Origin of the sequence: Enterococcus caccae ATCC BAA-1240, from assembly GCF_000407145.1 — a bacterium.
Lineage (GTDB): Bacteria > Bacillota > Bacilli > Lactobacillales > Enterococcaceae > Enterococcus_L > Enterococcus_L caccae.
Window position 1 is genome coordinate 519,041 of record NZ_KE136472.1, and the last position, 57,671, is coordinate 576,711.

The following is a 57,671-nucleotide window of genomic DNA, read 5'->3' on the forward strand; positions in this document are numbered from 1 at the left end:
CCAAAAGTGGCATCGATCTTAACAACGATTCCTTATGCAGTGATTGGTGGTGCGACAGTCTCGGTTTTCGCATCGATTTCGATGACAGGGGTACGAATGATATCAACTCAAGAATTGACACCTAGAAATACTGGTGTTGTGGGGATTGCATTGGCGTTTGGTATCGGTGTTACATTGTCAGTAGGTTGCTTGAGCGGTTTTCCACCATGGGTAACAACGATTTTTGGACACTCCGAAGTTATTTTGACAACGATTGTTGCAGTTATTTTGAATGTGGTTCTTAAAGAAGAGAAGCAACTGGTCATCGAATAATCATCAAAGTTCTCTCTAAAAAAGATGCAAAAGATAAAGGAATAAATCGATTTGTCTTTTGCATTATTTTTATGAATAAAACAATTAAACAAAGAAAAGTGAACGATGGAGAATTTTTTCTAGAAGGTCAGTAGTTTGTTGGAAAAATAATTTTATTGAATGTCGGAGTATTTATTTAAAGCAAAAACTAATGATCAAATGTTAAAGCACATATTTCTATATTGTTAAAGCGCATATTTTTTTTAGAAGTCGCTATCTTTTTGAAGTATAACGAAAGGAGGTCTTGAAATGAAGGCGCAGGAGTCATTTAATTATACACTTAATTTAAAATTGCGAACAAATCGGATTTTTTTTGGATCTGGTGTGGTTGAGTTACTTCAACGAATTTCTCAAACTAGGTCACTGAATACAGCAGCGAAACAGATGCATATGTCTTATAATAAAGCATGGCGGATGATCAAAAAAGCTGAGGAAGAATTGGGCTATCCATTGATCAATACGACTATAGGTGGCCATAATGGTGGTGGTTCAACAGTTACCACAGAAGGAAAACACCTAACAGCAAAGTTTCTTCTTTTTCAAAAAAAAACATATCAAATCACGAATCAATATTTTGTAGAGATCTTTAAAGATGAATTAAATTCAGAATTAGTAGAGTTGGAGGAAAGAGAATGAAGGAACTTTTTCTACAGGCTAATGAAGCAATCAAACGAAAAGAAGATACCGTCATTGTTACAGTTAGTGCAAGTTTGGGCTCTACACCAAGAGGAGTAGGCGCTCGGATGTTAGTTGGTAAATCGGGTAGAATCGTTGGGACGGTTGGTGGTGGTGCAGTTGAGTTTCGCGGAGAAAAAATTGCAAAACAAGTGTTGAAAGATCATAAATCTAGAGCAGAAAAATTTATTCTAGCACCAAATGACGTTGTAGATTTAGGGATGATTTGTGGTGGAAATGTGGAACTTTTTTTTCAATATCTTTCTTGGAAAGAGCCCAACGTTCAGATAATCTGCAAAGAAATCATTAAGCATTATGAAAACAATCAGCAGTGTTGGCTGCTTACGGAATTAAACGCTGAGGGAACAAATTGTTTTGGTTTGTATAGTTTTGAAACTGGATTAATTGGAAATGTATCAGCTAATTTAAAAAAAACGCAGTTTGGAGCAAGAGTGTCGCAAGCTAATGTCAATGGACATATTTATTCAATAGAACCACTGCTACAAATAGGAAAAGTCTTTGTCTTTGGAGGTGGTCATGTTGCGCAAGCGTTGGTTCCTGTTTTGAAAACGCTTGATTTTTACTGTGTTGTTTTGGATGATCGTAAAAAGTTTTTAACAGAAGCTGTATTCCCTGATGCAGATCAGCGGATAGTAATTGATTTTAGTAATGTTACAGCTTCGATTGAAATTACCGAAGCTGATTACGCTATCATAATGACACGTGGTCATCAGCTTGATTTTCTTTTAGTGAAACAATTATTGGAAACGTCCGCTTATTACATCGGAGTGATGGGGAGCAGCCAAAAGATTGCCACGCAGATAGAGAAATTAAAAAAATGCGGTTTTTCGATGGAGGAGATAGATCGAATCAATATGCCGATCGGATTAAAAATAAACGCAGAAACACCAGCGGAACTCGCAATCAGTGTTGCTGGAGAACTGATTAGAAAACGAGCAATATCAAGAGAAAATCTGTCAAAATAGGAAGCTAATCAAAATGAATGCAGAGCGGTGCAGCGTTTAGATTTTAATAGGAACGACAAGTGTGTTGGCGGCTCTGGTAGATTTGTCAAAGAGGAAAAAGAGAAAATATTCCATATTGAGTGGCATTTAGCGTTCGAATAAATTTTTTTTTTGCTAAAAAATAATTTTTAGACATCAGTTTTATGGTATAATCATAGTGATTAAAAGCTATAATTATAACAGAAATTGAGGTGTAAAGAAAAAATGTATACATTAGTAGTAAATGGTAAGACGGAAACCTGTGATACGAATAAGAAGTTGATGGATTTCTTGCGGGAAGATTTGAGTTTAACAGGAACAAAAGATGGTTGTAATCAGGGCTCTTGTGGTGCTTGTTCAGTGTTGATAAATGGAAGGGTTTCCAAAGCGTGCTTATTTAGCTTAGAGAAGCTAGATGGAAAAGAAGTTGTTACAATCGAAGGGTTAGATCAGCGTCAAAAAGATGTTTATGCGTATGCCTTTGCTAAAACAGGTGCGGTTCAATGTGGGTATTGTATTCCAGGGATAGTTATCTCAGCGCATGGACTACTGAATAAAAAAGCGGAACCTAGTAATGAAGAGGTAAGAAAAGCGATTCGTGGAAATATCTGTCGATGTACAGGTTATGTAAAAATAGTAGAAGCAATCCAGTTAGCTGCTAAACTCTTTCGTGAAAACTTGAGCATTCCAGAAGAACACTCAAACGCAAAATTAGGTGAGGATTTCAAGCGTATTGATGCAGTTGAAAAAACGTTAGGAACGGGTCTTTATGTTGACGATATTACCGTCGAAGGGATGCTCCATGCCTCAGCTGTTCGCAGCACATATCCAAGAGCGAAAGTTCTAAAAATTGATACGAGCAAAGCCGCAGAACATCCAGCGTGCGTTGCGGTACTTACGTCTAAAGATGTTCCAGGAAATAATAAAATCGGCCATTTAGAGTTTATTTCTGATTGGGATGTCATGATACCAGAAGGTGAGATCACTCGATATGTCGGCGATGCCATCGCCTTAGTCGTATCAAACAAAAAAGAACTATTGGAAGAAATCAAAGAATTAGTAAAAGTCACGTATGAGGAGCTTACTCCGATGATTTCATATGAAGCGGCTTTAGCGGATGACGCACCACTGATTCACGAAAAAGGCAATATTTTATCCCATGAACATCTCATTCGTGGCAATGCGAATGAGCAGTTGGCAGCATCTGAATATGTCGTAACGCAACATTATTCAGTCCCAATCAATGAACATGCTTTTATGGAGCCGGAGTGTGCAATTGCAATGCCAGAAGGTGACTCAGGAATTTTACTGTATAGCGCAGGACAAAGTATTTATGATGAACAACGGGAAGTTGCTCGTATGCTAGGCGTCGAAAAAGAGAAAATACATGTCCAAGCTAAATTAGTTGGTGGCGGTTTCGGCGGAAAAGAAGATATGAGCGTACAACATCACGCCTCACTTGCAGCGTGGTGTCTGCAAAAACCAGTAAAAGTATTACTTAGTCGGCAAGAAAGCTTGATGATTCATCCAAAACGTCATGGTATGGAGATGGACTTCACTACAGGTTGCGATGCTGAAGGAAATTTAACAGCTATGAAAGCTGTGATTTACGCTGATACTGGGGCATACGCATCTTTAGGAGGACCAGTCCTTCAACGAGCTTGTACACATGCTGCGGGTCCATACAAGTATCAACATATTGATGTAGAAGGATTTGCGGTTTATACGAATAATCCGCCATCTGGAGCATTTCGAGGTTTTGGTGTATGTCAGACTGCGTTTGCCATTGAAAACAATCTTAACTTGTTAGCCGAAAAAGTCGGAATCTCGCAATGGGACATCCGTTATAAAAATGCTGTTGGACCAGGAGATTCGTTACCAAATGGCCAACTAGTTTCAAAAAATGCAGCACTGAAAGAAACATTACTTGCTGTTAGAGAGGCATATGAAGAGGCAGAGATTGCGGGCCTATCATGTTTCTTCAAAAATAGCGGAATCGGTGTTGGCTTATCGGATATCGGTCGCTGTATTGTTTCGGTTGAAAATGGCAAAGTTCATGTCAGAACCAGTGCAGCTTGTATCGGCCAAGGGATGGCGACGGTTACAACTCAAGTTGCTTGTGAAGCCTTAGATTTACCTCCAGAAATGGTTATTGCAGAAGCACCAGATACGCGAAGAACACCAGATTCAGGTACTACAACGGCATCACGACAATCCTTATTTACAGGTGAAGCCACAAGAAGAGCAGCGATGCAATTACGTTATGAGCTAGATATGGGACGTGTGTTATCGGATTTAGAAGGACAAGAATTTTACGGAGAATATTCAGCTAAAACAGATCCTTTGATCAACGATAAAAGAAGTCCTGTCAGTCATGCTGGATATGGCTATGCATCTGAAGTTGCAATTTTAGATAAAAAAGGCAAAGTCGAAAAATTTGTAGCAGCATACGATATGGGCCAAGTAGTTAATCCAAAGGCTGCCGAAGGTCAAATTGAAGGTGGAATCGTCATGGGGATGGGGTATGCTTTAACGGAGAAATTTATTTTAGAAGAAGGCTATGTAAAAGCAAAATATGCAACGTTAGGTTTACTAAATGCTACTCAAGTACCGCCGATTGAAACGATTTTAGTTCAAGCAGAAAATATTCATGACGGATTAGCATATGGAATTAAAGGAGTAGGAGAGTTAGCAACAATTCCTACTGCACCAGCCTTAGCAGGCGCCTATTATGCGTTAGATGGCAAGTTAAGACCAACCTTGCCGATGGAAGATACATTTTATCAAAAGAAAAAATAATAAAATGATTTTGTGAGGTGCTTAAAAAAAGACGCATAATGACGAAAAAACGCATCCGATAAATAGGATTGGGTGCGGTTTTGCTTACGGATTGAATGTAAAAGGAGTTCACAAATGTTGAAAATTAGTGCAATCATCATGGCTTCAGGTTTTTCTTCGAGAATGGGTAAGAATAAGTTGTTTCTTGAATACCAAGGAGAAACCTTCTTAAATCATACGCTAAACCTCACAAAAAAAATACCTTTTTTTGAACGTATCTTAGTTATTTCACCTGAAAGTTTACAGGGATTACAGTTACCAAAAGATCTTAACATCATCCAAAATACTGAAGCGCAAAAAGGACAAAGTGCAAGTGTTCGCCTCGGAACAAAAGCCGCAACAGGTGAAGGATATCTTTATCTTCCTGTAGATCAACCTTTATTAAACAAAGCATTACTAGAATCACTTTTTAGAGACTATTCAAAAGATACGATCGTTTTTCCAGTGAATCAATTAGGGGAGCCAAGTAGTCCTATGTTCTTTGGTAGAAACTTTCGAACAGAATTGCTAAACGTCACTGGGGATTCTGGAGGACGTGTGGTTCGTAATAATCATCCGGAAGCATGGCGTGAAGTTTGGATAAAGGATTCTGGATGTTTGATTGATATTGATACACCAGCAGAATACAAAAAAATAATCGATCAAAATTTGGAGATAAGTGAGAAAGGACTTTAAAATGAAGCACTCAATATATCTGAATCATGCCGCAACTTCTAATCATAAATTTGAAGCAACAATTCAAGAGGTCTCTCAGTATTTGGAAGCAAACAATAATCTGAATATAAATCGTGGTTCGCAAAATAGTGATGAACTTGAAGTGATTTTTGAAGCTCGCCAAGCTTTTGCAACTTTTTTTCATGCGCCTGACCCAGCACACATTATTTTTACAGCAAATGCAACAACTTCGCTGAATATGATTTTAAATGGTTTAGTGAAATCTGGCGATCACGTCATAACGACAGCAGTCGAGCATAATGCGGTTGCTAGACCTCTTCATATGTTGGAAAGGCAACAGAATATTTCAGTGAGTCATTTACGCTGTGAACCAAATGGAAAGCTTGATCCTACACAAATGGAAGCGCAAATTCGCCCAGAAACAAAAGTGTTAGTAATGACCCATGCATCAAATGTATTAGGGACTATTTTACCCATCAAAGAATGCTTCGAAATTGCAAAAGCACATGGAATCATCACGGTTTTAGACAGTGCTCAAACAGCTGGCTTTTTGCCAATTGATATGGAAGAAATGTTGATTGATGTTTTAGCATTTACAGGACACAAAAGTTTGATGGGATTAACTGGAATAGGCGGCTTTTCATTAGCACAAAATATGGAAAAAGAAATCACTCCTTGGATGAGTGGGGGGACGGGAAGTGCTTCATTATCATTAGAGCAGCCTAATTTTTTACCCGATAAATTTGAGGCAGGTACCTTAAATATGCTAGGTATTTTGAGCTTAAAAAGTGCACTAAAATCAATAAATATACTTGGATTAGATCGAATCGCACTACATGAACGAGTATTGACTGCACGATTCTTAGAGGGGTTAAAAAACTTACCTGTAACTATTTTAGGAAGTACCGATCCAACTGAGATGGTACCAGTTGTTTCTATTACAACAACACTAGTTGATCCAGGAGAACTTTCTCAGCAATTATTCAATCGTTATCAAATCATCACACGATCTGGATTACATTGTTCTCCGCTTGCACATCAAACAGCAGGAACGTTAAAAACAGGTGCCGTACGTTTTAGTTTTGGCTGGAACACAACGATTGATGAAATCGATTATACTCTAAACGCTTTAAAGGAAATCTTGTCGGAATAGATGCAAAGGAGAAAATCAATGAATTTTTTATCACAATGTACTTCTGGCGGCTGTGGCGCTAAGATCGGTCCGAATGAATTAGCCGAATTTTTAAAAAGTCTGCCCAAATTTTCTGATGAAAAACTATTAGTAGGTTTTGATGCATCCGATGATGCCGCGGTTTATCAATTATCAGAGGAGCTTGCACTGATTTCAACGATAGATTTTTTTTCGCCCATGGTTGAAGATCCTCGTACTTTCGGTAGAATCGCTGCGGCGAATGCGATGAGTGATGTTTATGCAATGGGTGGGAAAGTATTATTCGCATTAAACTTAGTTTGTTTTCCAGAAAAAATGGATAAACGAAAGCTTTCAGAAATTCTGATCGGTGGTGCAGAAAAACTAGAAGAAGCGAATGCTTCATTGGCTGGTGGCCATTCCATCTATGATCATGAACCTAAATACGGATTAGCAGTAACAGGGCAAGTGGATCCGCGGAAAATCATTCATAATAATACTCCGAAAATAGGGGATGTCTTGATTCTTACTAAGGCGTTGGGTGTTGGGCTAGTTCAATCAGCTGTCAGAGGAGGTCTCGCTTGTAAAGAAGCAAAAGCGGCGGCAATCGCGTCAATGGAACGTTTAAACAAATATGCTGCAGAAAAAATGGGGAAGTTCCCTGTCCATGCTTGTACTGATGTGACGGGGTTTGGTTTACTGGTTCATGCATTAGAAATGGCTGGAGAGAATGCAACATTAGTCATTGATGCAGCACAATTACCGCTTTTACCGCAAGCCTATTATTATGCGGAAGAATTTTTAGCAACAGCAGCGGGTCAAAGAAATCGACAATTTATGAAAAGTAAAGTTGATTTGAGTGCTGTTTCTCCGGCATACCAAGAGATTCTTTTTGATCCCCAAACTTCAGGTGGCTTGTTGATCAGTGTTAAAGCAGAAAAAGCATTAGAATGTCTTGAAACTATTCAAAAAGATGATCCAGTCGCGGCAATTATTGGTGAAGTTTGTGAAAAAGAATCAAGTCAGTCAATAATTCTTGTCTAAGAAAGAAGGAGCAGCGATGAAAAAAATCAATGCAATAGGAAAGCCGTGTCCAATTCCAGTAATCGAGGCGAAAAAGGCCATTCGAGAGTTGAACAATGCTGAAGGAACCATCGAAATAACAGTCGATAATGAAGTGTCAGTGAAAAATATCGAAAAAATGGCAATAGGTTTAGGTCTGAAAACGACTAGTCAAAAGTGTAAAAATGATGAATTTAAGGTTGAAATCGTTGTTCAAAAAAAAGATGAGTCACTAAATTCAGTTGCTTCAAATAACGAATTAGTGATTGCTTTTGGCAGGCAAACAATGGGAGATGGTGATGTTGATCTAGGAGCGATTTTACTAAAAAGTTATATTTATTCTTTGACTGAACTAGATACACCACCTAACCACCTGTTGTTTTTCAACAGTGGGGCATTTTTAACAAATCAAGGCTCTAATACTTTAAAAGACCTACAGGTTTTATTAGATAAGGGGACACAAATCAGTACTTGTGGCGCTTGTTTAGATTTTTATCGGATCAAAGAAACATTAGCTATCGGTGAAATCACAAATATGTATGGTATCACAGAAATAATGGCACAAGCGAAAAAAGTGATTAATTTCTGAACATGAGGTGGAAGAATGGACTATCTTTTAACATTTCAAAATACCCATTATGCAGTGCACAGTGAGAAAGTATTGCTGAATAAAAAGATTCTTGTCTCCGTGATGGCATTGCCGACAAGTTTAGGTGATTTTTGTGGAATTTGTTTAAGAATTGCCAAGGAAGATTTTGTATTTGGACGACAGTTTTTAGAAGAGGCGAAAATACCGATCAAAGGGATTTTTAAGATTGAAGGAACGAAGAATGAAAGGACGTATCTACCATGGAACCCTTGATCAATTGTTTTGATTTTCAAGGAAAACAAGTAGTTTCACTGATTGGAAGCGGTGGAAAGACAAGTTTAATGTGGTATCTTGCTGACTGCTATCGTAATCAATCAGTTTTGGTCAGCACGACAACTAAAATAGGGTGTCCAGTAGATCGTCCTCATGATTATTTTTATAGTAGTAATTTTTCAAATCTAGGGTGCGATGGACAGGGAATCACTTTAGCTGGAAGAGTTTGCGAAGGTGGATATAAGTTGAAATCACTGCCACTTCCTGTTTTTGAAGAGTTGCTTCCACATTTTGATAAAGCTTTTCTAGAAGCTGATGGCTCCAAACAATTACCGTTAAAAGGTTGGGAAACGTTTGAGCCAGTTGTTTTACCTAAAACGACTGTCACGATTGGTTTAATTCCCATCTCTGCTGTCGGAAAAAACATCGATCAAATGACAGTCCACCGTCTCGCACTATTTTTACGAGCAACAGGGGCTATTCAAGGAGAGAAAGTTAAAGAAGAAACATTAGCTGAAATTATTGCAAGCCCCACGGGTTTATGGAAAAAAAGCCATGGACAACGTATTTTATGTATCAATCAAGTTCAAACAATAGAACAATTAAAGCAAGCGAAAAAAGTTTTAGCTTTGCTCCCCCAGATGTTATTAAAACGTTTGAGTAAAGTGATTGCATGCAATGTTCAAACTAAGGAAGGAATTGTCTTATGGGAAAAACTAAACAATTAATTTCTGAAACAATTGTAGTTGTTCGAGGTGGGGGTGATTTGGCTACGGGAGTCATCCAAAAATTAGCTCATACAGGCTTTAAAGTAGTTGTTTTAGAAACAGCTAAGCCTTTAGCTATTCGGCGTACAGTTGCTTTGTGCACAGCAGTTTTTCAAGGGAGACAGCAAGTAGAAGACACAGAAGCAGTGTTCGTTTCTTCAGTGTCAGAATGTGAGGCAATCTGGAATAATAATCAGATTCCTATGTTGATTGATGCTGAAGCGAAATTATTGACTGAACTGAAACCAACTGTTTTGGTAGATGCAATTCTTGCTAAAAAAAACTTAGGCACAAACAAAATGATGGCCCCTATTACGATAGCGTTAGGACCAGGATTTTCAGCGCCAAAAGATGTTGATGTGGTGGTTGAAACAATGAGAGGACATCATTTAGGTCGATTGTATTTTAATGGGGGAGCTATTCCTAATACAGGAACTCCTGGGGAGATTGGTGGAAAAAGTGCTGAACGTGTTATTCATTCACCAACATCTGGAAACGTTCAGCATATAAAAAAAATCGGTGATGTGGTAAGAAAGGGAGAGGTGCTCTTTTATATTGACCAAGTTGCTATAAAATCACCGTTAGACGGTGTATTGAGAGGAATGATTTCAGAGGAAGTCGTATGTCAAATAGGATTAAAATGTGGTGATGTCGATCCACGTTCTTTTGACAAAGTCGATTGTTATACGATATCTGATAAAGCGAGGGCTTTAGGTGGAGCTGTTTTAGATGCAACACTCTGGATTGGACGAGAAAAAAACTTGTTTTAGTATAATTTTCAAAAACTTAAAATTATTTTTTTTACCTAAAAAATATTGTTTTGAATGTGTGGTTTATGGTATAGTATAAGGGAAGATTTTGTATGGTTTTGATCACAAAAAAAAGAAAGCGTTTTATTTTTTGTGATATGTGAAAAAGGTAATTTGAATTAAGATATCTCTAACCATACTATAGTTGCATATGTTTTTGGATAGTAAGTATGAGAAGAATGAAAAGGGTTACAACATATCTTCTTATACTTTAAAATATTATGTAAAGAAGACGAGAGGATGGGTAAATATGGCATTAGTAAAAATCATTTATGCAAGCATGACAGGAAACACAGAGGAAATTTCAGAAATTATAGAAAGCACAGTACAAGAAGCAGGTTTTGACGTAGTAAGAGAAGAATGTTCAGAAGTGGATGTCGATTTCTTTGATGATGCAGATGCATGTGTGATTGCTACGTATACCTATGGTGATGGTGAATTACCGTTTGAATTTGAAGACTTTTATGATGAATTAGAAGAAAAAGATTTAGCAGGAAAAATTTTTGGTGTTGTTGGTTCTGGCGATCGTGAGTACGGAGATCTTTTCTGCAAATCAGCACATGACTTTGTAGATGCTTTACAGAAATCAGGCGCTAAAAAAGTAGCTGAAACAGTTGAAATCGAAAATAACGCAGAAGAAGAAGATATTGAACAGTTGAAAAAGTTTGTCCAAGAATTAACAGCGAATCTATAACAGTACTTTAAGATCATATGAAAGAAGGAAAAATGAATGCAACCATTCATTAACGGTACTCCATATGCATAAGATATCAAAAAGTAAGCAACTTTCGGAAAACGAATATGATTTTTGGATCAATGCGCCCTTGATTGCATCAAAGGCTAAGCCAGGACAATTTGTTATTTTACGAATCAATGAAATTGGTGAGCGAATCCCTTTGACAATTGCTGATGCTGATGATTCTAGCGGTAATATTCGGTTGGTTTTCCAAGTAATAGGCAAAACAACAGCTGAACTAGGGAAACTGACTACTGGTGATACTATTTTAGATTTAACAGGTCCCCTCGGTATGCCGACGGAAATAAAAAAATACGGGACGGTTATGATTGCAGGTGGTGGTGTTGGAATTGCTGCGATTCTCCCAATTGTTAAAGGATTGAAAAATGCTGGCAATCGTGTAATTACGATTCTTGGTGCTAAAACAGCTGAGCTAGTGATTCTTCAAAAAGAGTGTCGAGAATATTCTGATGAATTGATCATCGCGACAGATGATGGCACGCTTGGCATGAAAGGCCTTGTAACGGCTGCTATGGAGCATGTGATTAACAAGGAAACGGTTCATTGTTGTTGGGCGATTGGTCCCAGTATGATGATGAAATTTTGTACTTTGACTGCAACAAAACATGAGGTGCCTATTTTTGTTTCGTTAAATCCAATTATGATTGATGGAACAGGCATGTGCGGTGGTTGCCGAGTAACGATTGATGGTAGTATAAAATTCGCCTGTGTCGATGGTCCAGAATTTAAAGGAACAGAGGTCAATTGGGATGAATTTATCAGTCGTATGAAACAATATAAGACTGAAGAAGAAACTTGTTTGGCGGGTTATCAAAAAGCGCAGGTGATAAATCGTGGCTAGAAGAAGCAGAACAAAAACACCAATCGCAGAACAAGACCCAGCAATTCGTAAGTCTAATTTTGACGAAGTATGCTTAGGTTATACGATTGAAGAGGGACAAGCTGAAGCAATTCGGTGTCTACAATGTAAAAATGCGCCTTGTGTTACGAGCTGTCCTGTGATGATTGATATTCCTGGATTTATTCTTTCAATCAAAGAAGGGGACATGCAAGAAGCAGTGGATATCTTAGGGAAATATACGAATCTTCCTGCAATTTGCGGCAGAGTTTGCCCACAAGAAAAACAATGCGAACAAGTTTGTAAATTGGGGATGAACAAAAATTTTGAACCAGTTGCAATCGGTAAACTAGAACGGTTAGTTGCAGATTGGGCATTAGAGAATCAAGCTTTTTCAAAGCATATTCAAAACAACGAACCAAAAAATGGTCGAATTGCCGTAATCGGTTCTGGACCTTCCGGATTAACGGTCGCTGGTGATTTAGCAAAAAGGAATTACGAAGTAATTGTGTATGAGGCATTGCATGATTCCGGTGGTGTCTTGATATACGGTATTCCAGAATTCAGGTTACCTAAAAGGATCGTAAAAAAAGAAATCGAAAAAATTGAAGCATTAGGCGTAACGATTGAAACAAATGTGGTGGTTGGGAAAACGATTACGATGGATGAGATCATAGATGAGTTTGATGCTTGCTATATTTCAGTCGGAGCTGGAGCACCAAATTTTATGGAGATTCCTGGAACAGCATTAAATGGAGTCTATTCATCTAGCGAATATTTGACACGAATCAATTTGATGCACAGCTATGAGTTTCCTAAATATGATACACCAATGAAGCGTTCGAACCATGTTGTCGTGGTCGGTGGAGGAAATGTAGCAATGGATGCGGCAAGATCCGCTAAGCGTTTAGGTGCTGAACATGTCAGTATTGTCTATCGCAGATCACTAGAAGAATTGCCCGCACGTATCGAAGAATATCACCATTCTGTTGAAGAAGATATTGATTATCATTGGCTGACGAATCCAATCGAATATATAAACAACGGAGCTGGGGAGTTAAAAGGTGTAAAATGTGTCAAAATGGAGTTAGATGAACCAGATGAATCTGGAAGGCGTCGTCCAGTTCCAATTAAAAATAGTGAATTTATTATCGAAGCTGACACAGTGATCGAAGCAATCGGTCAAGGGTCCAATAAAGTGTTGTTAACCACTTTCCCAGAACTTAAATTAACAAAATGGGGTTACATTGAGGCGGATCCAAAAACGGGAACAACATCGATTCCCGGCGTCTTTGCTGGCGGAGATATCGTTACAGGTGCAGCAACAGTGATTTTGGCTATGGGTGCCGGAAAAGTTGCCGCTGTTGAAATCGACAGGTACGTACGAGGAAAAAAGAACACGCCCGTAACAACAAAAAGTTTGAGGAAAGATAAAAGGTGAGAAAAATGAAAACAACAAAGACGATGGACGGAAATACAGCAGCTGCTTATATTTCGTATGCCTTTACAGAAGTAGCGGCTATTTATCCTATTACACCAAGTTCCACGATGGCAGAATTGGTAGACGAATGGGCGGAAAATGGACTAAAAAATATCTATGGACAAAAAGTCCAAGTGATTGAAATGCAATCAGAAGCTGGAGCTGCTGGCGTTGTTCATGGTTCGTTAAAAACAGGAGCATTAACAACGACTTATACCGCATCTCAAGGTTTGTTGTTGATGATTCCCAATATGTATAAAATAGCTGGGGAACTATTACCTGGTGTGTTCCATGTGGCAGCTAGAGCGATTACAACGAGCGCTTTGAGTATTTTTGGTGATCATGGAGATGTTATGGCGACTCGGCAAACAGGTTTTTGTATGCTGGCAGAATCCAGTGTACAAGAAGTGATGGATCTTTCTGCAGTAGCCCATTTAGCGAGTATTGAAGGCAGTTTACCTTTTGTTAATTTTTTTGATGGATTCAGAACGAGTCATGAATTACAAAAAATAGAAGTGCTTGATTATGATGATCTAAAAGGAATGCTTGACCAAGATGCGGTGGATCGATTTAGAAATAGAGGAATGAATCCAAATCACCCAACGGTCTCAGGAACAGCTCAAAATCCAGACATTCATTTTCAACAAAGAGAAACAGTTAACGCAAATTACGAAGCAATGCCAAGAATCGTTCAAAAATACATGAACCAAATCAATGAATTACGCGGTACTAATTATGATTTAACGGATTACTATGGAGCAGAAGATGCGACAGAAGTTATTATTTCAATGGGTTCAGCTTCACCAGTTATTCAACAAACGGTGGATTATTTAAATCAAGAAGGACGAAAAGTTGGGCTGATCAATATTCATTTATATCGTCCATTCCCAACAGAGAATCTATTAGAAAAATTACCAAAAACAGTAGAAAAAGTCGCAGTTTTAGACAGAACGAAAGAAGCAGGAGCTGATGGAGAACCATTGCTTTTAGATGTTCAAAGTGCATTATATCAACATTCAAATCGTCCAATTGTGATCGGCGGACGTTATGGTTTAGGTTCAAAAGATGTGACACCGAATCAAATCAAAGCAGTTTATGATCATTTACTATTGCCATTTTCTGAATTAAAACAACGTTTTACCATTGGTATCGTAGATGATGTAACATATCGTTCGTTACCACAAGGAGAAATCTTAGATTTGACCCCTAATTCAACGTTCCAAGCAAAATTCTGGGGATTTGGTTCAGATGGAACGGTTGGTGCAAATAAGCAAGCAATCAAGATCATCGGTGATCATACTGATTTATATGCCCAAGCCTATTTTAGCTATGATTCTAAAAAATCAGGGGGCTTAACTGTTTCACACTTACGCTTTGGTGAAGAACCGATTACATCCACTTATTTAGTAGAACAAGCTGATTTTATTGCCTGTCATAATGCTTCTTATATCCATAATTATGACTTGCTAAAAGGCTTGAAAGATGGCGGAACCTTCTTATTGAATACCATTTGGGATAAAGAAAAGGTCTATCGTTTACTTCCAGCTAAACTAAAAAAATATATTGCAGAACACGCTATTCAATTTTACATCATCAATGCTGTAGAATTGGCTCGAGAAATTGGTTTAGGCCGTAGAATCAATACAGTGATGTCCACCGCTTTTTTTGAAGTGACAGATATTATGACACGCGATGAATATATGCCGTTATTAAAAGCTGAGGTCCAAAAAACATACGGGAAAAAATCAATGGAGATCGTAGAAAAAAACTTTCAAGCGATCGATAGGACGTTTGACTCGTTACAAAAAATCGATGTTCCTTCTGAATGGCCAGCAATCGTAATTGAGACAGAGAAAAAAGATACAACATTACCTAAATATATTACGAATATTTTACAGCCGATCAATCGCCAAGAAGGAAATAATTTAACTGTTGGAGATCTGATTGAAAATGGGATGAAAACTGGGGAAATGCCAATGGGCACAGCAGCTTTTGAAAAACGCGGAATTGCCTTAGAGGTGCCAGAATGGCAAATGGATAAATGTACGATGTGTAATGAATGTGCTTTTGTCTGTCCTCATGCGGCAATTCGACCATTTTTAGCAGACGAATCGGAGATGGAAGAAGCTCCAGCAGGGTTCCATGCAAGAGAAATGAGAGGCTCAGACGGTTTGATGTATCGTATTCAAGTATCATTAGAAGATTGTACGGGTTGTGGTTTGTGTGTCCAAGCTTGCCCAGTCAAAGAAAAAGCTATTTTGATGAAACCTTATGAAGAACAAAAAGAACAAGCAATCAATTGGGCATTTGCGATGACCTTACAGCAAAAAGAAAATCCAGTCAGAAAATTATCGGTGAAAGGATCTCAGTTTAACCAACCATTAATGGAATTTTCTGGAGCATGTGAAGGTTGTGGTGAAACGCCGTATATCAAACTATTAACACAATTATTTGGGGATCGGATGATGATGGCGAATGCGACAGGATGTTCTTCTATTTGGGGCGGCTCATCTCCTGTAACACCATATACGACGAATGCATGTGGTCAAGGTCCGGCTTGGAGTAATTCATTATTTGAAGATAATGCTGAATATGGTTATGGTATGTATGTTGCCAATAAAACCAAGCGTCAATATTTAGCCGATCAAGTACAAGAAGCAGTGAACAAGAATTTAGGAACACCTGAATTACATGCATTGCTGGAAGATTGGTTGGAACACTATTTAGAAGGTGAAGGGACACAACAACGGGCAACTAAACTGGCTGCTGTACTGAGTGAAGAGTATCAAACCAATCCACTCTTAGAAAGAATTTATAAACAGAGCGACTTGCTTGTAAAAACTAGTCAATGGATTATTGGAGGCGACGGCTGGGCCTATGATATTGGGTTTAGTGGGATTGACCATGTCTTAGCAAGTGGGGCAGATGTTAATATTTTCGTCATGGATAATGAAGTTTACGCCAATACTGGTGGTCAAACATCTAAAGCCACTCCAGCTGCAGCTATTGCTAAGTTTTCAGCGGGGGGAAAACAAACTTCCAAAAAAGACTTAGGTATGATGGCGATGACTTATGGGAACGTTTACGTTGCTCAAATTGCTTTAGGTGCGAATTCTATGCAGACGATCAAAGCAATCGATGAGGCTGAGCGTTATCCAGGTCCGTCACTGATTATCGGCTATACACCTTGTATCAATCATGGGGTCAAAGGCGGAATGATTGAAACCTTATCATTAGCGAAAGAAGCAGTGGAATCGGGTTATTGGCAATTGTATCGTTATAATCCACAACTTATTGAAAAAGGCAAAGATCCTATGATCATTGATTATAAAAAAGCGGATTTCTCTAAAATGCGTGATTTCCTTGAAAAACAAACTCGCTTCTCTGCACTTCATACGATCAAAGACAACCAAGAAATTGTTGAAGATCTTCTAACGAAAACAAAAGAGGATGCAGAAGACCGTTCGGAAAATTACGTTAAATTAGTGAGTCCAGCAAAAAAATAAAAAAAGAGCAAGAGGATGGGATGGAAGCATTTAGGGTGTGAAACAAAAGTGGTTGTTACTTTTGTCCCACACCCTTGTTTTTTTCGATAATAATTAAAATAAAAAATTCTTCAGAAATTTCAAAAAGCGTTTACAATGTGGTATCCTTACAGTGTCATAATTTCAGTAAAAAATAATTTTATTAAGCAGATGGTTCTATTTTCAGTTAGAGCTTAACAAGCCCACAACGCTTTTAATTTAAGGAGGATTTTCATGTTTCAATGGAAAAAGCTTAAAAAAGACGATATAAAACGAGAAATATTAGCAGGAACAACTTCATTTTTTGCCATTTCATATATCATTATGGTGAATACTGTAATCTTAGCTGAGGCAGGAATGCCAAAGGAATTAACGATTTTTGGCACAATTTTTATTTCAATTATTGGTTCGATTTTGATGGGACTAATTGCGGATGCCCCAATTGTTTTGACCACAGGGATGGGGGTTAATTCATTTTTTACTTATACGCTAGTTTTCTCATTGGGATTGACTTGGCAGCAAGCGTTGGCTGTTAGTTTTTGTGCAGGGATTGTTTACTTATTGGTGGCTTTTACAAAGCTAAGTAAGTTATTTGCAGAAGTAGTGCCGGAAACATTAAAAATTGGCATAACTGTAGGAATCGGTTTTTTCCTTGTTTTGATTGGTTTGGAAAAAGGCCATTTGATTTTAAGAGGAGAGCACACCTTCTTACAGTTAGCATCATTAGATAATAGTTTGACCTTATTAACGTTATTCTCATTGATTTTGACAGTGACGTTATTTGTAAAAGGGATTCAAGGCAGTTTTTTTATTGGAATCGTTGTTGTAACGTGTATCGCAAATGTTTTTGGTATGGTAACTCCGTCAGAACATTTTTCTTTAAGCGGTTTGAGCAATTATTCTCAGATCTTTTTACAATTAGATTTCAGTACATTTTTTTCTAAAAGCTTTTTACTAGGTGTCTTTGCTTTATCAATGATCTTGATTTTTGAATCAATGGGTTTACTTAAAGGTTTGATGCCAGAAGTAGCTGAAAAACAATATTTAAGAGCGTATCGTGTGACTGGATTTATTACACTGCTATCTGGGGTTTTTGGTACAAGTCCAACTGTGGCAGCTGCTGAAAGTGCAACAGGAATTGAAGAAGGTGGGAAAACTGGAATTACCTCGATCACAAGTGGTATTTGTTTCTTTTTTGCTTTATTAGCATTGCCGTTTCTTTCTTATATTCCAGATTCAGCTTTAGCACCAGCCATTATTATAACGGGCTTCTTAATGATCCAACAAATCAAAATGTTGCATTTTGACGAGTTTAGTGACTATTTTCCTGCAATGTTGATGATTGTATTGATTCCGTTTACGATGAACATTTCAGATGGCATGGCTTTTGGTTTTGTCGCGTATCCATTAACGAAGTGGGTTGCTGGAAAAAAAGCGGAACTTTCATTGCCAATGTGGTTGATTTCGGGCTTATTTTTGATGTATTTAATTGTTAACGTGTTAATCTAAAATAAAAACTTGCTCACCACAATGTAGTTGTGATAAGCAAGTTTTTTTATCCAATAATTATTTTTTCAGATGGATACTCATAACCGATATCTCGAGTTTCTTTTGGTACGAATAACATTAATGTATATAACATACCAATCCGTCCAATAAACATTAATAGAGCGATCATTAGTTTTCCAACGGTCGTCAAATCTGAGGTGATTCCTAATGACAAACCTGTCGTACCAAAAGCTGAAGCCACTTCAACAATAATAGCGATCAATGGATGATCTTCTGTTGCTGTTAAAAATAAGACCGCAAAGAAACACATGATCAACGATAGCATAAAGACAACAATTGATTTTTTTACATCATCGTCATCGATTCGACGGCCAAATACATTGATTTTGTCTTCACTTTTTAAGAAGGCATATAAATATAACCCAATAATTGCAACCGTTGTTGTTCGAATCCCGCCACCTACGGAGCTAGGACTACAACCTATGAACATCAATAAAGAAAATACGATCAATGTAGTAATCTGAAAATCACCTAAATCATTGATTTGCAATCCAGCATTTCGAGTTGTCATAGAATAGAACATAGAGGTGATCCAACGCTGAACTTCTCCCATCCCTACGAACAAATGATCCTTCTCTAACAAATAAATCAACACTGTACCGCCCACAAACAAAATGACAAAGGCTAAAACGGCAATTTTACTAAACAATGAAAAGCGGAAGGGCAACCCTCGTTTTTTCTTTTTAAAGAATAACCATTCACGAAACTCCATTAATACTGGAAAACCAATTCCCCCCACAAAAATCAAGAACATAATGACAATTAAAAAAAGGTAATCATTGGCAAAGGGAATGATCGAATCGCCAGTCACGTCAAATCCAGAGTTTGTCACTGCCGAAATCGATTGATAAAAACCAAAGAAAATCGATTTTGACCAAGTCGTATAATAGCCTGAGTAATAAAAATAAATAGAGAAAAATGTGCCAAAAATCACTTGAAACCATAAAATGATTGTAAAGGTGATTCGAATCAATCGGACAATCCCACTCAATTTTGGCTGATTCATATCGGTCATAATCAATTGTCGCTGTTTTAAGGAAATTCTACGTTTAGATAAAATTATAAAAGCTGTAGAAATCATCATAATTCCAAGTCCACCGATCTGAAAAAGAACTTCCAACAGCAAAACACCACGATCATTAAAAACAGAATTAATATCAAATGTAGATAAACCAGTGACACTTACAGTACTGATAGCCATAAAAAGCATATCGATAAACCCGACATGAGAACCTGGTTCTCTAAAAAATGGTAAACAAAATAACAAATAAGAAACCACTGTCATAATAATATAGTAGGAAACAATTATTTGAATGGATGAAAAATGATTGGAAATAAAACGCCTTCCTTTACGTTGGACTAGCCATAAAAGCCGAAATTGATTCATAATGGACCTCCTGAACATCGTTAAAATAAGTATAGCAGAAAATAATTGATGGGCAAATAAAGAATAAACGCTTAGAAGAAATAAGAAATTGATTAAAAAAAACAAGAATAGAGTACAAATTTTCTAGAACATGCTATTTTAATTGTGATAGAAGTAACATGAATCTATTTTTTCTTTTTAAAAAGGAGCGAGATCAATTTTTTACTCATTATTAAGCTTTTATTATAATGTGAAAAAGGTCACATTATAATAGGACTTTCTAAGAAATTGAATAATTAGAGTTGTAGGGTCAAAAATTACTGAGGTGGGGAAAAAATGAAAAAAGTTATTATGAGTTTACTATCATTGAGCTTATTCGCTGGAATTGCTGTAGGATGTACTAGCGATCAAGACAAAGTAACGAAGAAAAGTAAAGAATCCAAAGAAAGCACAGAGGTTACATCAGGTGCGTCAGCCAATGGCTATACAGATTTAAGTGAACTAGAAAATCAATACGATATTGTGATCATCGGTGCAGGAGGTGCTGGAATGACCGCAGCTTTACAAGCAAAGGAAGCCGGAATGAATCCAGCAATTCTAGAAAAAATGCCCGTTGCAGGCGGAAATACGATCAAGTCATCATCAGGTATGAATGCTTCTGAAACAAAATATCAAAAACAGGATGGTATCACTGACAGCAATGATAAATTTTTTGAAGAAACACTTAAAGGTGGAAAAGGCACAAATGATAAAGAACTATTACGCTTTTTCGTAGACCATTCAGCAGATGCAATCGATTGGTTGGATACAAAAGGAATCGAACTTAGTAACTTAACGATCACTGGTGGAATGAGCGAAAAACGAACACACCGTCCAGCAGACGGTTCAGCAATCGGCGGTTATTTGGTTGATGGCCTTGTTCGAAATGTCAAAGAAGAAAAAATTCCGTTGTTTGTAAATGCCAATGTGACTGAAATCACTGAAAAAGACGGTCAAGTCAACGGTGTCAAAGTCAAACTAAATGACAAAGAAACCAAAGAAATCAAATCAAATGCTGTAATCGTAACAACTGGTGGTTTTGGTGCCAATAAAGAAATGCTAGAAAAATATGATCCCAAATTAAAAGATTACGTCACAACAAACCAAGAAGGTACAACAGGTGACGGTATTAAAATGATCGAAAAACTTGGTGGTGCCACAGTTGATATGAAAGAAATCCAAATCCATCCGACAGTTCAACAAGACAAATCATTCTTGATCGGTGAAGTGGTTCGTGGCGAAGGAGCTATTTTAGCCTCACAAGAAGGGGCACGTTTTGTGAATGAAATGGATACACGTGATAAAGTTTCTGCGGCTATCACTGCCTTACCAGAGAAATCAGCATACTTAGTTTTCGATCAAGGCGTTCGTGATCGTGCCAAAGCTATCGATTTTTATGATGAACAAGGTTTTGTTGTAGAAGGGGAAACGATTGAAGCTCTTGCCAAGAAAATCAATATGCCTGAAGCAAAACTAAAAGAAACTATCGATCAATGGAACAAAGATGTCCAAGCTAAATCTGATACACAGTATAGCCGTTCAACAGGTATGGATCATGATTTATCGACAGGTCCATACTATGCAATCAAAATCGCACCAGGAATCCATCATACAATGGGCGGTGTGAAAATAAATACGAAAACAGAAGTATTAAAAGAAGATGGAGCGCCAATCAAGGGCTTGTATGCCGCTGGTGAAGTAACAGGTGGCTTACATGGTGCAAACCGCATCGGCGGAAACGCTGTAGCAGATATTATCATCTTTGGTCGCCAATCTGGAACAGAAGCAGCGAACTTTGCTTCAGCACAAAAATAAATAAATCTAAGAAAGCCAATAGATTGAACGTCCGCGTTTGTCTATTGGTTTCTTTTTTTAGAGATTATATAATAAACAAAACATGGTCTTTTTTATTGAAAAAGTAAATAACATAAAATTATATGGTCAATAGTAATCGATAAATAAACTTAAATTAAAAATATGGCGACAACCAGTAAGGGTAAATGATTTAAAAGCTAATGGTTATAATGTTGATACTGTCACTGGACATTCTCTTCGGGAAGAAATGGGATGGGTATGGGGATGGCGTATAATATACCGAATATTATTCTGTATAATTCTGCACCATAGATATTGACAATACTGTTACTGAATTAAAGCAAGCAATTAATAACTTACTATAATAAAAAAAGGGATTATAAGTGCCAAAACTTGCAACCTCTTTTTAAATGGATAAAAACCATAATTCCAAATCTATCTATTTTATTGTACTTTTGGTAAAATAAATAGTAATTAGAATTAAAGTTAAATTATAATAAGTACTCTTTTAGTAAATGAAAAAAGTAGGTGGAAAATGAAAAAGAAACTATTAGTAGTTATAGGTATTATTGTAATAATTATAATTGGGATTGGAGGGAAAGTTATGTTAGACAATAAGAAACAAGAGGATAAAATGATTAAGATTGTGAATAGTCAAGAAGCAAAAGTAGTATTTGAAAAAACAATAAAAAATATAGACCCAGAAGCATTTACTAATGATGGAATTATCAAATCATATGAAATTAATGAAAAAAGTATTAAACACAATCCAATGGGAGGAATTAATGTAACTCTGAATATAAATAAAAGTAGTGATTTAGTTATTAATTTTACTTTAGATAAATCAAACGGAGAACTTGAATCTGGCGCTATCAGTTATTCTGGTGTATTAGCAGACCAGTTGGAGGATAATAAAAATGAATGATAAAGAACGTGTTGAACTAGCTAGAAAAGAATATGATGATTTGCAATTAAATAGTAAGATTGATTTGAATGGAGGAAAAACTACTGTCGGTAGAGTTTCACAAGTTAATGATAAAGCCACTGGAGAACAATCTTTTGTTATTACAGACAAGTATTGTCCTGCATCATCATCAATCGAACAAAGAAACCAAGTAAAAGAAGTTACGGTAATTTATCGTGGTTCTTCTTTTGAGTTATCATCAGATGCTGCAAAAGACTGGTTACTAAATGATATTCCAACTGGGATACCATTAGTCAATACAAGCATGGCTGTAGGAATATAAATGTATAATCTTCAGTAAAGATATAAAATGTTTTGATAAATTTAATATACTTTTGGTAAAATAAATAATGGTGCGATTAAAATCTAACGATACTACGTGGAAGTAGGTGGGAAATGAAGAAGAAATTATTAATCATTATAGGAATTATAATAGTCATTATAATTGGAATTGGAGGAAAGATGTATATGGATTCGAAAAAGTTGGATACAGAAATGATAAAAGTCGTGAAAAGTGATGAGGCAAAGAAAGTTTTTGAGGAAGGTATAAAAAATATAGACCCCAAAGCTTTTACAAATGATGGAGTAATTCACTCTTATAAAATTGATGAAGAAAGTATAAAACATAGTCCTATGGGCTCTATAATAGTAAATATTATCATCAATGGAGATGATAGGCTAGTTGCTAAATTTGATTTAAATAAAAGAACAGGAACGCTAAATTATGGAGGAGTTGATATATCTGGTGAGTTATCAGACCTGAAAAGGGAGGCAATAGGAAATGAATAATTTTACAGATGAAGAGCGAGTTATAATTGCTGATAAAGAGTACAAAGATTTAGAAATAAAAGATGAAATCTCAGTAGGTGATAACACACTTGGTTATGTATCACAAGCTAATGATAAATCTACCGGAGAACAATCCTTTGTTATTACAGACAAGTATTGTCCTCCCACTGCAAACATCGAACAAAGAACTCAAGTAAAAGAGGTTACGGTAATTTATCGTGGTTCTTCTTTTGAGTTATCATCAGATGCTGCAAAAGACTGGTTACTAAATGATATTCCAACAGGAATACAAGTGGCTAACGGTGGTGGAGCAGTAGCAATGCCACAATTGCAATCATCGTCTGAAACCTTAAAAAATGCCATGGAATTATATCCAAATGCACAAGTATTTGTTTATGGTCATTCACTAGGGTCGATGAATGCCCAGTATGCAGTAGCTGATTTGTCTGATAAGGATAGTTCAAGAATTGGTGGGGGATTCTTTTATGAAGGGCCAAATATTTATGGTGTTCTATCCCCTAAACAACAAGCAACAGCAGATGCCCTAACAAAATTAAACAAATTATTTAACTATGTGGATTCAAAAGATATTATAGCAATCGGTTATGGTTCGGGTAAACTATCAGTAGGAAATGTTATTAGAGTAAACTCCAAAAAAGTAGGACTCATTGACCAACATATGTGGGGTGGATATAATTTTAATAAAGATGGAAGTATTAAGGCTACAAAAGAAGGCTGTCTCCAACTAGCAAAATATATGGTAACTCAACAGTTATCTGCAATAGATATGATGAGAAAGAATTTTATGAAAAGCGGTGGTGGTCTTTCTAAATCAGAAGAGATTTTTCTTGATGCATCAGAAGCAATGGCAATTACTCAAGGGATGAAACAAACGATAAATGGAGAAATTACAGAGCTGACACAAATCTATACAGAAGGTATCAAAAATGCAGGAGATTTGTGGAGAACAACCAAATCAAACGCTGAAAATACAGGTTCCCATTTATCTTATGGAGAGTGTATAAATGCATTAGCTAGAGGGAATGCAACAGAAAGTAGCATCGTAAGAGAACCCGTACGTGAATATGAGGAGAAATTAGCGAAAGCTACAAAGATAAGCCGAAATTATGATGAATTATTACAGAAAATAGGGGAATCAATTACCAAGCAATTAGAAACAGACCAAGAGTTAGCGAATCTGATAAGGAGTATGTAATGGGAAAAGAAGAAGAACTATCCCAAAAATTAGATGCGTTAGAAACAGACTATAGAAAAGAAAAACAACAAATCGAAGAAACAGTTGATGATATACATAATGAAAATCGAATATTTCGCAGAGAAATTGAAAGTTTAGCTGATTTTGTGAGATACATGGCCAAAAGAGAAGAAGCCACTGAGCCAGAAGCCTTGCAACAAGCCTATAGATTCATTCAAGAAGCACAAGAAGAAGGTCAAATGGTTGTTAAGAAAACATTAAATAAATTAGATGATAAGCAAGAAGAACAAAGAATTTTGTATCAAAAACAAAAAATGTCCTATGAAGAGGATATTTTACTAGCAAGGAAGGAAAGGAATTCATAAATGTTAGATGCATTAAAAGAAAATTTAGCTGATATCCGAAAAGAATTAGAAAAAAAGTTGATTCAGACATTTGTAGCCAGTCAAAGCCATGCAACATCTGAAAATCGTAAACAAATGATGAATCAAATGGAAAAAGAAAAGATGAACGGGTTAAAAAGCACAAGTTCCAGTTATCTATCTAGTTTTAAAACATCAGCAAAAGGCCAGTGGGTCAAACAAGCTGAACAAACATTTAAACAAACTACTGAGCAGTTCGATGACTTATAAAAACATAATTTATCAGGTGAGAGGCACAATTACATTGATTGTACTCTCTTTTTTGTGCGCCCATTACTAAAAGTTATAGGTGCCCGATTGGGGCGAGTTGTTGATGAGGTGCTTAGTTTGTTCACTCCAATTTAAAACCTCTTAAAAGTGATATAGTGGCTTTTAAAAATATGGGGATAATTACTTCTTTTTTACTTCAAAAAAAGGAGCAGGTATGACTACAGATATAGAAATTTTCTGGCAAGAAAAACGCTTAATACATAAGACTTAAATTTACCACTGTAAAAAACTTTGGTTTTATAGTAAAATACGAGAGGAACTAAACGAGAGGTGACGACGGATTAATGGCACAATTATTTTTTAAATATGGCGCAATGAACAGTGGCAAAACCATTGAGATCTTAAAAGTAGCACACAACTATGAAGAACAAGACAAACCTGTTGTGATTATGACAAGTGGACTGGATACTAGAGATGGTGTTGGTGTTGTTTCAAGCCGTATCGGCCTTAGAAGAGAAGCCATCCCGATTTTTAAAGAAACAAATGTCTATCAATTGATCCAAGAGCTAGATTACAAACCTTATTGTATTTTGGTCGATGAATCACAATTTTTAGGAAAACAACATGTAATTGAATTTGCTCGCGTAGTGGATGAATTGAATATTCCAGTCATGGCATTTGGTTTGAAAAATGATTTTCGTAACGAACTATTTGAAGGCTCAAAATATTTGATGCTGTATGCAGACAAGCTAGAAGAATTGAAAACGATTTGTTGGTTCTGTCACAAAAAAGCGACAATGAATTTACACTATATAGATGGTCAACCTGTATATGAAGGTACTCAAGTCCAAATCGGCGGTAATGAAGCCTATTACCCAGTGTGTCGAAATCACTATTTCCATCCTCCAATCGATGGTGAACAAGTAACGAACAATTAACGAAGTAAAAAAGTGAAAATTAAAATAGACTTATTATTGAACGAAAAAGGAGCAACTAATTATGTACGATCAGTTACAATCAATCGAAGATCGCTATGAAGAGTTGGGTGAATTATTAAGTGACCCAGAAGTTATCAGCGATACAAAACGTTTTATGCAATTATCGAAAGAAGAGGCAAATACCCGTGAAACAGTCGATGTTTATCGTCGCTACAAGCAAGTAGTCGATGGAATCAGTGACACCGAAGAATTACTAGGTGAAAAACTAGATGCCGAAATGGCTGAAATGGCCAAAGAAGAACTTTCAGAATTAAAGAAAGAAAAAGAAGTGTTAGAAGAACGAATCAAAATTTTACTATTGCCAACAGATCCAAATGATGACAAGAATATCATTATGGAAATCCGTGGAGCAGCAGGTGGCGATGAAGCTGCTTTATTTGCTGGTGATTTATTTGGGATGTACCAAAAATATGCGGAATCACAAGGCTGGAAAACAGACGTGATGGAAGCTAGCATCACTGGAATCGGCGGCTACAAAGAAGTAATCATGATGATTTCAGGAGACAACGTTTTCTCTAAACTAAAATATGAAAGTGGTGCACACCGCGTTCAACGTGTTCCATCAACTGAGTCACAAGGCCGTATCCATACATCAACAGCTACTGTGGTAGTTTTACCAGAGGCTGAAGAAGTAGAGCTAGATCTTGCGGATAAAGATATCCGTACAGATATCTATCATGCAAGTGGCGCTGGTGGTCAGCACGTCAATAAAACCGCTTCTGCTGTTCGTTTGACTCACATACCAACTGGAATTGCTGTTGCGATGCAAGATGAACGTTCACAAATCAAAAACCGTGAAAAAGCCATGAAAATTTTACGTGCCAGAGTGTATGATCAAATGCAACAAGAAGCACAAAGCGAATACGATGCAAATCGTAAATCAGCTGTAGGTACAGGTGATCGTTCTGAACGAATCCGTACCTACAACTTCCCACAAAATCGTGTAACGGATCACCGTATTGGTTTAACGATCCAAAAACTAGACCAAATTTTAGCTGGGAAATTAGATGAAATCGTGGATGCATTAGTCTTATACGATCAAACATCAAAATTAGAAGAGATGCAAAATGGGTAACCGTTATTTTGAAGTCCTTGAACGGGCTTCTTCTTTTTTAGAAAAACAAGGGAAAGAAGGCTATAGTATTTTATTCGTTTTCCTTGAAAGAAAAGGCTGGACAAAAACAGATTGGCTGCTTCATCTAAAAGAAGAAATTTCACCAGAAGATGAGCAACAACTTAATAATGATCTAAAACGACTTGCAGAAAATTTTCCACCGCAATACTTATTAGGCTATAGCGATTTTTATGACCATCGCTTTCTAGTCAATGAGTATACATTGATTCCTAGACCAGAAACGGAAGAATTAGTTGACCGCTGTTTAAAAGAAAATCCTAACGGACAACTGAATGTTGTTGATGTGGGAACCGGAACAGGGGCAATCGCAATCAGTTTGAAATTCGCTCGACCTGATTGGCAAATAACAGCAATCGATATTTCAGAAGAAGCATTGAATGTTGCAGAAAAAAATGCGCAACTCTTAGAAGCACCGATTCAATTTATTCATGGAGATGGACTAAAACCAATGAGTGATCAAAGAATCGATATCTTGATTTCAAATCCTCCTTACATCAGTAATACTGAATGGGATTTAATGGATGAAAGTGTTCGAACGTTTGAACCTAAAACGGCACTTTTTGCAGAAAATGATGGCTTAGCGATTTATCAGCAACTAGCCGAAGAAGCAAAAGATATACTGAATCCAGATGGTAAAATTTATTTAGAAATTGGTTTTCAGCAAGGAGAATCTGTAAAGAAGATTTTCCAGCAAACATTCCCGCAAAAACAAGTACGCGTTGCTCAAGACTTATCGGGAAATGATCGAATGGTCATCGTTTCATAAAAAAGAGGAGGGATAAAAATTGGAGACAAAACAATTTACAGGTGACGAGATCGACCAAGCCTCAGCGTTGATTTGTAAAGGAGAATTGATCGCTTTTCCGACTGAAACAGTTTACGGACTTGGTGCAAATGCATTAGATGAGCATGCTGTGAAACAAGTTTACGCAGTCAAAGGACGTCCCAGCGATAATCCGCTGATTGTTCATGTCAGCGATTTTGAGATGGTTAAACAATATGTAACTGATTTTCCCTCAAACACCAAAGCGTTAGTGGATTCCTTTTGGCCCGGCCCTTTAACATTGATCTTCATTGTAAAACCAAATACATTTTCATCTACTGTCACTGGCGGTCTAAAAACAGTTGCTTTTCGGATGCCCAAAAATGATAAAACATTAGCGCTGATAAATAAAGCTGGTGTGCCCTTGGTAGGCCCAAGCGCCAATACTTCTGGCAAGCCGAGTCCAACAACTGCTCAACACGTGTTTCATGATTTACACGGGAAAATTGCAGGTATCTTAGATGACGGAGCAACTCAGATTGGCGTGGAATCAACGGTGTTGGACTTGACCGCTGCAGATGGAGTTCCAGTTATTTTAAGACCAGGAGCAATCACCAAAGAAAGCTTGGAAGAAGTTATCGGTAAGGTACGTGTAGATCAGCATTTAATCAGTGAAAAAGAAGCCCCTAAAGCTCCGGGGATGAAGTACAAACATTATTCCCCAGATACTCCTGTGTGGATTGTTGATGGCAATCCGGATGTATTTAAAAAAGCGATAACATGGGCTAAAAACAAAAACCAACGAATTGGTTTATTTGCGGATGATCAACTCATATCAGCATTTTCTGATGAAATAGATGAAGGCTTTTCTTTTGGAGAAGATTCAGTTGAACAGGCAACTAAGCTATTATTTGCTGGACTTCGATCGCTAGATGAAAAAAATATCGACATAATTTTTGCCCAAGCGTTTCCAGAAACTGGATTAGGTATCGCTTATATGAATCGATTGAAGAAAGCAGCAAATCAAAAAAATTTAAAAAGTGATTCGATTTTCGAGTAGAGAGCTTTTAAGTATGATACAATCGATACAAACAAATGAAATGGAGGCTTGTTTAATGGATTATAAAACTTTTGATCCAGATTTATGGGATGCAATCGCAAAAGAAAATGATCGTCAAGAAAATAATCTGGAGCTGATTGCTTCAGAAAACGTTGTGTCGAAAGGGGTAATGGCTGCTCAAGGCAGTATTTTGACCAATAAGTATGCGGAAGGATATCCTGGCAAACGTTATTATGGTGGTTGTGAGTTTATTGATATCGTTGAAGATTTAGCGATTAACCGAGCAAAAGAATTATTTGGGGCTAAATTTGCCAATGTTCAACCACATTCAGGTTCTCAAGCGAATACAGCGGCCTATCTTTCATTGATTGAACCAGGAGATACCGTTTTAGGAATGGATTTGTCTGCGGGAGGACATTTAACTCATGGTTCACCAGTCAATTTTAGTGGGAAAACATATAATTTTGTAAGTTATGGTGTTGATCCAACAACTGAAGTGATCGATTATAATGTTGTGCGTATTTTAGCGCGTGAACATCAGCCTAAATTGATTGTTGCAGGTGCAAGTGCGTATTCTCGTACGATTGATTTTGAGAAATTTCGTGAAATTGCCGATGAAGTTGGCGCAAAATTAATGGTAGATATGGCTCATATTGCAGGGCTTGTAGCAGCTGGCTTACATCCTAATCCAGTTCCATATGCTGATATCACAACATCAACAACACATAAAACTTTACGCGGACCTCGTGGTGGACTTATTTTAACAAATGACGAAGATTTAGCGAAAAAAATCAATAGCAATATTTTCCCTGGCATTCAGGGCGGACCATTAGAGCATGTCATTGCTGGTAAAGCAGTTGCTTTTAAAGAAGCACTAGACATTACCTTTAAAGAATACAGCGAACAAGTCATTGAAAATGCTAAAGCGATGACCAAAGTTTTCAATCAAACACCAGAAGCTCGTTTAGTGAGCGGTTCAACAGACAATCATTTATTATTGATTGATGTTAGCGGTTTTGGTTTAAATGGAAAAGAAGCAGAAGCGATTTTAGATAGCGTGAATATCACGGCTAATAAAAACTCAATTCCATTTGAACAACTTAGTCCGTTTAAAACAAGTGGTATTCGCATTGGTACACCTGCGATCACGACTCGAGGATTTAAAGAAGACGATTGTGTGGAAGTGGCTAAATTAATCGTTAAAGTCTTAAAAGATCATGAAAATGAAGTCACACGGTCTGAAGTTCGTGCTTCAGTTAGTGAGCTGACAAAAAAATATCCACTTTATAAGTAAAAGTTTCGAGTGATTGACTAGTCAATCGCTCGATTTTGTTTTACAATAGGAAGGAATAAATTATTGAAGGAGAATGAGCATGGGAAAATTCCAAGTTATTGATCATCCACTGATCCAACACAAATTAACAATCATTAGAGATAAGGATTGTGGAACAAAGGTTTTTCGTGAAGTCGTAAATGAGATCGCAATGCTTATGGCATATGAAGTTTCAAGAGATATGCCTTTAGAAGATATTGTAATCGAGACACCGATCTGTGAATCAACACAAAAAACATTATCTGGTAAAAAGGTAGCAATCGTACCTATTTTACGTGCAGGTATTGGAATGGTAGATGGTATTTTGGAATTGATTCCAGCAGCAAAAGTTGGACATATCGGTTTATACCGTGATCATGATACATTAGAACCAGTTGAATACTTTGTGAAGATGCCTGAAGATATCGACGCACGTCAATTATTTGTGGTTGATCCAATGTTAGCGACAGGTGGATCGGCAATTATGGCAATCGATGCATTGAAAGCCCGTGGTGGCAGCAATATTAAATTTGTTTGTTTAGTAGCAGCGCCAGAAGGTGTGAAGGCTTTACAAGAAGCACATCCAGATATCGATATTTATACTGCAGCATTAGATGAGTATTTAGATAAAGATGGTTACATCGTTCCAGGCCTTGGCGATGCTGGTGATCGTTTATTTGGTACTAAGTAAGAACAAAATAGCTGATAAAAACATGAAGATGTTTTTATCAGCTATTTTTATGAAATAAAAAATCCATCCAGTAATTATGGATGGAAAAATCTATACTTTTTTTAGTTTTTTGTAATTGATGACGATCACACCATTACTTTTAACCATTAAATCGGTGTTGTCAGAGTTTTCATCAATTTCCACAACAGCGGAGTTATTTAATTGTTTCGTGATAATCCCCGTTTGTGGCTGACCATGCATCAAGAAAGTGACCTGAGTATCGACAGTGAATAAATCCCCTTCTGCAGAAGGCTCAACAGGACGATTAAAGTTACCGAAATTAGACATTCAAAAAAACTTCCTTTCTTAACTACTATTATTATACCACAAATTAAGAAAAATTTCAGAAAACTAATTTTATTTTAAAAAAAGAACTGTTTTTATCTTTACAAAAGGTAGGTTTAGTTTTATAATTTTGATTGTATTGCCAGCTTAGCTCAGTTGGTAGAGCAATGCACTCGTAACGCATAGGTCACAGGTTCGATCCCTGCAGCTGGCATAAATTACAAAACAAGCTTACCAAAGTCTTTGAACTCTAGGTATGCTTGTTTTATTTTTTGCCCAAGCTGAATAGTGATATAAGCTAATTAGAAAATAAGTGTTCTATTATTTCATTTTATTAAAATAAAAAAACAGATTGGATGAGAATACTGTGTTACGATTTTTTTAGTAAAAATAATAGAAAAGCGAGAGGTTACAGATGAAAAAATTTTTGCACTGTATAGGATTCCTCATATTAGGAGCTTTGATGTTTTCTTCTTCAGCTTTTGCACAAGGAAATGTATCTAGTTCAGGAATGAAAACTTCAGATGACGGGACAGATTATGTTCTTGTGGGAAAGGCTTTTCATGATATTTTCTCTGAACCGACAGAAATAGACTTAAACACAAATAAGTTAGTTTATTTCCAACAAGAATTAACAGTCAATAACGGAACTATGACGAAGTATTTAGCAAAGTTTACAAACCAAGACAGCACAGGAGATTCTTGGTTTCAATTTGCCTCGTATCCTACAGTCACTAAAGGAAATGCTAAGCTAGCATATACAACAGACGGAATAAATTATAGTGATATACTGCCCGATTTAAATGATTTAGTTGGTTATAAGATGGAGCTTACGCAAGCGATCGACCATCTAGATGATGAAAACAACCGAGAGCCGGATTTACTTATTTCATTTACAATGACGCCAAAAAGAGAATTTATTCTTGAAAATAATGCCTTGAATAAAGATATTGTTCCTTTTAGCGGTGGATATGATTCGGGTGGTTATGGTACCTATATTGATTGGAGATTTGGAAGAGGGGTACATTTTACGAATATCCCAATACCTGGGGAAGATGTTCAGGTCGTTTATGAAGAGGAAGATGGCACCGTAATTCATGAACCTCAATTAATGAAGGGCAATATTGGTGATACGTATGATGCTACTACAGATCAATATAAATTGGATATTCCAGGCTATACTTTAAATCAAAATAAACTTCCAACTAATGCCGTAGGTCTTTTTACCGCCGAAAAACAAAGCGTAAAATATGTATATAGTAAAGATCCCGTTGCTGCAGCAGATGTAACAGTAAAATATCAAGATACAAACGGAAAAAGCCTTGCGGATGCGGTTGTCAAGACAGGAAACATCGGCGATTTGTATTCTACAGAACAAAAAGAGTTTGATGGTTATACATTTAAAGAGGTTCAGGGAAATACTACAGGGATATTCATGGATAAAGCTCAAACAGTAATTTATATCTATGAAAAAAATCCATCTAAGATATCGAATGTAATAGTAAAATATCAAGATACCAATGGAAATAATTTAAGTGCCGAAGTGGTGAAAATTGGAGTAATTGGCGATTCATACGCCACTGAACAAAGAGAATTTGATGGCTATACATTTAAAGAAGTTCGAGGAATAGCAAAAGGATCATTTACAGATAACCTTCAAGTTGTAACGTATATTTATGAAAGAAAGATAGAAACAATGACCAATGATCAATCAAACGATAAACCTGCACAAAAAACCACACTATTTCCGCCATTAGGTGAAAACAATCAATATTCAAAAGTACTAATAACACTTGGAAGTGCGCTAACCATAGGTGTGCTTGTATTTTGGCTAGGATTAGTGAAGGTGAAAAACAGGATAACCGTGGATAAGATACTTTAGAGGATTTTGTCTAAATTAAGTGCAAACTCAAAACCATACTTATTGAAGGTTTTGAGTTTTTTTAACCATTTTTCCCTTTATTAAGAGAATTCATTCATAATTTTTGTATATTTACAAAAAAGAGCCTACACTGAATGTATAACTAAGTATATAGGAGGAATGCATCATGTCAGAAAAAGTTGATCAAATCAATAAGTTAGCGAATGAAGCAAAAAAAGAAGTCGAACGTCTAGAAGATAAACGACAAGAAAATCTTGGCAACTCCATCAATTATATTGAGAATGAATTGCAAGTCCAACGATTATACGCTCAAATCGAAGCTTATGAAAAAGTTTTGGATATTGTAAAATAACTCTATTTTTATAATGATGTAGTTTACAAAACCAATTTTAATACCAATAGGCTAGACAAAACGATTTTAGTTTTGCCTAGCCTATTTTTTTGTTATTAGGTTCAATAAAAAATAGTGTTCATTAGCTGATCATTCTCAATAATTAGTTTTATCATAAAGAATAAATTTTCTTCGATTAATTAAATCAGTAGCGCCTAAAAATTCATTAGTCTTTTCATATCGAAATGTGATGTAAGGAATCTGCTTTTTATCTGGATATAACGTACTGGCGGTTTTTTCTTGAATTAGAAAACCGATAGTATCCATATATTTTTTCTTCACACTGTTACGTTCGTACTTTACATCTAAAGGTACTGTTACAAGTAAACTTCGATAACTATTATATTTTCTATCAATTTTGATAATCATATTTTCAGATGAAGTAACGACCTCTTCTAAAAGTGCAGGCATTTCATTATTAATTTTTTCTTCTACGAATTTATCGTTTTCCTGTTTAGCTACGAATTTACTATAATCAATTTTAACCTGATATTGAATCTTTTCTTTTTCTTTATAAGATGAAAAAGAGATATCAGTTGTAGGATCTTTTCCATCTATAAAAATATTTCTCCAAATAAATGTACCATCTTTATCAATTTTGAGTATCCCTCGTGTTTCTTGTGTACTAATACCATTTCTATTTTGGATAATATTAGCAGAAAAGCTGCTATAGTCGGATTTTCCAGTAAGCTGAAACTGCCCGTTTTCATCTGCTTCAATCGTATCCATATCGAGTGTAATCCAAGGTTCATTTGCTGTTTGTGATTCGTTTTCTGTGTTGTTATGCTTCCCACAGCCTCCAAGTGATAAAATAAACAAACTAATTCCTAACAAATACATCTTCTTCAATGTTATTCATCTCCTTTAAAAATGTATTATATACTTATACAACGCGACAAAGCAATGCACATAAAAATTAAACGAACTTAGAAAAGTATAGTAAAGGACACATTTGTCAAAATGAAAAAAACAATGTAAATACAGCTACTAAATTTGTACTTTAAAGTTTTTCCAAAATCATCAAGACTATACTTTCTTTTCTCCTTATAGAAAGTTATAATAAAAAGCGTATGATTTAAGGAAAAGGGATGACGAATGAATAAAAATAAATTAATGCGCAACTTAGATAATAGAATTGATTATGGTGTAATCTTACCTGTGTTCCTTCTTTCGATCATCGGTATACTGTCACTTTATGTCGCTTTAAGTAATGATCCAAACCGACCAGAAATCGGAAATATGCTGATGAAACAAGGGCTATGGTATTTAGTCGGTGGCGTTAGTATCGTGATTGTTATGAATTTCAGCTCCAAGCTTCTCTGGCGGCTAACTCCAGTGTTTTATGTGATTGGACTGATCATGATGGGGTTACTATTAAAATTTTATGATCCCTATTTAGAATCACAAACAGGTTCTAAAAACTGGATCAGCATTGGCGGCACGACTTTTCAGCCTTCGGAATTAATGAAAGTAGCCTTTATCTTAATGTTGGCTTATGTAGTGACAATGCATAATGTTAAAAATGTCAATCGCACGATAAAATCTGATTTTTGGCTGATTGGCAAAATGTTATTGGTGACAATGCCGGTCATTATCCTAATTTTACTACAGGATGACTTTGGTACAATGTTGGTTTTCTTAGCCATTTTTGGCGGTGTATTTTTAATGTCAGGAATTACGTGGAAAATTATTTTACCAACATTTTTGGCGGCTTTATTATTAGGAGCTGGAACAATTTATTTAGTAACCACGACTACGGGACGTGAATTTCTGTATTCAGTTGGTTTTAAACCGTATCAGTTTGATCGAATCGATTTATGGATGAATCCTTTCCATCATGATCCAGATCGTTCTTTTCAACCAGCACTTGCAATAACTGCAATTGGTTCAGGAGGCTTACTTGGAAAAGGGTTTAATGTTAGTGATGTTTATGTACCAGTCAGAGAATCAGACATGATTTTCACCGTTGTTGGTGAGAACTTTGGGTTCATTGGCGGCTGCTTTATTATTTTGTTATACTTTATATTGATTTACCGCATGATTCGTGTTTGTTTTGATACGAATAATGAATTTTATGCGTATATTGCAACAGGGATCATTATGATGATTTTATTCCACGTATTTGAGAATATTGGGGCCAATATCGGGTTATTGCCTCTAACAGGGATTCCGTTACCATTCATCAGCCAAGGTGGTTCCTCTATTTTAGGAAATATGCTAGGGGTAGGATTGATCATGTCAATGAAGTATCAAAAAGAAGCAACGATCGAAGAATATTAAATGAAAGAAGGCGTTAAAATGTACACATTTTTCTGGTATCCAAAATGTTCAACGTGTAAGAAAGCAAAAGCGTGGTTAGATGCTAAACAGGTAAAATACGAAACAATCGATATGATCGAAAATCCTCCAACTGCAAAACAATTAGCAAACTGGATGGAACAAAGTGATCTGCCAGTTCGCCGTTTCTTTAATACAAGCGGTATTCGTTATAGAGAACAAGGATTGAAAGATAAGGTCAATGACTTTACAATCAAAGAAGCAAGCGAATTATTAGCGACTGATGGTATGCTGATCAAACGTCCGATTTTTGTTAAGGGAGATCAATTTTTAGCAAACGGATTTAAAGAATCTGATTATGAAGGAGCTATTAAATAATGGCTGAAAACTTGAAAATAATCGACAACTTATGGATTTTAAAAACAAATGAAGGATATAAAATTGGCTTAACCAATGAAGCACAAGAGGATTTAGGCAATATCACATTTGCGACGATGCCAAAGGTTGGTCAAACATTGAAAAAAGGCGATTCTTTGATCGAAGTGGAAGCTGAAAAAGCGGTCAGCGAATTCAGTTCACCAATGGGTGGAACGATCGTTGCAATCAATGAAGCTGCCGAACAAGATCCAAGTGTATTAGATGATGCAGATCAAACAAAAGCATGGATCGCGATTTTGTCAGATGTTGAGGAAGCTAAATAGAGCCAAGCATAAAATTAATTGACAAGCTATATAGATGTTGCTATAATTTCATCAATAAAAGTAAAAGCTTTGAAAAGAAGAGTACATGTCAAACGTGTTTGAAGAGAGCCTTGTTCGCTGAAAAGAGGTAGCATAGTTGAGATGGAAGATGGTCTTTGAGCGGAATAAGTGAGCAGAAGTGAACTTATTACGGGAGTGCCCGTTATAGCACGACAGTATGCGAGTTCAAGTACTGTATAAGGCTATTATTGTGAAATAATAGTAAATCAAGGTGGTAACACGAAAGACAAGCTTTCGTCCTTATGTCAGATTCAGACATTTGGGCGGAAGCTTTTTGCATGTTCAACATCATGTTATAAAGTAACTTGATGTTGAACATGCAAAAAGCACTAATCTACAAGATGTTACTCACAATGACACGTATCCTGTAGTATAATAAAAAAGAAGTAAAACCAAAGAAAGCGGAGGGGAAAAAATGCCTCTAATCGAATTAGAACACGTACAAAAACAATTTTCCGGTAAAACTGGACAAGTAACAGCTGTAAGTGACGTTTCACTAACAGTCGATCAAGGGGATATTTACGGCATCGTCGGCTATTCTGGCGCTGGTAAAAGTACGTTAGTTCGTTTATTAAACGGCTTGGAATTACCAACAGAGGGAGAAGTCATTATCCAAGGGCAAAATGTTGCGAAAATGGCAAACCGAGAACTACGTCAATTTCGTAAAAAAATCGGCATGATTTTTCAACATTTCAATTTATTATGGTCAAGAACGATTTTAGAAAACATCATGTTACCATTAGAGTTAGCAAATGTTCCAAAGAATGTGAGAAAAGAAAGAGCCCAGGAACTTTTGAGTTTAGTTGGTTTAGAAGGGCGTGGAGATGCTTATCCAAGTCAGTTGTCTGGTGGACAAAAGCAGCGTGTGGGTATCGCTAGAGCTTTGGCTAATAATCCTGAAATCTTGCTTTGTGATGAAGCAACTAGCGCACTAGATCCACAAACAACTGATGAAGTATTGGATCTATTATTAGAAATCAATAAAACATTGAACTTAACGATTGTACTGATCACACATGAAATGCATGTTATTCGTAAAATTTGTAATAAAGTTGCGGTCATGGAATTAGGCCAAATCGTAGAAGAAGGCGATGTGTTGGAAGTCTTTAGACATCCGAAACAAGCTGTTACAAAACGTTTCGTGCAACAAGAATTAGAACCTAAAGAAGATACAGAAGAATTATTACAAGAATTGATCAAAGAAAATCCAGCTGGGTTAGTAGCTACTCTTCAATTTAGTGGTGACAATGCGAATGAACCAGTCATTTCTCAAGCAATCCGTAAGTTTGCTGTAGATATCAATGTGGTTCAAGGACAAGTTCAACAAGCTAAAGAAGGCGCATTTGGTTCCCTAACCGTTATGATTATTGGATCAGCAAATGAAGTAGAAAAAACATTGACATTCTTTAAAGAAAAAGAAGTTGGTTTGGAGGTGATTCACCGTGGCGAATGAGACATTTGCAGAAAAGTATTTAAATTTTAGTCGGGTGAATCCAGAATCAATGCAACAAGCGGCGATCGATACATTATTCATGACAGTCGTTGCGATGATTTTTGTTATTATTATTGGTTTTTTATTAGGATTGTTACTTTATAGCTTGAGCCGTAACAAATCACCATATGCTAAGATTTGTTATAGCATTCTATCAGTAGTCAGTAATATTTTTCGCTCGATTCCTTATATCGTATTGATTATCTTATTGATGGATTTTTCCAGAAAACTAGTTGGCACTGGTATTGGAGCAAAAGCAGCAATTCCGTCATTGATCGTATCAGCAGCACCATTTTACGCTCGCTTAGTTGAAATCGCGTTCCGTGAAGTTGACAGTGGTGTGTTGGAAGCAGCAGATGCAATGGGTGCTTCTAGAATTCAAAAAATCTTTAAAGTCTTGATTCCAGAAAGTACGCCAGCGTTGCTATCTGGCGTTACACTAACAACAATCACCATGATCGGTTTTACTGCAATGGCAGGAATCATCGGCGGAGGTGGTCTTGGTGGCCTAGCTTATCAAGAAGGATTTAGTCGCAACAATAATACCGTTACATTAGTCGCAACAGTTTTAATCTTGGTTATTGTGTTTATTATTCAGTTTGTCGGCGATCAATTAGTGAAACGTTCTGACAAACGATAAACAATCAAAATAGAAAAACAATTGGAGGAAATAAATATGAAAAAGAAATTATTCGGTTTAGCAGCATTAGCAGTTGTGACATTTGGTTTAGTCGCTTGTGGAGGAGCAAAAGACAAAACAGATGATAGTAAGTCAGCGGGATCTGAAAAAGAATCATCCGTTTTAAAAGTTGGCGCATCCGCTTCACCTCATGCGGAGATCTTAGAACAAGTAAAACCAATTCTTAAAAAAGAAGGCATTGATCTAGAAATCGTTCAATTTGATGATTACATTTTACCAAATAAAAACTTGGCAGAAGGCGATATCGATGCGAATTACTTCCAACATATTCCATACTTCAATTTACAAGTCAAAGAAAACAATTATGATTTCGCAAATGCTGGTGGGATTCATATCGAGCCAATGGGTCTTTACTCAAAACGAATCAAAGATATCAAAGAGTTAAAAGATGGCGCAACGATCATTACATCAAACTCTGAATCTGACTGGGGTCGCATTATTACGATTTTACAAGATGCTGATTTAGTTACCGTTAAAAAAGGGGTAGATTTAGAAACTGCAACATTTGAAGATATCGATAAAAATCCTAAAAACTTGAAATTTATCCATAACATCAATCCAGAAGTTCTAACAACAACTTACAACAATGATGAAGCAGATCTTGTGGCAATCAATGCAAACTTTGCTTATGGAGCTGGTTTAAATCCGTTGAAAGATTCAATTTTACTGGAAAAAGATAATTCACCATACGTAAATATTGTGGCTGTTCGTTCAGAAGATAAAGATAGCGATAAAATCAAGAAACTGATTGATGCATTACACAGTAAAGAAATCCAAGATTGGATCCTTGAAAAATGGGATGGATCTGTAAAACCTGTAGATAAATAATAAAAAAAGACAGAAAAAATCTTAATTGATTTTTCTGTCTTTTTTACTATTTTTGTATGATTTTCTCCAAAATATCAACAAAGATCGGGTCAGCATTAAACGGATGAATATAGTGGAAATGTTCGCCACCGTTTTCCATAAAATAGCCATAATTTTCTTTTTCAATTTCTTCAACAGTTTCTAAACAATCAGAAACGAACCCAGGAGTGATGATCAAAATATTTTTATCCCCTTGTTTAGGTAGCTCTTTTAACGTTTGATCAGTTGCTGGAGTGAGCCATTCAGCTGGGCCAAATTTTGATTGAAACGTACTAATGAAAGGAACATCACCAACTTGTTTCATTACAGCTTGAGTCGTTTGCTCGCAGTGCTCTAAGTAATGATCGCCTTTTTCCACGTAAGAAACCGGGATACCGTGATAAGAGAAAACAATCTTATCGAACTCTTTTTCAGCTAATGCTTGTTTGATTTGATTGGCTAAAGCTTCAATATATAATGGCTCATCGTAAAATGATTGAATAAAATGTAAACTAGGAATCGCTTCAGCTTTCAAATAAAATTTAGCTACTTCATCGAATATCGGCGCAGTAGTCGTTGTTGAGTATTGCGGATACAATGGAATAATCGTTAAATCGGTAACACCTAGATCATGCATTTCCTTTAAAACTTCTGGAATCAAAGGTTTACTGTAAGACATAGCATAGCGAACGATGTGATCTGGAAAACGTTCTTGCAACTGTTCCGTTTGTGATTGAGTATAAATAAGTAACGGTGAACCAGCTTCTTGCCAAATTTGTTGGTACAAAGCAGCTGATTTTTTCGGTCTAGTTCGTAAAATAATTCCATGTAAAACAGGTAACCAGATCAAACGGTTAGTATCAATTACTCGTTTATCACCTAAAAAACGCTTTAAATAAGCACGAACTTCTTTCGTTTCCGGTTTATCCGGAGTACCTAAATTAACAAGGATGATTCCTTTTTTAGACATTAAAAAACCTCTTTTCGTATGGCTGGGACAAAATGATTTTTGTTCTAGTCAAAATTTTTCTGAAATCGTTGTAAATTATCTCACAAAGATTGAGGAAAATCAAAGTTGTCTGCTAATTATAGGAGGATATTTGACTGATAAGTAGGAGGGAAAGTCCGTAAAAAGTAAAAAAGAGAACAATAGCCATTTTAGAAAGATTCTAATTAAGTCCACTTTTTCACAAAGAAAACCTAGATTAAATAAGAATTATTCTAGTAAAGAGATTGCTTATCATTCTCAATTAGGATAAAATGAATGAGAACGATAAAACAATAATTTTAAGTTGGAGGGAATTGTACATGTCCGTTTTAGAAATTAAAAATTTACACGTATCAATCGAAGATAAAAAGATTTTAAAAGGGGTTAACCTGACGATGAAAACAGGTGAAATCCACGCAATCATGGGACCGAACGGAACAGGTAAATCAACCTTATCTGCTGCAATCATGGGAAATCCTAATTACGAAGTCACAGAAGGCGAAATCTTGTTTGACGGAGAAAATGTATTAGAACTTGAAGTGGACGAACGTGCCCGTTTAGGTTTATTCCTTGCAATGCAATACCCAAGTGAAATTCCAGGAATCACCAATGCTGAATTCATGCGTGCGGCAATCAATGCCAAACGTGATGAAGATGATAAAATTTCAGTGATGGAATTCATCAAAAAATTAGATAAAAAAATGGATCTACTAAATATGCCAGAAGAAATGGCTGAACGTTACTTAAACGAAGGCTTCTCTGGTGGAGAAAAGAAACGTAACGAAATCCTACAATTATTGATGTTGGAACCAACATTTGCCATTTTAGATGAAATCGATTCTGGTTTAGATATCGATGCCTTGAAAGTCGTATCAAAAGGCGTAAACGAAATGCGCGGCGAAAACTTTGGCGCGTTGATCATCACTCACTACCAACGTCTACTGAACTACATCACACCAGATGTGGTGCATATCATGATGGAAGGCCGTGTCGTGAAAACTGGCGGTGCGGAACTTGCGAAACGTTTAGAAGCAGAAGGCTATGCTGGCATCAGCCAAGAATTAGGTATCGAATACAAAGAAGAAGCATAAGGAGGACAAGATAAATGAAGGAAATAACAACAGTGAATTATCTTGACGACGTTAGAGCTTTTTCAGCACGTAACGAAGAACCTACTTGGATGACGGACTTACGTGTAGCGGCTTTAGAAAAAGCTGAAAACCTAGAATTACCAAAGATCGAACGGGTGAAATTTCACCGTTGGCCTTTGTTTAATGTGAATACTGAAGAGTATGCACCTGAAACAATGAACATCCCAAGCTTTGATGCAATGAAAGACAATCCAGTAATCGTGCAACAAGGATCGATTACAGCGTTTGAACAACTTTCAGCGAAATTAGCCGAACAAGGCGTGATTTTTACTGACATGTTTACAGCCTTGCAAGAACATGGGGATTTAGTCAAAGAATATTATATGAATAAAGCGGTTGAAATGGATGAAGATAAATTAACAGCTTTCCATACAGCCTTTATGAATAGTGGAGTGTTCTTATACGTACCAAAAAATGTTGTCATTGAAGAACCAATCGAAGCGATCTTTATTCAAGATTCAGCGAGTGAAGAATCATTCTTCAAACATGTCTTGATCGTAGCAGACGAGCATAGTGAATTTAGCTATTTAGAACGATTCCAAACAATTGGTGATCAAAAAGTCAAAGTGTCAGCGAATATTGTAGTTGAAGTGATTGCCAAAGCTGGTTCAAAAGTGAAATATTCTGCTGTGGATCAATTAGGCGAAAATGTTTCAACCTATATGAACCGTCGTGGTCATATCATGCGTGATGCGTCTGTTGATTGGGCGTTAGGTGTGATGAATGATGGTGACGTAGTTGCTGATTTTGATTCAGATTTAGTAGGCGAAGGCGCTCATTCAGAAGTGAAAGTTGTGGCAATCAGTGCTGGCAAACAAACACAAGGAATTGACACTCGTGTAACCAATAAAGCCTCTCATTCTGTGGGACACATTTTACAACACGGAGTTATTCGTGAACGAGGTACTTTAACATTTAACGGAATTGGTCACATCTTAAAAGGTGCTAAAGGGGCAGATGCCCAACAAGAAAGTCGTGTCTTAATGCTTTCTGATAAAGCCCGTGGCGATGCCAACCCGATTTTATTGATCGATGAAAATGAAGTAACCGCAGGACATGCAGCCAGTGTTGGTCGTGTTGATCCAGAAGAAATGTACTATTTAATGAGCCGTGGTCTACGTAAAGATGATGCGGAACGTTTGGTTATCCGTGGCTTCTTAGGTTCAGTGATCACAGCGATTCCTGTTAAGGATGTTCAAAAAGAATTTGTAGATGTAATTGAAGGGAAGTTGAATGCATGATAAACGCAGATAAGATTCGGCAGCAGTTTCCCATCTTGTTTCAAGAAGTAAATGACGAGCCGCTTGTTTATCTGGATAATGCAGCAACAACTCAAAAGCCCAAAGCAGTTTTAGATAAACTGACTTATTATTACGAACACGATAACGCCAATGTCCACCGTGGTGTGCATACGTTGGCAGAACGTGCGACGAAAGATTATGAAGAAGCTCGTGAAAAAGTTAGAGCCTTTATCAATGCCAAAGAAACAGCGGAAACTCTCTTTACCCGAGGCACAACCACAAGTTTAAATTGGGTGGCAAAAAGCTACGGTGATTTAGCGGTTGAAGCTGGGGATGAAATCGTGATTTCCTATATGGAGCATCACTCTAATATTATTCCTTGGCAACAACTAGCGGAACGCAAAGGCGCAACCTTAAAATATATCGAGATCACAGCAGACGGTTTTTTAGATATAGAAAGTGCAAAACAACAAATCACGGATAAAACCAAGATTGTTTCTATTGCGCATGTATCCAATGTTTTAGGTGTGATCAATCCAGTAGCAGAGTTGGCAGAGTTAGCTCATAGTCATGGTGCTGTCTTAGTTGTCGATGGTGCTCAAGCGGTACCGCATATGCCAGTGGATGTTCAAGCAATCAATGCTGATTTTTATGCATTCAGTGGGCATAAAATGTGTGGTCCAACTGGAATTGGTGTATTATATGGAAAACGTGAATTATTAGATCAAATGGAACCCGTAGAATTCGGTGGGGAAATGATCGATTTCGTGAATTTGTATGATAGTACGTGGAAAGAACTGCCTTGGAAATTTGAGGCAGGGACACCCAATATTGCTGGAGCGATCGCTCTAGGTGCGGCAATCGATTTTCTAACAGAGATTGGCTTAGAAGAAATTCATCAACATGAAGCAGAATTAGTAGCTTACGTGTTACCAAAACTATTGGAAATCGAAGGACTGACGGTTTACGGACCGCAAGATCCAGCCCATCATACAGGTGTGTTGGCGTTTAATTTAGATGGATTACATCCGCATGATACAGCGACAGCTTTGGATATGGAAGGCGTGGCAGTTCGTGCAGGACATCATTGTGCACAGCCATTATTGAAGTATTTAAATGTGCCAGCAACGGCTCGTGCGAGTTTCTATCTCTATAATACCAAGGCAGATGCGGATCGATTGATCGAAGCAATTTTAGCGACAAAGGAGTTTTTCCAACATGGCTCTATCTAGATTAGATAATTTATACCGTCAAGTGATCCTAGATCATTCCAGTCATCCTCATCACCATGGAACGTTGGCTGAATCAAGCAAGAAAATCGAAATGAACAATCCGACTTGTGGCGATGTGATCGAATTGCAAGTGGCTATTCAAGACAATGTTATTAAAGATATTGCGTTTAGTGGCAGTGGTTGTTCGATTAGTACAGCGAGTGCCAGTATGATGACAGATGCGGTGATTGGGAAGACATTAGCCGAAGCAGAACAGTTGGCAGAAGATTTTTCTCAGTTGGTGCAAGGAAATGACGTACCAGAAGAAGAAAAATTAGGCGATGCAGCGATGCTTAGTGGCGTGGCAAAATTCCCCGCTCGGATTAAATGTGCAACACTTGCTTGGAAAGCGTTAGAACAAGCAGTTGAAAATGACGGACAAGGAACCGCAGGACAATTACACTGTGAATAATAATAAGTAGGTTGAATTCAGTAAGGAATCAAGAAAAGGACGTGAGATAATTTGAGTACTGTACCTGAGTTAGAAGAATATCAATTTGGTTTTCATGATGATGTGAAACCAATTTTCAGTACGGGAAATGGACTAACAGAGGAAGTCGTTAGAGAAATTTCACGTAAGAAAGAAGAACCAGAATGGATGTTAGAGTTCCGTTTGAAGTCATTGGAACAATTCAACAAAATGGCCATGCAAGAATGGGGACCTGATTTATCTGATATCGATTTTGAAAAAATCAAATATTTCCAAAGAGCTAGTGACAAACCCGCTCGTGACTGGGATGATGTACCAGATAAAATCAAAGAAACTTTTGAAAGAATCGGAATTCCAGAAGCCGAACGTGCGTATCTAGCTGGAGCTTCAGCGCAATATGAATCAGAAGTGGTTTACCACAATATGAAGGAAGAATTCCAAAAATTAGGAATCATCTTTACAGATACAGATTCAGCGTTGAAAGAATATCCAGACATATTCAAAAAATACTTCGCAAAATTAGTCCCACCAACAGATAACAAACTAGCTGCATTAAACTCAGCGGTTTGGTCGGGTGGAACGTTTATCTATGTGCCAAAAGGGGTTCGTGTGGATGTGCCATTACAAACATACTTCCGAATCAATGCGGAAAACACGGGACAATTTGAACGTACGCTGATTATTGTTGATGAAGGCGCAAGTGTTCACTACGTAGAAGGCTGTACGGCACCTACGTATACAAGCAATAGCTTACACGCAGCAATCGTTGAGATCTTTACACATAAAGATGCGTATACACGTTATACAACCATCCAAAACTGGTCGGATAACGTTTATAACTTGGTAACAAAACGTGCCAAAGCCTATGAAGGTGCCACCGTTGAGTGGATCGATGGGAACTTAGGTGCTAAAACAACGATGAAATATCCAAGTGTTTATCTAGATGGAAAAGGCGCTCGCGGCACAATGCTTTCAATTGCATTTGCTGGTGAAAATCAAATCCAAGATACAGGTGCGAAAATGATTCATAATGCGCCAAACACTTCAAGTTCGATCGTTTCTAAATCAATTGCTAAAGATGGCGGTGAAGTGAATTACCGTGGTCAAGTAACGTTTGGAAAAGATAGTGCGGGTTCGATTTCACATATTGAGTGTGATACGATTATTATGGATGACAAATCGAAATCTGATACGATTCCGTTTAATGAGATTCATAATAGTCAAGTGGCGTTGGAGCATGAAGCGAAGGTTTCGAAAATTTCGGAAGAGCAGCTTTATTACTTGATGAGTCGTGGGTTGACTGAGGTTGAGGCGACTGAGATGATTGTTATGGGATTTGTTGAGCCGTTTACGAAGGAATTACCGATGGAGTATGCGGTTGAGTTGAATCGATTGATTAGTTATGAGATGGAAGGCAGTGTTGGATAAACCTGTTATAGGAGCTAGAACCCTTGATATATAAGGATTCTAGCTTTTTTCTTTTACCTTGAAATTAGAAACGACCAGCTTTTGACCAGCTTTTTTACTTATTATTCATCATATCAGCAAATTCTTGACCAGTTTTCTTAGGTGCATTGTTCGTAATATGTGCATAGATGTCTAAACATTATAGCCCCAATAACAATGTGGATTTATATGGGTTAATGCTACCTGATAAAGTTTTAGATAATAAGAATGGATGGCAAGCAGTTGTAGATGATGTTCCGATTAAAATATAATGGTCTGAGAATGGAGAGGGAGTAACTGGCTACTCCTTAGTTGCTGTTTATTCAGATGCAGATACTCAACCCTACCTTGAAAAGCACGTTTATTTCTTTACTTTTGCGTCAGGTATACCTAAAGTATTAATTACAAAACAGAACCAAGGAAATGAAAATAATTATTTATATTTTAAAGAAACAGAGAACAAAGAACAAAGAACAAAGAACTTAAAGATGGCTTTTTAGAAATTGTCTCGGGTAATAAGAATCATACAACAGATGTAAATAATCAAAATGAATTTAATTTAGGTACGATTGCATATAATGATTTGAATACAAATGACTATATTCAAGGGAAAGCTCAATGGATGGGGTGTTCAATAGAGGATGATGGGACAACGATAAATTTAATTCCTGCAATGTCTGCTACTATTCAAAATGTACAACTATATATATCTGGACAAGGTAATACTGATTATTATAATAAATTTCTAGATGCTGCTAAAGATATAAGTTTAAAGACTGGCGGTAAGCCTGTGAGTATTTGGAGTAAAGGTGGAGATGGAGAAGTCACTATAACAACTCAGAATGGGGCTGTTGTCTATAGTATTTAGTTTTGGTAAATATTAAGAAGTAAGATGACCCCACCCCGTTGTTTTCTGACCGTAATAAGGGTACCTGAAATGTGAGCTACTAGGCTAACATGGGGTACTCTTTTTTTGATTTTTGCAAAAGGAAAATAAATTTTGATACATGAAACGATCTGAAACAAGCTTTGATAAATGTTGATATAACAGTCTTATTGCGCGTTTCAGGTATGAAAATATAAAATGTAGTTTTTACTCAAAAAACGTTAAAAAGTGCTACAAAGTTGTGGGAGTTATTGTATATGAAACAGACCTACAAATATTTCATTTTAACATTGTGGTGTTTTTTATAATATTAAAGTTGAGTTATTTTGTTATTAATGAGAGAATATATTTAAGAAAAAATGTGAGGATAGTAATTATGAGTAAAAAAAATAAAATTCAGAAAGTCTTATCTTGTAAAATATCAGAAGCTAATTTTTATTCCTATCATGTTGATTTTGATATTTGTGAAAAAGACAGCGTGCAACAGAGGATTGATGACTTTGTACAAATCATGTGTGAAGAAATACCAAGTTTTGCTTTTGGCTTCCACAGAGGTGAAAATGTTCCTCAAGATGAGATTTTAAACACTTTAGTTGAGGCAGCAAGATCGATATATAAGATAACAGAATACAGAGAAGTAGCAGAAATGTATAAAAAAGGTGAGTCTATTGATGATAAAATTGATAATAAATATTTAAGAAGAGGTGAATTTGGGGAATTATTTCTTCATTCAATTTTAAAATATTTATTTAACACTAATCCTTTGATAGCTAAAATCCATTTTAAAGATTCATTCGGACATGCTGTCCATGGCTTCGATTCTATACATATTAATACTGAAAGTATGACTCTTTGGCTTGGGGAGTCTAAGATATACACAAGTGGAATAAATGGGGTAGATGCACTAGCACAAGATCTTTTTGAACATTTTAATACTGATTATTTTAATAGTGAATTTAATATAATATCCAAAAGAATAACAGATTCATATGAAATGCTGGATTCTATGGGATTTGATTCTGAACATTGGATTGAATTGTTGAATAGATATACAAGTCTCTCCGAGCAACTAAACAATATAGTAATTCCGATGTTTTGTGCGTACGAAACATCGACACTGGATTCATATGAATTAGATTTCGAAAAATTTTCTAAAGATTTTGAAGATGAAGTGTATAAATTGAAAAAAAGATTTGATGAAAAAAGTAAGGAGCACCCTCTTATAAATAAACTAAATATTATAGTGATATTGATGCCTTTAAAAAGTAAAAAAGAAATTATATCAAAGTTGCATTCAAAATTAACTCTGATTCAAGCATTAGGAGGTTAAATAAAGGTGAATTGGGATATAGTGAATATTTATGAAGTAAATAAACTAGATTTTAATGAGAGTTTTTCTCTTGCAAAATACGTATCGAATTTGTCTTTGTCAAATAGAAATAGTTATGCTAGAAAAATAATAATTCATATATACGAAATTTGGGATAATGTTGATGATAATACAAAGGAAATATGGAGTGATTTAGCTGAAAGTCAGGGTTTCTATCCTTATATTAAAGACAGAATGGATAACACATCTGAAATTAGACGTTCTTTTCATCAGTCCGAGTATATTGATAATATAGTTTTTCATAAAGAACAGAAAACATTATCATATTTGATAAAAAAGAAGCAAAATTTAATTGTTAGTGCACCGACTAGTTTTGGTAAAAGTTTACTGATTGAGGAGATAGTCGCTTGCAGTAAACACAATAATATATTAATTATTCAGCCTACACTAGCTTTGATTAATGAAACTAGATTGAAATTAAAAAAATATAAAAAATATAACATGATAGTTAATACTTCTCAGCAAGTTGAAGAGAAAAATATTTTCATTTTAACTGCTGAAAGAGTAATAGAATTTCCTAATCTTCCTAAGATTGATTATTGTGTTCTTGATGAGTTTTATAAAATAAGTTCCGATAGAGATGATGAACGATCCGATGTCTTAAACATTGCTATAAAAAAAATTTTAGATAGACGAGATACAGCATTTTATTTTATTGGACCAAATATTGATAAAATTTCTAATGGTTTTGAGAAAAAATATAATGCTAAATTTATTAAGACAGATTATTCTCTTGTAGACGCACAAGTCGAATTAGTAAACATCAATTACAAAAATGATGGGAAGCGCAAACAAGAAATGGAAAGAGAAGAAAAACTTTTTGAACTTTTATACTGTAAAAAAAATGAACAATCCATTGTGTATACATCGTCACCAGATAGAGCATTTAGGTTGGCTACAAAGTACTATGAATTTTTAAAACTAAATAACTATCTGGAAAAAGAAGAGTTATTACCAATAAATGAATGGATTTCTGAAAATATTAATAGTAATTGGAGTTACAATAGGCTGTTATTACAAAAAATAGGTGTCCATTCCGGAACTATTCCCAAGCACTTAACACACTCCATAATTCAATATTTTAATTATAAGAAGCTAAACGTATTATTCTGCACCTCTACTATTATAGAAGGCGTAAATACCTCAGCAAAAAATGTATTTATTTTTGATAAAAAGAAAGGTCCGAATGAAATTGATTACTTCGATTTTTCTAATATAAAGGGTAGAGCAGGTAGATTATTAGAGCACTATACAGGGAAAGTTTACGTTTTTCATAAAATTCCTCCAAAGACTGAAATAGAGTTAGATATGCCATTCTATGATCAAGAAAAAATATCTGATGAAATATTAATTAACTTTGATAAAGAAGAATTATTTCCCGAAAATATAAAGAGGTATGAAGAACTGATAGAGTATGATAAGGAATTTTTGCCGATAATAAAGAAAAATGCTGTTTCTGTAGAAGGTCAAAAGAGAATTATTAATGATTTATATGAAAAGATACGGACACAACCAGAGTTAGTTTTATGGACTGGAAAGCCTTCTTTCAAGGCTATTAAATATATACTGGGTATTTGTTGGGATAATTTATTAAAAGAAACTGAGACTACAAGACCAATGACTCGGAATAAATTGCCAGTTGTTGTGTTTAAATATCTCAATAGTTCTTCATTTAACGAAATATTAAGACAAGAATATATATATATAAAAGAGCAAAATCCGAATTGGCAAACTCAAAAAATACTAGATCAAACTATTAGCAATTGTTACCGAGAACAAAGACATTGGATTTCATATAAAGTTCCTAAATGGCTGGATGTTGTTAATTCATTGCAAAAAGAAATATGTAAAATTAATAATATTTCTAATGTAGGAGATTATTCTTATACTTCATCTCAACTTGAAAATGAAGGCGTTGATGGAAATTTTTCGATTTTACTGGATATGGGTGTCCCTGCAAGTGCAATTAAAAAAATAGTACCAATGTTATCTGAAGAATTATCTTTAAAAGAAGTGGTAAATATATCAAAAAAAATTGCTAACTCGTCTAATAGTAATTTATTACAATATGAAAAAGAAAAACTAAGAAATTTGTAAAATCTTACCTATTGAAAATTGAGGTTTGAATCAGTATTGAATAAAATTCATGAAGGAGAGAATATGTTAGACATAAAAAAGTTAATAAAATATGAATATATACCAAATGAATTACCTCCCAGTTTTAATTCAGATTTATTATCGGAACATATAGAAAAAATTATTGAGAAATTAAATTATGAAAAAGTAAAACCGTCAAAACCACTAATTTTTAATGGGTTTAAAACTGTATCTTCAAGAAGACGATTTGCAATTCCAAATCCACATCAATATATTAATGCTGCAAAAACATTAGTTGAGAACCAAACTGAGTTATTTGAAATTTTTAATAAAACCAGTAATTCGTTAACCGCACCTTCTAACCAGAGTACCAGTTATGCTAAAGCATATGATAGAAAGGTTACTAATTTTTCTGAGGTAAAGAAAGAAGTAAAAAAATTGTATAAGGATAATTTGTTTGGTTTAAAATTAGATATCCAATTTTTTTTTGATAGTATATATACCCATAGCATTTCTTGGGCTATCCACGGCAAGAAATTATCAAAATCAAATACTAAGAATTTTGAGTTGTTGGGAAATAAAATTGATGCAAGTATTCAATTATTGAATGATTTACAAACGAACGGAATATTAGTTGGAAATGCTGTATCAAGAATTGTCTCAGAAATCTTGCTTTGTTCTGTTGATTATGAAATAAAAAAAAGAGACATTAAAATTGACTATTTGCGATATGTAGATGATTATTTTATCTTTACAAAAGATAGAGCTCAGATTGAATCCATAATTTCTATTTTTAGAGAAGAGCTGGATAAATACGAGTTAGTTTTAAATGAGAATAAGATTGAAATAATTGAAAGTCCGTTTGTATATGGAAAATCATGGGTTGAAGAGATAAAAATTTACTCATCAATAAATATTGAGAAATTACTTGAAAAATCAATTATCGAATATCACAAATATAAGGATATATCAATAATTAAATACGTATTAAAAATTATAAGAACAAATACGTTTACAAAAGATGAGTGGGATTCTATTGAACCTATATTGTTCAACCTATTGATAAAGTTTCCGATTCTTACAAAAAATTTAGTAATCATTCTGAAAAACAATTTTTCTTTTGTCAGAAAGACACAGCTAAAAAGGATTTTATATTCTGTTATAGATATTCATCTTCATCTGAGAAGTGACGAAGAAATAATTTGGATAATTTGGATGTTTAAATCGTTAGGTCTTTCCATGTCAATAGGTTATATAAAAAAAATACTAAGATCTGAAAACTGGATAGCTATCATTATTTTGCTGGATATATTATCTGAAAGAAAAAACGAAATTGGTATTAAAAGAGAATTATCAAAATTTAGAGAAAAATTCAAAGAAGAATATTTTGCTGGAAATGCTGAAGAAAATATGAATAGTGAAGTTTGGCTTTTAGCTTATGAAATAGACTTCCATAAATGGTTAAACACTGGTGGAAATAAAAATGAACAATTTGTTGAAGCTCGAAAAAGTCCTTTTTTTAAGGAGTTAAAAAGCAAAAATATTTCTTTTTATGATTCAAATTATCAGTATGAATTAATTTCTCAAGGCATTTTGCAAAATAACACTTATGTAACAAGGAAAGAACTTATCAATATTTTAAACGAATTAGAAAAAGATCAAGAATTAACTGATGAAGAAATAGAAGAAATTATAATTTCTTCTATAGATATAGATGAAAATGACTACTAGAAAAAAACGAAAAACTGAGAATAAATTAATTGACTAAAGATATAGAATAAAAATAAAAAGACAGGCTTCAAAGCCTATTTATATTTTTGCTCCCAATAACATATCTATATTGACCAGATTTTGACCATCTTAATTTGATAATCATTGATAACTATTGATTAATTGAACTACTATAAGTGACCTTAATTACTTGTTTTGACAATGAATGACACTGGTTGAAAAGTCGATTCCAATATGGAAGGGTCTGTTGGATAACAATTTATATTTGCTAGTAACACTGCTATAGCAGCGTTACTAGCTTTTTTATTTTGCTTTGGAATATGAAAGGTCTGTGCTTTACTTAATGTTCTTAGGTTTATTCTAAAGATTACTGATTTTTAATAATTCTTTTTTTGAGTTAGGAAGACTATTGTTGTTAGTACATTTCTTGGACAAGTTCTGAATAGTTCTGAATCAAAAATGTTGAAAACTGCTTCTTTACAGAGTTTGTTTTATATACTTTTGTTTATGGATAGAATATATAATAATTCAAATGGCAGTCGTAATTCCAACGATTGCGGTAAAAACAAATAACCGTTGATCACTAAGTGGCACTTTTTATTGTTCACATCTAGACGTTTATTCGGTATTATTTATATATAGAATAAAAGGAGTGTGAGAATATGTTTCCAATTGGTACATATGAAAGACTTATTAGCAAAATTAAGGGTAGGGAAATGACAAGGAAAGCTGATTTAATAGGTATACTTTTTGCTGATATACGACAATCAGAAACGAAAGAATATATTTTAAATTATTTAGATACATTTAATTCTACCTCGGGCAAGTTTATAGATTTTTATATTCCTGGATATTACATAGAAGAGGAGGTTACTAAAGGGCATGAGACATATTATGGATTTGAAAAAATTGAAGTTGATTCAAAAACATATATTTTTTCTGTAAAAGAGTACGAAAAAGCAATTCAGACTTTTGCAAAAGATTTTGGCGTAAAAAGAAGGTATGTACCTGCTCTTTATCTTATAGAATGGAGTAATGGAAATTTTTCTAATGCAGAGATAATTGAGATTGAGTTAAACAAGAGTCCTGATTCAGTGAAAAATACTGGTGAATTATTTGATGTTATATTTGAATTGTCTAAGAAGGGTACAAATATACTCTCAAATTCAAAATCTAGATCAATAAATAATGCGTTGACCGTATCTGATTTAAGAGACTATTTACTTGGTGATTTTGCGAGTGATACTGGAATACCAGTTGTAGCATCAGCTTTCAATATAGGGAAACGCTTGTTAAGTATAAAGTTGTAAGTTGCTAATAAACACTGCGAGATATAATTAGCAAATCTTATTTAACAGTCATCGAATTACGGTGGCTGTTTATATTATTTAAAAAGAAGTGAGGTTAAATGACAAAAAATAATAGATAGCAAGCTTGCTGGGATTAACTATAGTTATAAGGCAATGTGATAGTAGTGGCTGCACCATTTATGATTATTTAAGGATGTGGGGTATTTTCTGGCACAATGTGTTTGTTAGTTAAAACAAAATATTCCTACCTGATGATGGTACGCATGAATTTCAAAATAGACATCAATGGGATTGGAATGAAAGACCATCTAGACAAAAAGGAGAGTAATATTAATGAGCCCAATACATGATTATATAATAAAATGCTATTCTGTTAATTTTGAAGACAAGAAGATAGTTTTAGATGTTAGCAACGATATAGAAGACAAACAAGTGGTTTTCCATAACTTTTTTTGTTACAAATTTTATGATGAGATGCCGTACAGTATAATCTTAGACTTAGAAGAACGATCACTAGACGATTTCTTTTCCGAAAATAAAGAGTTATTGCAAGAAGAAGAAAAAAGGGCATGGCCTATAGTGTATGATACTTTTGATGAGCTCGAATCAGAAATTAGGTCCGCAAATGTTTCTTATCAAGTGTTGTATTCATCATACGGATTAAATGGGTGGGTTTTAGCCAATCATGTGGAAATTATTTCAAAATGAAATTCTACGTATTTTAAAAGAGATATGATGCAGTGAAACGGTCATATTTCTTTTAGCTATTCTTTAGGATTATTTGATAGTGCAGCATGGATAGTGACCTATATTTTAGTAAAAGTAAATGTTTAACTAGTAAAATATGACTAATTTCTTCTAAATGAAATAGCCAATAATAAAGTATGTACTCTTTTCTATTTAAGAAAGTGAAGAGTATATACTTTTTTATATTGAACTTAAATTTTCCCTCTCTGAACCATCCTCGCTACAATCTCCTCACTCTCCTTCAAAACCCCCTCAAAATCCCCAGAAAAAACCTGATATAACTGCTGACAAGAATAATACCGCATCCGCATATCCTTCTTACTCCTTGTAACTTTTCCATCAAAAAACTCATCTAAATAAACCAACGACTTCTGCCAAGACCGAAGCTTGATCAACTCACTCCGCACATCCAAAATATCCTGATAAGGTACCGCCTTCAAATTCTGTTCTTTACTCATCACTACACATCCATTCCTATTTTTTTTTAAACCAACAGGAAAATAAAAAACGATCAGACCTATCTGTGCCTCATCGTGTGCAATAGTTCGCCAAAGAACACATGAAATCGCCAAAAAGATGAAAGAATCTAGCAAAGAGACTAGTAAAATCAATCAAAATTAAGTACAATAAAACATGCGAGTACTTCGGTACGCGCTATCGGCAACTCGATTATGCAGTTCCTGCTGCTTATTCGGGGCCTTGCAACATGATTCCAGTCAGGTTGTAAGGTGCCGTTTTTTATTTTTCTATTTTTTAACTTGTACATCGTTACGTTTCATTATCACCACCATAGATAAAAATCAGATCTAGAATAGAAACAAAAAAGGCATTGGCGCAATGTCCAATACCTGAATAAGTCAATAGTACCTTAAAGAAACCTAGCAATCCTTTTTAGTGGTAGCTCAAAAGAGACACAACAAAAAAGCTAGTGATTCGTTTACTATTGGCAAACTTGTGCGGACAGTTCCTGCTGTTTTCAAGACCATTTCCGTTCGGTGCCAGCCAAACAAAAAGGTGCCAAGGATTAAATTGTCATAAAGTTGAGTGATGTTCTGAATCAGGACTTACTCAGCTTTTTTGTTACTTATATCTATATACTAATTATAATAATTGGATATCAGAAATCAAAAAGAAAAAACAATAAATTATCTAAAGTAAGCATTAAAGGTTGTTGACTAAAAGTATGCAGTTCTATACAATTAAAATATGATTAAATGAACATTTAATCATATTTAGAGTTGTTGGATTTCAAGAAAGAGTTAAAAAAAGGAGGAAAAACAATGACATACATCAATTTTAAAGAGGTCAGCAAAGAATACCAAGTAAGTGGGGAAGTCACAGTAAACGCTGTAAACCAAGTAAATTTCACGATTAATGAAGGGGAGTTTGTCGTAATCGTCGGTGCAAGTGGCGCTGGAAAAACAACCCTTTTGAACCTACTAGGTGGAATGGAAAAAACAAGTTCTGGTACAATCGTGATCGACAATAAAGAAATCTCTTCACTAAAAAAAGAAAAACTAACAGAATATCGCAGGAATGATGTTGGGTTTGTTTTCCAATTTTACAACTTAGTCCCTAATTTATCTGCTTTGGAAAATATTGAGTTAGCTGCGGAAGTTTGTAAAGAGCCGCTTAATTCTCGTGAGGTATTATCTAGCGTAGGGCTTGATCAACGAGCAGGGAATTTTCCAAGTCAGTTATCAGGTGGCGAACAACAACGTGTTTCTATTGCCAGGGCACTTGCGAAAAATCCTAAAATGCTACTATGTGACGAACCAACAGGCGCTTTAGATTCTGAGACAGGTAAAGCGATCATCAAGCTCTTAATAGATACTTCTAAAAAAATGAATAAAACAGTGATTATTGTCACTCATAATGCAGAGTTCACTAAAATTGCGGACAAAGTCATTAAAATGCATAATGGGAAAATTGCAGATAGTTACACGCAGGAAAGTCCTTCAGACGTGGAGGAATTAGTATGGTAATGTCTCCTTTGAAAAAAATGTTTCTTCGTAGTTTTAAAAAGAACAGTATCCAACTTTTATCAATTGCATTGATGTTGATTTTAGGCGTAGCGATTTATATAGGAATCGACAGCACTTGGAGAAGTTTAAATGATTATGTTGAAACGAACTATCGTAAAGAAAATAAAGCGGATATTGAAGTATTGATCAAACCTACCAACAAAGATTTTTCAGAGCTTAGTGAGTCAGAAAACATTAAGCAGCTCGAAGAACAATTCCTAATAGAAGGGGCAATTACAGGTAGTGACGGGAAAGAAGTCCTAATTAACGGTGTTGATCAAGAAGCTAAACTCAATCAGTATACGATTATTAAAGGAAAAGATTTAGACAAACAGAATACAGTTGTTATCGATAAAAGTTTTGCTGAAGCAAATCATATAAATGTTGGCGACAGACTCACGATTCAAATAAATTCACTTGAAAAAGAGGTTACGATCAGTGGATTGGCTGTAAGTTCTTCTTATATTTATATTACGCCAGACTCAACGACCGTGGTACCAAATCACGAGGATTACGGTTTTATTTACATGAATAAAAAAGACACTGAATATTTTACACAAAATAGTGTAATGACGAATAAACTCGTCATAAAAGTAGCAGAGGGAAAAGGACTCGAAACAGTCAAAAAGGAAATTGAAGAGAAATACGAACAGGAAATTATTAGTATTCTCGAGTCTAAAGAGACATTGAATGATTTAGCTACCAGTCAAAAGGTGCAACAATATCAATCAATAGGCAACTTGTTTCCAATTATCTTTTTTGCGATTGTTATCCTAATGAGCTTTACAACAATGTATCGTCTGATCAATAAGGAACGAGCGATCATTGGAACGATGAAAGCATTAGGTTACAGTAGTTTTAAAATCATTACGCATTATTTATTTTATGGTATATGGGTGAGTATTATTGGCGTATTTTTCGGTGTTTTAATTGGTTGGAAGGTTATTCCTAATTATATCTGGCGATTTTTTAATGAGTTATTTATTTTTGATCATCCTGAAATTGTCATCAATGGCTACCAAGTGGCGATAATTTCTGCGTTATCCGTATTTAGTACATGCGTTGCCACGTTGATTGTTTTTTATAATGTTGAGAAAGAGTCACCAGCTTCTCTTTTAAGAGAAAAGAGTACCACCAAAGGTTAT

55 protein-coding genes, 1 tRNA gene, 1 pseudogene and 1 other annotated feature (2 of these 58 running past the window's edge) are annotated in these 57,671 nt (G+C 35.6%); of the genes and pseudogenes, 52 read left to right on the plus strand and 5 right to left on the minus strand.

Translation table 11 applies throughout. The features are described from left to right. The 16 genes from I580_RS02275 to I580_RS02350 form a co-directional block, all read left to right on the plus strand. Positions 1-312 carry the 3' portion of a nucleobase:cation symporter-2 family protein gene (locus I580_RS02275; protein ID WP_010772928.1) on the plus strand. The gene continues 1,008 nt to the left of window position 1, outside the view, so the window shows 312 of its 1,320 coding nt (coding positions 1,009-1,320); its start codon lies beyond the left edge, outside the window; it ends in the stop codon at positions 310-312. A 288-nt stretch (positions 313-600) separates the two neighbouring features. Further along, the gene (locus I580_RS02280) at positions 601-987 is read left to right on the plus strand and encodes a winged helix-turn-helix domain-containing protein (RefSeq protein WP_010772927.1); all 387 of its coding nucleotides are present in this window, start codon (positions 601-603) and stop codon (positions 985-987) included. Next, positions 984-2,012, plus strand: a complete 1,029-nt coding sequence (locus I580_RS02285) for an XdhC family protein (protein WP_010772926.1) — start codon at positions 984-986, stop codon at positions 2,010-2,012. The genes I580_RS02280 and I580_RS02285 overlap by 4 nt, the downstream gene beginning before the upstream one ends. A gap of 243 nt (positions 2,013-2,255) precedes the next feature. Beyond that, positions 2,256-4,829 (plus strand): selenium-dependent xanthine dehydrogenase, encoded by a 2,574-nt coding sequence (gene xdh / locus I580_RS02290; RefSeq protein WP_010772925.1) that lies wholly within the window; start codon positions 2,256-2,258, stop codon positions 4,827-4,829. A gap of 114 nt (positions 4,830-4,943) precedes the next feature. Beyond that, the gene (locus tag I580_RS02295) at positions 4,944-5,543 is read left to right on the plus strand and encodes an NTP transferase domain-containing protein (RefSeq protein ID WP_010772924.1); all 600 of its coding nucleotides are present in this window, start codon (positions 4,944-4,946) and stop codon (positions 5,541-5,543) included. A 1-nt stretch (position 5,544) separates the two neighbouring features. Continuing rightward, positions 5,545-6,696: a selenocysteine lyase SclA gene (gene sclA / locus I580_RS02300; RefSeq protein WP_010772923.1), complete on the plus strand. Its 1,152-nt coding sequence runs from the start codon at positions 5,545-5,547 to the stop codon at positions 6,694-6,696. Positions 6,697-6,714: 18 nt separating this feature from the next. Then, the gene (selD, locus tag I580_RS02305) at positions 6,715-7,737 is read left to right on the plus strand and encodes a selenide, water dikinase SelD (RefSeq protein ID WP_010772922.1); all 1,023 of its coding nucleotides are present in this window, start codon (positions 6,715-6,717) and stop codon (positions 7,735-7,737) included. Between the two features lie 16 nt (positions 7,738-7,753). Further along, complete coding sequence (yedF, locus tag I580_RS02310; RefSeq protein ID WP_010772921.1) at positions 7,754-8,344, plus strand: sulfurtransferase-like selenium metabolism protein YedF; 591 nt, start codon at positions 7,754-7,756, stop codon at positions 8,342-8,344. Between the two features lie 15 nt (positions 8,345-8,359). Beyond that, complete coding sequence (locus tag I580_RS02315) at positions 8,360-8,617, plus strand: putative Se/S carrier protein (RefSeq protein ID WP_010772920.1); 258 nt, start codon at positions 8,360-8,362, stop codon at positions 8,615-8,617. Next, a complete protein-coding gene (yqeC, locus tag I580_RS02320) occupies positions 8,605-9,345 on the plus strand; it encodes a selenium cofactor biosynthesis protein YqeC (protein ID WP_010772919.1) in 741 nt (246 codons plus the stop codon). Before I580_RS02315 ends, yqeC begins: the two co-directional genes overlap by 13 nt. Continuing rightward, the gene (yqeB, locus tag I580_RS02325) at positions 9,324-10,154 is read left to right on the plus strand and encodes a selenium-dependent molybdenum cofactor biosynthesis protein YqeB (protein WP_010772918.1); all 831 of its coding nucleotides are present in this window, start codon (positions 9,324-9,326) and stop codon (positions 10,152-10,154) included. The genes yqeC and yqeB overlap by 22 nt, the downstream gene beginning before the upstream one ends. A 289-nt stretch (positions 10,155-10,443) precedes the next feature. Next, complete coding sequence (locus tag I580_RS02330; RefSeq protein ID WP_010772917.1) at positions 10,444-10,887, plus strand: flavodoxin; 444 nt, start codon at positions 10,444-10,446, stop codon at positions 10,885-10,887. Between the two features lie 64 nt (positions 10,888-10,951). Beyond that, a complete protein-coding gene (locus tag I580_RS02335; protein ID WP_010772916.1) occupies positions 10,952-11,791 on the plus strand; it encodes a sulfide/dihydroorotate dehydrogenase-like FAD/NAD-binding protein in 840 nt (279 codons plus the stop codon). Continuing rightward, complete coding sequence (gltA, locus tag I580_RS02340) at positions 11,784-13,229, plus strand: NADPH-dependent glutamate synthase (protein ID WP_010772915.1); 1,446 nt, start codon at positions 11,784-11,786, stop codon at positions 13,227-13,229. Before I580_RS02335 ends, gltA begins: the two co-directional genes overlap by 8 nt. Before the next feature lie 5 nt (positions 13,230-13,234). Continuing rightward, complete coding sequence (gene nifJ / locus I580_RS02345) at positions 13,235-16,774, plus strand: pyruvate:ferredoxin (flavodoxin) oxidoreductase (RefSeq protein ID WP_010772914.1); 3,540 nt, start codon at positions 13,235-13,237, stop codon at positions 16,772-16,774. A gap of 252 nt (positions 16,775-17,026) precedes the next feature. After that, the gene (locus I580_RS02350; RefSeq protein WP_010772913.1) at positions 17,027-18,301 is read left to right on the plus strand and encodes an NCS2 family permease; all 1,275 of its coding nucleotides are present in this window, start codon (positions 17,027-17,029) and stop codon (positions 18,299-18,301) included. Positions 18,302-18,347: 46 nt separating this feature from the next. Here the strand turns inward: I580_RS02350 and I580_RS02355 are convergent, their stop codons facing one another. Continuing rightward, entirely contained in the window at positions 18,348-19,748 is a 1,401-nt protein-coding gene (locus I580_RS02355; RefSeq protein WP_010772912.1) for a TrkH family potassium uptake protein, read from the minus strand. Between the two features lie 315 nt (positions 19,749-20,063). Here I580_RS02355 and I580_RS02360 point away from each other — a divergent pair, with 315 nt between their 5' ends. From I580_RS02360 to upp, 13 genes are all read left to right on the plus strand, one after another. Beyond that, positions 20,064-21,581: a flavocytochrome c gene (locus I580_RS02360; RefSeq protein WP_010772911.1), complete on the plus strand. Its 1,518-nt coding sequence runs from the start codon at positions 20,064-20,066 to the stop codon at positions 21,579-21,581. A 535-nt stretch (positions 21,582-22,116) separates the two neighbouring features. After that, positions 22,117-22,506 (plus strand): DUF1310 family protein, encoded by a 390-nt coding sequence (locus I580_RS02365; protein WP_010772910.1) that lies wholly within the window; start codon positions 22,117-22,119, stop codon positions 22,504-22,506. Further along, complete coding sequence (locus I580_RS02370; RefSeq protein WP_010772909.1) at positions 22,499-22,828, plus strand: hypothetical protein; 330 nt, start codon at positions 22,499-22,501, stop codon at positions 22,826-22,828. Before I580_RS02365 ends, I580_RS02370 begins: the two co-directional genes overlap by 8 nt. Before the next feature lie 113 nt (positions 22,829-22,941). Further along, positions 22,942-23,334, plus strand: a complete 393-nt coding sequence (locus tag I580_RS02375; protein WP_010772908.1) for a DUF1310 family protein — start codon at positions 22,942-22,944, stop codon at positions 23,332-23,334. Beyond that, positions 23,327-24,550, plus strand: coding sequence for a DUF2974 domain-containing protein (locus I580_RS02380; protein WP_010772907.1), 1,224 nt, complete (start codon positions 23,327-23,329; stop codon positions 24,548-24,550). Before I580_RS02375 ends, I580_RS02380 begins: the two co-directional genes overlap by 8 nt. After that, the gene (locus I580_RS02385) at positions 24,550-24,915 is read left to right on the plus strand and encodes a hypothetical protein (RefSeq protein WP_010772906.1); all 366 of its coding nucleotides are present in this window, start codon (positions 24,550-24,552) and stop codon (positions 24,913-24,915) included. The genes I580_RS02380 and I580_RS02385 overlap by 1 nt, the downstream gene beginning before the upstream one ends. Further along, the gene (locus I580_RS02390) at positions 24,916-25,182 is read left to right on the plus strand and encodes a hypothetical protein (RefSeq protein ID WP_010772905.1); all 267 of its coding nucleotides are present in this window, start codon (positions 24,916-24,918) and stop codon (positions 25,180-25,182) included. It abuts the gene before it with no gap. A 344-nt stretch (positions 25,183-25,526) separates the two neighbouring features. Next, entirely contained in the window at positions 25,527-26,120 is a 594-nt protein-coding gene (locus tag I580_RS02395) for a thymidine kinase (protein WP_010772904.1), read from the plus strand. Positions 26,121-26,181: 61 nt separating this feature from the next. Continuing rightward, positions 26,182-27,255 carry a peptide chain release factor 1 gene (gene prfA / locus I580_RS02400; RefSeq protein ID WP_010772903.1) on the plus strand — a complete coding sequence of 358 codons (1,074 nt, stop codon included), beginning with the start codon at positions 26,182-26,184 and terminating at the stop codon, positions 27,253-27,255. Next, a complete protein-coding gene (gene prmC, locus I580_RS02405) occupies positions 27,248-28,081 on the plus strand; it encodes a peptide chain release factor N(5)-glutamine methyltransferase (protein WP_010772902.1) in 834 nt (277 codons plus the stop codon). The genes prfA and prmC overlap by 8 nt, the downstream gene beginning before the upstream one ends. A 19-nt stretch (positions 28,082-28,100) precedes the next feature. After that, positions 28,101-29,138 (plus strand): L-threonylcarbamoyladenylate synthase, encoded by a 1,038-nt coding sequence (locus I580_RS02410; protein ID WP_010772901.1) that lies wholly within the window; start codon positions 28,101-28,103, stop codon positions 29,136-29,138. Positions 29,139-29,193: 55 nt separating this feature from the next. Then, the gene (gene glyA, locus I580_RS02415) at positions 29,194-30,432 is read left to right on the plus strand and encodes a serine hydroxymethyltransferase (protein WP_010772900.1); all 1,239 of its coding nucleotides are present in this window, start codon (positions 29,194-29,196) and stop codon (positions 30,430-30,432) included. Between the two features lie 79 nt (positions 30,433-30,511). After that, positions 30,512-31,141, plus strand: a complete 630-nt coding sequence (gene upp / locus I580_RS02420) for a uracil phosphoribosyltransferase (RefSeq protein WP_010763353.1) — start codon at positions 30,512-30,514, stop codon at positions 31,139-31,141. A 90-nt stretch (positions 31,142-31,231) separates the two neighbouring features. On the opposite strand, the gene I580_RS02425 is transcribed toward upp, so the two are convergent. Next, positions 31,232-31,468, minus strand: a complete 237-nt coding sequence (locus I580_RS02425) for a hypothetical protein (RefSeq protein WP_010763354.1) — start codon at positions 31,466-31,468, stop codon at positions 31,232-31,234. A 138-nt stretch (positions 31,469-31,606) separates the two neighbouring features. On the opposite strand from I580_RS02425, the gene I580_RS02430 reads away from it, so the two are divergent. From I580_RS02430 to I580_RS02440, 3 genes are all read left to right on the plus strand, one after another. Then, positions 31,607-31,679, plus strand: a tRNA-Thr gene (locus I580_RS02430). 201 nt (positions 31,680-31,880) lie between these two features. After that, positions 31,881-33,347, plus strand: coding sequence for a MucBP domain-containing protein (locus I580_RS02435; protein ID WP_010772899.1), 1,467 nt, complete (start codon positions 31,881-31,883; stop codon positions 33,345-33,347). A gap of 166 nt (positions 33,348-33,513) precedes the next feature. Next, the gene (locus I580_RS02440; protein ID WP_010772898.1) at positions 33,514-33,699 is read left to right on the plus strand and encodes a hypothetical protein; all 186 of its coding nucleotides are present in this window, start codon (positions 33,514-33,516) and stop codon (positions 33,697-33,699) included. A 135-nt stretch (positions 33,700-33,834) separates the two neighbouring features. Here I580_RS02440 and I580_RS02445 read toward each other — a convergent pair whose 3' ends face one another. Continuing rightward, positions 33,835-34,578, minus strand: a complete 744-nt coding sequence (locus I580_RS02445) for a hypothetical protein (protein ID WP_245558671.1) — start codon at positions 34,576-34,578, stop codon at positions 33,835-33,837. Positions 34,579-34,833: 255 nt separating this feature from the next. Between I580_RS02445 and I580_RS02450 the strand changes: the two genes are divergently transcribed. The 6 genes from I580_RS02450 (at position 34,834) to I580_RS02475 (ending at position 39,796) form a co-directional block, all read left to right on the plus strand. Continuing rightward, the gene (locus I580_RS02450) at positions 34,834-36,018 is read left to right on the plus strand and encodes an FtsW/RodA/SpoVE family cell cycle protein (protein ID WP_010772896.1); all 1,185 of its coding nucleotides are present in this window, start codon (positions 34,834-34,836) and stop codon (positions 36,016-36,018) included. Between the two features lie 18 nt (positions 36,019-36,036). Continuing rightward, on the plus strand, positions 36,037-36,393 hold the full coding sequence (locus I580_RS02455; protein ID WP_010772895.1) for an arsenate reductase family protein: 357 nt from the start codon (positions 36,037-36,039) through the stop codon (positions 36,391-36,393). Beyond that, entirely contained in the window at positions 36,390-36,716 is a 327-nt protein-coding gene (locus I580_RS02460) for a glycine cleavage system H family protein (protein WP_281169475.1), read from the plus strand. Before I580_RS02455 ends, I580_RS02460 begins: the two co-directional genes overlap by 4 nt. A gap of 60 nt (positions 36,717-36,776) precedes the next feature. Beyond that, positions 36,777-37,021: a binding site (T-box leader), on the plus strand. A 170-nt stretch (positions 37,022-37,191) separates the two neighbouring features. Continuing rightward, positions 37,192-38,229: a methionine ABC transporter ATP-binding protein gene (locus tag I580_RS02465; protein ID WP_010772893.1), complete on the plus strand. Its 1,038-nt coding sequence runs from the start codon at positions 37,192-37,194 to the stop codon at positions 38,227-38,229. Positions 38,230-38,278: 49 nt separating this feature from the next. Further along, the gene (locus tag I580_RS02470; protein ID WP_051091078.1) at positions 38,279-38,908 is read left to right on the plus strand and encodes a methionine ABC transporter permease; all 630 of its coding nucleotides are present in this window, start codon (positions 38,279-38,281) and stop codon (positions 38,906-38,908) included. A gap of 36 nt (positions 38,909-38,944) precedes the next feature. After that, entirely contained in the window at positions 38,945-39,796 is an 852-nt protein-coding gene (locus tag I580_RS02475; protein ID WP_010772891.1) for a MetQ/NlpA family ABC transporter substrate-binding protein, read from the plus strand. A gap of 46 nt (positions 39,797-39,842) precedes the next feature. Here the strand turns inward: I580_RS02475 and hemH are convergent, their stop codons facing one another. Continuing rightward, the gene (hemH, locus tag I580_RS02480) at positions 39,843-40,784 is read right to left on the minus strand and encodes a ferrochelatase (protein ID WP_010772890.1); all 942 of its coding nucleotides are present in this window, start codon (positions 40,782-40,784) and stop codon (positions 39,843-39,845) included. A gap of 338 nt (positions 40,785-41,122) precedes the next feature. Between hemH and sufC the strand changes: the two genes are divergently transcribed. The 12 genes and pseudogenes from sufC to I580_RS02535 all read left to right on the plus strand — a co-directional run bounded on the left by sufC (position 41,123) and on the right by I580_RS02535 (position 54,463). After that, positions 41,123-41,893, plus strand: a complete 771-nt coding sequence (gene sufC / locus I580_RS02485) for a Fe-S cluster assembly ATPase SufC (RefSeq protein ID WP_010763366.1) — start codon at positions 41,123-41,125, stop codon at positions 41,891-41,893. 14 nt (positions 41,894-41,907) lie between these two features. Further along, entirely contained in the window at positions 41,908-43,194 is a 1,287-nt protein-coding gene (sufD, locus tag I580_RS02490; protein ID WP_010772889.1) for a Fe-S cluster assembly protein SufD, read from the plus strand. Continuing rightward, positions 43,191-44,426 (plus strand): cysteine desulfurase, encoded by a 1,236-nt coding sequence (locus tag I580_RS02495; RefSeq protein WP_010772888.1) that lies wholly within the window; start codon positions 43,191-43,193, stop codon positions 44,424-44,426. Before sufD ends, I580_RS02495 begins: the two co-directional genes overlap by 4 nt. After that, the gene (gene sufU, locus I580_RS02500) at positions 44,413-44,877 is read left to right on the plus strand and encodes a Fe-S cluster assembly sulfur transfer protein SufU (RefSeq protein WP_010772887.1); all 465 of its coding nucleotides are present in this window, start codon (positions 44,413-44,415) and stop codon (positions 44,875-44,877) included. Before I580_RS02495 ends, sufU begins: the two co-directional genes overlap by 14 nt. Before the next feature lie 51 nt (positions 44,878-44,928). Continuing rightward, positions 44,929-46,323: a Fe-S cluster assembly protein SufB gene (gene sufB / locus I580_RS02505; RefSeq protein WP_010772886.1), complete on the plus strand. Its 1,395-nt coding sequence runs from the start codon at positions 44,929-44,931 to the stop codon at positions 46,321-46,323. 350 nt (positions 46,324-46,673) lie between these two features. Continuing rightward, a pseudogene (locus tag I580_RS17210) lies at positions 46,674-46,841 on the plus strand (DUF4767 domain-containing protein); the annotation flags it as partial. A gap of 122 nt (positions 46,842-46,963) precedes the next feature. Next, positions 46,964-47,209 carry a hypothetical protein gene (locus I580_RS17215; protein ID WP_010772885.1) on the plus strand — a complete coding sequence of 82 codons (246 nt, stop codon included), beginning with the start codon at positions 46,964-46,966 and terminating at the stop codon, positions 47,207-47,209. Between the two features lie 394 nt (positions 47,210-47,603). Beyond that, complete coding sequence (locus I580_RS02515; protein WP_010772884.1) at positions 47,604-48,557, plus strand: HamA C-terminal domain-containing protein; 954 nt, start codon at positions 47,604-47,606, stop codon at positions 48,555-48,557. A 6-nt stretch (positions 48,558-48,563) separates the two neighbouring features. After that, the gene (locus I580_RS02520) at positions 48,564-50,714 is read left to right on the plus strand and encodes a DEAD/DEAH box helicase (protein ID WP_010772883.1); all 2,151 of its coding nucleotides are present in this window, start codon (positions 48,564-48,566) and stop codon (positions 50,712-50,714) included. A gap of 63 nt (positions 50,715-50,777) precedes the next feature. Then, complete coding sequence (locus tag I580_RS02525; protein ID WP_010772882.1) at positions 50,778-52,445, plus strand: RNA-directed DNA polymerase; 1,668 nt, start codon at positions 50,778-50,780, stop codon at positions 52,443-52,445. Between the two features lie 662 nt (positions 52,446-53,107). Further along, positions 53,108-53,755 carry a hypothetical protein gene (locus I580_RS02530; protein WP_010772881.1) on the plus strand — a complete coding sequence of 216 codons (648 nt, stop codon included), beginning with the start codon at positions 53,108-53,110 and terminating at the stop codon, positions 53,753-53,755. 333 nt (positions 53,756-54,088) lie between these two features. After that, complete coding sequence (locus I580_RS02535) at positions 54,089-54,463, plus strand: hypothetical protein (RefSeq protein WP_010772880.1); 375 nt, start codon at positions 54,089-54,091, stop codon at positions 54,461-54,463. Between the two features lie 230 nt (positions 54,464-54,693). Here I580_RS02535 and I580_RS02540 read toward each other — a convergent pair whose 3' ends face one another. After that, positions 54,694-54,960, minus strand: a complete 267-nt coding sequence (locus I580_RS02540) for a hypothetical protein (RefSeq protein WP_010772879.1) — start codon at positions 54,958-54,960, stop codon at positions 54,694-54,696. A gap of 822 nt (positions 54,961-55,782) precedes the next feature. Here I580_RS02540 and I580_RS02545 point away from each other — a divergent pair. Further along, complete coding sequence (locus I580_RS02545) at positions 55,783-56,487, plus strand: ABC transporter ATP-binding protein (protein WP_010772878.1); 705 nt, start codon at positions 55,783-55,785, stop codon at positions 56,485-56,487. Then, a protein-coding gene (locus tag I580_RS02550) for an ABC transporter permease (RefSeq protein WP_010772877.1) crosses the window boundary here: on the plus strand, positions 56,481-57,671 show its 5' portion. The gene runs 1,119 nt beyond the window's last position; only the first 1,191 of its 2,310 coding nucleotides appear in the window; it begins with the start codon at positions 56,481-56,483; its stop codon lies off the right edge, out of view. The genes I580_RS02545 and I580_RS02550 overlap by 7 nt, the downstream gene beginning before the upstream one ends.

Bases quoted from the DNA above. Each gene is read 5' to 3' on its own strand.
- I580_RS02280 (WP_010772927.1), top strand. From the start codon at position 601: ATGAAGGCGCAGGAGTCATTTAATTATACACTTAATTTAAAATTGCGA.
- I580_RS02285 (WP_010772926.1), top strand. From the start codon at position 984: ATGAAGGAACTTTTTCTACAGGCTAATGAAGCAATCAAACGAAAAGAA.
- xdh (WP_010772925.1), top strand. From the start codon at position 2,256: ATGTATACATTAGTAGTAAATGGTAAGACGGAAACCTGTGATACGAAT.
- I580_RS02295 (WP_010772924.1), top strand. From the start codon at position 4,944: ATGTTGAAAATTAGTGCAATCATCATGGCTTCAGGTTTTTCTTCGAGA.
- sclA (WP_010772923.1), top strand. From the start codon at position 5,545: ATGAAGCACTCAATATATCTGAATCATGCCGCAACTTCTAATCATAAA.
- selD (WP_010772922.1), top strand. From the start codon at position 6,715: ATGAATTTTTTATCACAATGTACTTCTGGCGGCTGTGGCGCTAAGATC.
- yedF (WP_010772921.1), top strand. From the start codon at position 7,754: ATGAAAAAAATCAATGCAATAGGAAAGCCGTGTCCAATTCCAGTAATC.
- I580_RS02315 (WP_010772920.1), top strand. From the start codon at position 8,360: ATGGACTATCTTTTAACATTTCAAAATACCCATTATGCAGTGCACAGT.
- yqeC (WP_010772919.1), top strand. From the start codon at position 8,605: ATGGAACCCTTGATCAATTGTTTTGATTTTCAAGGAAAACAAGTAGTT.
- yqeB (WP_010772918.1), top strand. From the start codon at position 9,324: ATGGGAAAAACTAAACAATTAATTTCTGAAACAATTGTAGTTGTTCGA.
- I580_RS02330 (WP_010772917.1), top strand. From the start codon at position 10,444: ATGGCATTAGTAAAAATCATTTATGCAAGCATGACAGGAAACACAGAG.
- I580_RS02335 (WP_010772916.1), top strand. From the start codon at position 10,952: ATGCATAAGATATCAAAAAGTAAGCAACTTTCGGAAAACGAATATGAT.
- nifJ (WP_010772914.1), top strand. From the start codon at position 13,235: ATGAAAACAACAAAGACGATGGACGGAAATACAGCAGCTGCTTATATT.
- I580_RS02350 (WP_010772913.1), top strand. From the start codon at position 17,027: ATGTTTCAATGGAAAAAGCTTAAAAAAGACGATATAAAACGAGAAATA.
- I580_RS02355 (WP_010772912.1), bottom strand. From the start codon at position 19,748: ATGAATCAATTTCGGCTTTTATGGCTAGTCCAACGTAAAGGAAGGCGT.
- I580_RS02360 (WP_010772911.1), top strand. From the start codon at position 20,064: ATGAAAAAAGTTATTATGAGTTTACTATCATTGAGCTTATTCGCTGGA.
- I580_RS02365 (WP_010772910.1), top strand. From the start codon at position 22,117: ATGAAAAAGAAACTATTAGTAGTTATAGGTATTATTGTAATAATTATA.
- I580_RS02370 (WP_010772909.1), top strand. From the start codon at position 22,499: ATGAATGATAAAGAACGTGTTGAACTAGCTAGAAAAGAATATGATGAT.
- I580_RS02375 (WP_010772908.1), top strand. From the start codon at position 22,942: ATGAAGAAGAAATTATTAATCATTATAGGAATTATAATAGTCATTATA.
- I580_RS02380 (WP_010772907.1), top strand. From the start codon at position 23,327: ATGAATAATTTTACAGATGAAGAGCGAGTTATAATTGCTGATAAAGAG.
- I580_RS02385 (WP_010772906.1), top strand. From the start codon at position 24,550: ATGGGAAAAGAAGAAGAACTATCCCAAAAATTAGATGCGTTAGAAACA.
- I580_RS02390 (WP_010772905.1), top strand. From the start codon at position 24,916: ATGTTAGATGCATTAAAAGAAAATTTAGCTGATATCCGAAAAGAATTA.
- I580_RS02395 (WP_010772904.1), top strand. From the start codon at position 25,527: ATGGCACAATTATTTTTTAAATATGGCGCAATGAACAGTGGCAAAACC.
- prfA (WP_010772903.1), top strand. From the start codon at position 26,182: ATGTACGATCAGTTACAATCAATCGAAGATCGCTATGAAGAGTTGGGT.
- prmC (WP_010772902.1), top strand. From the start codon at position 27,248: ATGGGTAACCGTTATTTTGAAGTCCTTGAACGGGCTTCTTCTTTTTTA.
- glyA (WP_010772900.1), top strand. From the start codon at position 29,194: ATGGATTATAAAACTTTTGATCCAGATTTATGGGATGCAATCGCAAAA.
- upp (WP_010763353.1), top strand. From the start codon at position 30,512: ATGGGAAAATTCCAAGTTATTGATCATCCACTGATCCAACACAAATTA.
- I580_RS02425 (WP_010763354.1), bottom strand. From the start codon at position 31,468: ATGTCTAATTTCGGTAACTTTAATCGTCCTGTTGAGCCTTCTGCAGAA.
- I580_RS02435 (WP_010772899.1), top strand. From the start codon at position 31,881: ATGAAAAAATTTTTGCACTGTATAGGATTCCTCATATTAGGAGCTTTG.
- I580_RS02440 (WP_010772898.1), top strand. From the start codon at position 33,514: ATGTCAGAAAAAGTTGATCAAATCAATAAGTTAGCGAATGAAGCAAAA.
- I580_RS02445 (WP_245558671.1), bottom strand. From the start codon at position 34,578: ATGTATTTGTTAGGAATTAGTTTGTTTATTTTATCACTTGGAGGCTGT.
- I580_RS02450 (WP_010772896.1), top strand. From the start codon at position 34,834: ATGAATAAAAATAAATTAATGCGCAACTTAGATAATAGAATTGATTAT.
- I580_RS02455 (WP_010772895.1), top strand. From the start codon at position 36,037: ATGTACACATTTTTCTGGTATCCAAAATGTTCAACGTGTAAGAAAGCA.
- I580_RS02465 (WP_010772893.1), top strand. From the start codon at position 37,192: ATGCCTCTAATCGAATTAGAACACGTACAAAAACAATTTTCCGGTAAA.
- I580_RS02470 (WP_051091078.1), top strand. From the start codon at position 38,279: ATGCAACAAGCGGCGATCGATACATTATTCATGACAGTCGTTGCGATG.
- I580_RS02475 (WP_010772891.1), top strand. From the start codon at position 38,945: ATGAAAAAGAAATTATTCGGTTTAGCAGCATTAGCAGTTGTGACATTT.
- hemH (WP_010772890.1), bottom strand. From the start codon at position 40,784: ATGTCTAAAAAAGGAATCATCCTTGTTAATTTAGGTACTCCGGATAAA.
- sufC (WP_010763366.1), top strand. From the start codon at position 41,123: ATGTCCGTTTTAGAAATTAAAAATTTACACGTATCAATCGAAGATAAA.
- sufD (WP_010772889.1), top strand. From the start codon at position 41,908: ATGAAGGAAATAACAACAGTGAATTATCTTGACGACGTTAGAGCTTTT.
- I580_RS02495 (WP_010772888.1), top strand. From the start codon at position 43,191: ATGATAAACGCAGATAAGATTCGGCAGCAGTTTCCCATCTTGTTTCAA.
- sufU (WP_010772887.1), top strand. From the start codon at position 44,413: ATGGCTCTATCTAGATTAGATAATTTATACCGTCAAGTGATCCTAGAT.
- I580_RS17215 (WP_010772885.1), top strand. From the start codon at position 46,964: ATGGGGTGTTCAATAGAGGATGATGGGACAACGATAAATTTAATTCCT.
- I580_RS02515 (WP_010772884.1), top strand. From the start codon at position 47,604: ATGAGTAAAAAAAATAAAATTCAGAAAGTCTTATCTTGTAAAATATCA.
- I580_RS02525 (WP_010772882.1), top strand. From the start codon at position 50,778: ATGTTAGACATAAAAAAGTTAATAAAATATGAATATATACCAAATGAA.
- I580_RS02530 (WP_010772881.1), top strand. From the start codon at position 53,108: ATGTTTCCAATTGGTACATATGAAAGACTTATTAGCAAAATTAAGGGT.
- I580_RS02535 (WP_010772880.1), top strand. From the start codon at position 54,089: ATGAGCCCAATACATGATTATATAATAAAATGCTATTCTGTTAATTTT.
- I580_RS02540 (WP_010772879.1), bottom strand. From the start codon at position 54,960: ATGAGTAAAGAACAGAATTTGAAGGCGGTACCTTATCAGGATATTTTG.
- I580_RS02545 (WP_010772878.1), top strand. From the start codon at position 55,783: ATGACATACATCAATTTTAAAGAGGTCAGCAAAGAATACCAAGTAAGT.